Source organism: Spirochaetales bacterium (assembly GCA_016930085.1).
GTDB lineage: Bacteria > Spirochaetota > Spirochaetia > SZUA-6 > JAFGRV01 > JAFGHO01.
Window position 1 is genome coordinate 1 of record JAFGHO010000081.1, and the last position, 48,470, is coordinate 48,470.

A 48,470-nucleotide genomic window follows, 5' to 3' on the forward strand; every position below is an offset into this window, starting at 1 on the left:
CTATTCCATCTAATTCGTTATAATAAAAGAAACTGACAAACTCATTACAATCGGAAATACTGACAATTTAATTAATTGTCAGTATAACTTATCTGCCGGTTATATGTACTGCATCCCGGGGAAAACATCGTTATTGACATTAATGTTCGATTCCAATTCCTTGATCGCCGCTTGTGTTTTTTGAACCGACAAGAAAATATCCGACAAAATAATCATATGTAGTAGTATCTGTATTTTTAACTGGATGTGTTGGACTACCTTGAGGAGGGAAAGAATTGTAAGTCCAATGTATAATGGAGGGATTGGATATTTCGTTACCACTTAGATAGTTTACTCCATCGAGATTAGCAGCAATTGCCGGGCCATGCTTATGAGACCAATAACCATTTCTATCCAATCTATAAAAATGGTAATTGGAATATTTTTCAGTTTCTGTAATACTGGATTGTAAAACAAGTGCGATAACAGCCTGATTTTTTCCGGGAATAGGAATGGCATCGTTGCCCATGTAAGGCAATTTGGTATTATCTTCCATCCAATCAATCATTTGATCTTTTGTATAATTACCGGACTGATATCCTTTAGGGTTTGTCCACGTAGTTTTTATGATATTACGAGCATAATTATAACAATTATTATTCTGTATAGTCCCATTTTTATTCCATACATCAGGATCATATGATGGCGAATAAGAAAGATCAAATGTCTTTGTATCTGTCTTTTTTGGACCGGTTTTCCATTTTCTGCTCCAAAAATATGCAGAGTAATATTCCCTGGCATATATTATAACAGTAAACTTATTTTTAGCTAATTCATCGGGTGATAAATCAATATGATATGTTTTATTATCGCCGGATCCCTCGACAACACCCTTAATGCTATACGTATCGATATATTTCTCGACGATAACCTCCTTGGTCTCATTGTATCCCCATTGATTTGTTTTTGTTATTGTTTCACGCTCATAAGTTATTTCAGGTGATGTGTACCATACTTCTGAATAATAATGTCTATAGTCGGTGTTATCATATGGTACATCCCAATGAAGACAATAGTGCGTTGCCGAACCTTTTGTTTTCTGATCGGGAATAGATGTATCTGTTTTATCATTATCATCCATTTTTTCGAGCTGACAACTCAACAGCAAAAGGAATAAATAACCAATCGATACTGCATTTCCCATAATCATAATCACCCTTTTTTTTCTTTTCATAAAAACTCCTTTAAAAACTATTTTATATTTCCCGCCCGGAATAACAGGAGGAATATATAATTTCGTGAAAATCATCGGCTACCATTTTGATGCTTGTATGGAAATAGTATCTCAAAGGGAAATCACTCTCTTTTCACTTAATATTTATTATACAAGGGATTGAATTGAATAATTGCACGGCATCTTTCATAAATATATAAACAGCAGAGTACGACAAACGCTTGCTCCGCTATAAAAAACCTTTGGCTTTTAGGGAGGCAACTCCACCCTGAATTATTTACAGGACGGGGTAATTTACTTGTTTTGAAGGCAAATGATTTCTTTCAGCAAAAACGCGAGATAAGGCCGACGTAATATTGCGCGATTCGTAAAGCATCGACGATATCGACATCACCGTCACAATCCGCGTCTGCGGGCGCCGGATTGAACGCGGCCGGGTTCAGTCCCACGTAATACTGGGCGACAAGGAGGGCGTCGACAATATTTATCACCCCGTCGGAGTTCGTATCCCCGATCATGCCGGTACCCGGGGGTGTGGTCGCACTGCTTCCGCCATAATATTCAAAGGCACCGATATCGGGGCCGCCGCCGTTCGGGCGGGTTCTGTCAAAATAATCGAACTGGTTGTCCAGATGCATAACCCCCGTGTCGACGGCCGGGCTTCCCTGCCTTGTCAGATCGAAATCGCCGGCCTCGTTCCCCGCGATGTTGGCAAACCCCAGATCGTTGTAGTCGGCGTCTCCCGTGCCGGAATACGTCCGGACGATATTGTTTTGGGAATTGAAATTCTCGTGAATCTGGAATTGCGGGTCGGGAGTTACGCGGTCGAGGACAAACAGATTGTTGGTGAGAAACACCGTGTCCCTGTCCACGACGCCCCCCGTGAATCCGGACGATGTGGCGGTGAATATGCTCCATAACATCCCTTCGTTGACGGACCCCGGGCGCTGAATGAGGGTGTTGTTGTAGAACTGCACGTTTCGGAGGATCGTGTTGTTTACCTGAAGCAGCCCCATCCACCCGCTGTCGATAATGACGTTATCGTGCAGTGAAATATCTCTTACCGTGCCCCTTCTGTTCTGACCCGAGTCGTCAAAGAAAGAGGCCACCTCGAAAAACCCGCAGCAATTGTATGAATAGTTATGGTGTATGTGCACATTGTAAATATTGGCATTGGGATCGTCGGTGGCCTGGGCGGAGATTTCGGTGGCGCCGCCGTCACAGTCGACGAACCCGCCGACCCACCTGGCAGGCCCCGTGCAGTTGACGAAGCTGTTGTAGCACACTTCGCAATTGGCCGTGTTGACGAAAATTCCCTCGGCACCGCCCACCAGATTGGGATCGACGCCGGGTTCCTCGTCGATGCCCATGATCAGGTCGTGGACGTAGTTGCCCTTCACGAGCGTGTTCTGGCCGGCCACCATAATACCGATATCACTATCGTCTATCTCATTGTTGATAAATGTTGTGGCTCCCCCTAAAAACGCGGCGACACCGCCGACGATACCGTCGATTTTTCCGTTCGAATCCGGGGTAAAATCATGGACCATGGTGTTGTCCCCCCGTGCGCCGGACAAATACAGACCGTCGAAGGTAATCGGGCCCTTGAAGGTGATGATCACCGGACCCTGCCCCGGATCGTGCGAGACCATAAAGTGGGGGAGGGGATCGGTCGCCCTTCCGTAATTGGTGTAGACCTGAATATTGGATGAGTACGGAATATCGAGCCGTCCCTGATACACGCTGCCCCGCTTGAAGCGGACGACCGCGCAATCCGACGGGACGGCGGCGAGTGTTCTCTTCGGCGAAGATTCCGAAAGTCCGTCATTGCCGTCATTGCCGTTCGAGCTGTCGACATAGCAGGTGCGGCCGAGAGAGTCGTAGTTCTGTGCGGAGAGAACCGCCGCCGGCAAAAAGAAGATCAGCATGATACATAATGTTGCTTTTGTTTTCATAGTCACTCCTTTGCCGCTCCTTTTTTTACCGGTTAATTATGAAAGGGAAGCTGTACAATCGAAACCATAGCGGAACATGAGTAATGCGGATTTACCTTTTTTCCCTTCGGGCTTAATGTTATATCACTTTCATATCCTTTACAACAGATATTTTTCATAATAATCCAAAGCATGTTGAGATTATGTACATCAGTCTTCACAACATCGGTCTTTTTCTGTATTATGGAAGCCGAAAGGGTTCATGCTGTGAAAACACCGGCGCGATTACTTCGGCCGCAGGTTAAACGACTCATCGGGCTTTTTCTGATTCTCTTTGCGGCGGGGGGACTGCTGCTTCTTTTTTTTCTGCCCGGCGTACTGGCGATGGTCATTTCCGGTTGTATCGTCCTTTGCTGCTGCGCGGTCCCGGTCGTGACGGCCGTCGTTTTTTCGTCGAGCCCCGTTCTTTCGCCCAAAAAATTGTTGTTCGGAACAGCCGCGCCCGTATTCGGCCTTCTTTTTCTCGTTATCGCCCTGCCTGGTGTTCCGGATGCCGTACGCCCGTTCGGCGGTATTTTCTGCCCCGACGGGTATTCAGGTTATATCCCGTCGGCCTTGCCCCAACGCGACCGGTCTTCAGGTGAATCCGGTCCCGCTGCATCCCGGATCGACGGCACCTGCAGGAGTGAATACGGAACGGCGCATGTCGGGGGCAGGACGGTCCTTATCGGGATGGCGGCGGTCTATTTGTTTTTCTCTTTTTCGGTAATCGGGATTTCTCTTGCGGTACGGCGTTTCACTCATAACAGGCTTTCTGCGGCGAAACGGGTGGTCGTGTTTTCGATTGCCGCCGTCCTGTTTGCGGGATTTTGTTATTTTCCCGTTTCCCGGCTCATCAATGGCTTTCTTTACGCGGGAACGTCTCACCTTCTCGTTTCGGCGGCAGCGTATGACGACCGCGATACGATCATCATGCTTCTGCAGAAGGGGGTGAGCGTCGATTCGGTCGATGAAGGAGGGAAAACGGCGCTTCATGCCGCCGCCCGAATCGGCAATACCGGGCTTGTTAAGTTTTTACTGAATAACGGCGCCTGTCCCGACAGCCGGGACTATAACGGGGAAACGCCGTTGATGGATGCCGTGTATGGACGGAAAGCGGAAGCGATACGTCTTCTTCTCGCTTATGGAGCGGATCCGGGGTTACGAAACAAAGCGGGAATGACGGCGTTCGATCTGGCGGTCTCGGAAAAAAATACCGAACTCATCGGTATATTGAATCCTGCCGGGGGATAGTGTCTCCGGCAGACGTCATGGAATCGCTTTTTCGTAAAAAAGGCATGCATTAATTACCGTATGCAGGCCGCATCCTTTCAAGGCGGCATTTTACCGTTTATTCCTCTTTCCATTAAACAGCTATTTGTATATAATGTGCCCCGGTGCAGGAAGGTGCTATTTACTTTTCAGGAAGAAAACTGGAGGGAATACAAATGGAAGAAAAGATTTCACAGTCGATTATTCAAGGGTATTTCAAAAAACTGACGGATCACCTGCATGTCGATGTAGCGATTGCGGGGGCGGGTCCGTCGGGGCTGGTAGCCGCGTTCGATCTCGCGAAAAAGGGCAGAAAAGTGGCTGTTTTTGAACGAAAGCTTGCACCGGGGGGCGGGACATGGGGCGGAGGAATGTTATTCAACGAGATCGTCGTTCAGGAGGATGCGTGCCGCATTCTGGATGATTTTGATATCCGTTACAAGCCGGCGGGACAGGGGTATGTTACCTCCGATTCGGTCGAGTTCGCGAGCGGCCTTATCCTGGGCGCGCTTCATGCGGGAGCCGTCATTTTTAACGGCATCAGTGTGGTCGATATCGTGTTCAAGAGGAACAAGGTGTCGGGCGTTGTCATTCTCTGGACCCCCATTCACCACCTCGACATGCATGTCGATCCCCTCGTCGTCACCTCGGAAGCGGTGCTCGACGGAACCGGTCACCCCAGCGAGATTGTCAGGTACGCGACGAAAAAGGCCGGTATCAAAATCGACACGGAATCGGGGGATATTATGGGTGAAAAACCGATGTGGGTGGAAAGCGGTGAAGCGTCGACCGTTGAAAATACGAAACGCCTCTGTGACGGACTCTATGCGTCGGGCATGGCGGCGAACAATGTAAGCGGCGGTTTCAGGATGGGACCGATATTCGGCGGCATGTTGAAGAGCGGGCGCAAAGTCGCCCAGCTTATCATGAAAGACCTCGGATAAAGAACTGAAATGGAAAAAACATTCGGCCTCTATGTCATCATCTCTGACCCGGAAGGATCATACACCCGGTACGCCGAAGCCGCGGTAAAGGCGGGAGCCGGGTTTGTGCAGCTCAGGATGAAAAAGGCCCCCAGAAAGGATATTATCCGGGTTGCCGGGGAGATACGGTCGATAACGCTCGGAAGTTCCACGCGTTTCATTGTGAATGACGATGTTCTTGCCGCGGCAGCGGTCGACGCGGACGGAGTTCACCTGGGACAGGATGATATGCCGCTTCATATCGCCCGCGCCATATGGAACGAGCCGCGTAAATTGTACGGGCTTTCGACACACAACCTGGCCCAGGCCCGGGCGGCGGCCGCATTGAAGCCGGATTACATCGGTGTGGGACCTGTATTTCCAACGCCAACAAAAGAACACCCCGATCCGGTGCTGGGCCTTTCGGCCATGGGAGATATCGTCAGGGAAATACCGCTCGTCGCCGTTGCGATCGGCGGCATCACGATCGAGAACGTCCGGGACGTGCTCGAGCATGGTGCCGTCAATTTTTGCGCGGTGAGGGCGATCATGCGGAGTAATGATCCCTTCGGAACGATGATTGCCTTCAGAGAGATCTGGGAGGAGATGACGGCTTTCTGAAACATCGTGTCTCTCATGCCCGCATAAAAAAAAGACAATCCATGCAATAATTCTCACCGTATTATCGTCATAAAGAAATAAGGAGGAATAAGTATGGAAACGGTGATGAACGGCCTGGATTACCGGCTGATGGCGATTATATTCGGACTTCGCGATATGATCAAACCGCCTCAGCGGGTACTGGAAGAAGCCCGCGTGCGGGCGGGACAACAGATTCTCGATTACGGCTGCGGTCCCGGAAGTTATTCGATTGCGGCGGCCCGATTGACGGGGAAAAGGGGGACGGTGTATGCCCTCGATGTGAATCCCCTTGCGATACGGAGTGTGCAAAAAAAATCCGCCGGAAAGGGACTTCCGAATATCGTGACGATACAAAGCGATTGCAGAACGGGACTCGGCGATAAAAGTATCGATCGTGTTCTCTTATACGACATCTACCACATCCTCACCGATCCCCGCCCGATTTTAAAAGAGATATACAGGGTCATGAAGGATGATGCCGAACTCTCTTTCAGCGACCATCATATGACGACAAATCAGATTATCCGGAACGACCGGCTTATCGGATATTTCGAACCGATACGGTTCTCCGACAGCTCCATCGCATTCAGAAAAAGGGAATCCGTATTATAGGACGATTGCATTGAGGCCTATGACCCGGCTGACCGCCGGCCCTATAATGAAGACGCGGCCGGCTCATCCCATGTCATACAAATATGGCGTATCCGGTGAATCGGAACAGGCAGCTTTCCTTTAAGGGCACTTCTAAAAACCTGCAAAGCAGATTTTTAGAAGTGCCCTTATTTTATCTATTGATATTTCATTCCGGATACATATACTTTAGCCTATACCAATCAAGGGAGGATGAAGAATCCTGTTTACAGGTAATTATGATTCATGTTTTTTTGATTCTGGATCAGTTTAGCGTCAGGGGAGAAGTGTTCGCATTCGATGCTTCTCTTTTTAAAGTTCACCGTATATATTGTACCGATCTCGATTCATACCTTTCAAGGCAGGCCGCCAAAGTAAAAAAAACAAACGACGGGGTTGTCTTTATCGATTCCTCTTTTTTCGATAAGGAAAAAGTGGCTGGAATCGACCGGATTTTTGAAAAATACGGCCGCCGTACCAGGCTGCCGATTATCGTTTTCTGTCCCCCGGAGAAACTTCGCGTCAACCGTGAATACAAACTCTCCAACAGGGATTTTACCTATTGCCTGCAGACGAATGAAGCCGGATACAGCGAGGTCTATTTAAAAAATCTCAGCCAGTTTATAACGATTATTCTGGAAATTTCGCTTTGGCATGAACGGATTAATGATTTCATTATCAATTCATTCAGGATCAATGTCGATCACGTGTCTATCAGCCGGCAGAAACTCGAGATAGAGAAACTCAACAGGGAACTCATAAAACTGAGTACGATTGATTATCTCACATCGGTATTAAACCGGAGGGCCTTTTTCGAATCCATGGAAAGAGAACGGAAGCGTGTTCTTCGATTCTTATGGAGATTGGAGAACGAAGGCAATGACAAAATAAAAAAAGAAAGAAGAGCGATATATAAACATAAACCCATCGGGACAATCAAGGATCATTGCTGTAAATTTTCCCTCGTTATTATCGATATCGATAATTTCAAATCGGTCAACGATACGAGAGGCCATATCGTCGGTGATATGGTACTCAAACGGGTCGCGGAAACCCTCCTCTCACCCGATCTGCTGCGTGAAACCGATTCGACGGGAAGGTACGGTGGGGAAGAGTTCACCATTTTGCTCGCCGACACAAACGAGCGGAACGCCTTTATTGTTGCCGAGCGGATTCATTCGCGAATCAACAATCTGGAGTTTTTGGATTCGGATAAAAAAAACTTTTCGATTACCGTCAGTATAGGGATTTCGGAATTCAATACGAATGATGAAAATATCGAAGCGATTATAAAGAGAGCGGATGATGCCCTTTATTATGCAAAAAACCATGGGAAAAACCGGATTATCCGCTATAGTGAGATTTGTGAGGGAATGACATAACCGCGTACCCCGATCGATTTCCGATCCGGGCAAATCAGACTGATTCCTGTTTTGTAATAATAAAAAGATCCTTACTCAGATTGTGAAGCATACTGAAGCTACTGGTATGCCAGACATTCGCTTTATTGCAGACAAACTCGATCGTGTATTTCAGATTATCCGGTAACCGCATATCGTCCCGTGCCCATTTGATAAAAAGACTTATACCGGATGAGTTGATATAATCCAGCGCGGTGATATCGATCCGGATATGTTTTATGTTTTTCCTGATTATCTCGTCGTGTATCCTGCCGAGGATGGGGCTCATTTCATTGACGATATCGATAATATCGATATTTCCGGAAAATGATATTGTCGTTCCTTCGACCCTTATCAGGGCTTTCTGATTTTGATATGACTTTTCTTCTAGCAAGGACTCTCTATTGCCGCGCCGCTCGTTCATGATAGTATCACTTTAAAGATAAGGTACCCGCATTAATCTGTCAAGGAAAATGCATTCGGAGTATCGGGAAAAACGTCTGTATCTTTTTTCGATATGAATAATGCCCGTATCTCCGAAACCATGTAAAACGAGCCGGTCACCAGTATCGGTATTTTTTTATCCGAATAAAGCAGCGCCGTTTTCAGTGCGTCTGCAGGATGCTTCTTTAATATGGTGTTGGGGTTCAATGTTAAAAAAAGACGATAGAGGGCATCGGGGTCGCTTTCTTTGAATGAACCGGGTTTCGAAACGATGATCGTCCTGAAGGCAGAGGCACAGATTTCCGCCATCTTCCGGTGGTTTTTTCCTTTAATGGAGCCGAAGATAAGAATTCCGGCTTCCGGGTAAAGGGTCCTGAAACTCTGCAAGGCTTTTTCAACGGCAAAGGGCGTGTGGGCGCCGTCGATGACCAGGGGCGGTGAGTGTTGCATGATTTCCATCCGGCCGGGAAGAAAGGCTTTTTTTAGTCCTTCTTGATAACACCGTGAGTTGATATCCGGAAGTATTGTCCGTAATGTCAAAACGGCGAGGGCGGCATTTTCAGCTTGAAAGCACCCGATCATGGACAGGAAACAGGAGAAGGGAGAAGATTCCCTGAATTTCATGCTGACCTCTGTTCCTTCTTCGGATAATGAGGAGGAAAGCTCTTCTATGGATTCATCAAGGGAGTAAAAGGGTGCGTGCATTGAACGGCTTTTCTCCTTTATTATATTTCCGACCGCCGGCTGCTGGAAGCCTGAAAAAACGGGGATTCCGGGTTTGATGATCCCTGCTTTTTCCGAGGCTATTTCCGTGATTGTCGAACCAAGGACATCGGTATGTTCGAGTTCGATGGGAGTAATGACGGCGGCTTCGGGGAGGACCACATTCGTGGCATCGAGTCTGCCGCCGATCCCGACCTCGATCACGGCGATATCGCAGTGTTGGTGCCTGAACACACAAAACGCAAGCAGGGTAAGCATTTCGAATGTGGTGGGCAGTATGTTACCGGTATGAGCGATTGTATCGCATATATTGTTTGCGATCGAGACGATGATATCGTCGGCGATCGTTTTTCCGTTGACGGTGATTCGTTCGTCATAGGTAGATACGTGGGGTGATGTATAGAGTCCTGTTTTAAAACCCCCGGCGCCCAATATGGATGCGATAAAAGCGGCGGTGGAGCCTTTTCCTTTTGTCCCCGCGACATGAATCGTTTTACAGCCGAGGTGCGGATTGAAAAAAGCATCGAGCAGGGCTAACATATGTTCGGGGCGGTAATGACGGTGAGAGAAATCGCCCGACCGTTCGAGGTTGGTCAATGATTCGAAATACTCAAAGACATCCGTCTTGCGGTTAAAATGCACGTCCTGTTTCATAAACGCGTGTCCATATCATCCTCCTGCGTGAGGGGGCGGATTCTTTTGGCGGGAAACGCCGGATCGCAGGCCGGCAGGACATCGCCTTTTTCGTGCATACGATTAATACCGGCTTCATCAAGCGTGAATAATCGTATCGATAAAACGGCAGGTCCCAAAGTGGTCAGCCAAAGAATTTCCTGTTTATCGTTTCGATATCGAATTCTTCCGGATCGAAATCCGCCGCCCATTTTCTCATTTTCTCGTAGTGAGTATGCGAGGGGTTTTTGAGAATCTCAACGAGATGCTCATAACCCGGAGGTCCGCCGCAGTCTTCCGGGGGACATGAGCGTTCGCCGTCAAGGCATTTGATGATCCGGCGATCGTCTTCGTCAAGCCGGTCGGCCGGAATGATCTCCTCGACCGTAACGGTATGGAGCCAGCTGTCACCGAAATCGTATTCATAGGTGATCGAGGTTCCCTCTTTTCCAAGGATCCGATCGATGGCGACAGTGCTTTCATCGGCGACATCCTCAGTCTCATTATCCGAAGGATCGCCATATTCGACACCGCCGGCCCAAAAGGAGTGAAGATGGTAATTTTCCCATCCCATTGCCGTCTGGATGGCCGAATGAAGTTCCGAAAGGGTCCTGTTCCCGGGAATACGTATTCTCCGCCATATCTCCGGTTTGATGTCCCGGAGTATGATCTTGAGAATCAACACGGACTCAGGACTCTCCTTTTTTACAAGCTTGAGGTCCGGTTCGAATCTTTTTTCCACCGTCTCCATAATATGCCGGATCAACGCTTCCGTTTTTTCGAGTTCATCATCGAAATCGATGTCGCCGTCATTATCGAAAGCTTCGGGGTCGTTGCAGGTTTCGAGAATAATTCTCAAGGATTCAAAGCCATGCGAGACGAGGACAATATCTTCGGGGATCAGGATATTAATCGAAAATCCCCGTTCCTGCAATGTTTCTATCCATTCCATAAAATTGTTTTGCAAAGCAAGGGCTTTTTCCCGTACGATACCGGCGGCCTGGTCCTTGAAATAGTTATATTGCTTGGTAATGTCTTCCCATAATTCATCGATAAACCGATAAAACATGTCTTCCTGAAATTGATCATAGAAGTGCAGGTCGAGGTATTGAAGACATCGTTCCACGGCATCTTCACACGAGGTTTTTCTGTGAAAAAGCTCGTTTCGCATAAAGGCTTCAATCTCAACGGATGAGATCGGTGCATTGATATCGGTGAGAATGTCATTCAGGGAGTCGAAATCCCCTTTCATGACATGGGGGGTGCTGATATCTTCCGTCCTGATTTCTTCATCCTTTAGCCACAGAAAGGATTTGGAGCCGATATATTTCAATTCAACCACATCATTTGAGGCGAGAAAATTTCCGATATTGAGGAGGGGATGTCTGATCAGTTCTTCCCCGCCAAGATAAAAGGCATAAGCGAGTTGTTCGCTTATGAGTGCCGGAAGGCCCAGTTTCGTAAAAGCACGCAGGAAACCCGATTCGAGATCGGCTATCCACTGCTTCACCGCCCATTTTTCCTTTTCCCGCTCTTCTTTTGAAATATATGTAAACCGGTATTCACCTTTCGCCCAGTTTCCTACCGTTACGATGAAAGCGTCACCGTCCTTCATGCCGTATCTGCGATAGAGGTCCTGCATGTCAAAAACGGTTATAATCACTTCTTCCGATTCCGGGTGGTCGCAAAGAAAAATTTCGGTATTTGCTTCATCGTCATAAATAAGGTAATCCGGAATGACATCGTGCCCCAGGAGAGACAGATAAATGGTCACATCATCCAGGTTCATCCGGGTTTTTATTTTTTCCACGATGATACCGTCTTCAGGACAAAGCGTACATTCCGGCGGAAAAATTTCGGGATTACAGAACGGGAGAAAACGGTGTCCGGGGACCAGAATGCCCGCCCCTATTTCTTCGTTTGTCGGTACGAGAAGAAACCTGGCCTTGTCGAAATAGAGCGAGCGGGGAATAAACAGGGATGTTTCATCATCGTGAAAGAGATTCCGGTCGATCTTCAGCTGATTGAGAATCCGCGTTTCACAATCAGGCACAGGGGTCGGAAGGGATGTGCCGATTGCTTCGACTATTTCCCCGATTTCGAATTCTTTCTGAGTATTTTTGATAAACGATTTTATATTTTCTTTCAGGTGAACCGTCATATATTCCCTTTCAAACAGACGATTTATGGGCGGTGATTGCTTTCTGATAACAGTCCAGGAGTTGAACCGTGAGTCGTCTGGATGAATACATTTCCGATACTTCTTTTGCTTCCGTCGATTTTCGATCGTACAACGCTGCGTTTCGGAGAAGCTCGACAACCCTTTTCGTGAATTCATGTTTATCCGGATCCGTGAGATATCCCCCCTTGTTATTCTTTACGATATCGATAACACCCATCGCCTTGACCGCGACAACCGGAGTACCCGCCGCCATGGCTTCAAGCAGTGACAACCCTTGTGTTTCCGTACGGGAAGCAAAGATAAATATATCCGAAGCCGCGAGTATGTTCATGACTTCGTTCCTTGTAATATAACCGAGGAATATTACCTTGTCACCGATTCCCAATTTTTTAGCCTGGTTCTGGAGATATCCACGGACGGGCCCGTCCCCGATAAAAAGAAGAATGGTATCCGGTACCTGTTTCTGAATATGAGCAAACGCCTGGATAAGAAAAGGAAAATTCTTTTCTTTTGTAATTCTTCCGACACAGATCAGTATTTTTTTCCGGAGGGGGATGTCGTATTTTTTTCTGGTCTCCTCGTTACGGCGGATTTTTCCGTTAAATTGTTCGATCCCGGTGGGGAGTATGATAATATCGGAAGTGACTCCGTATCCAAGTAAAACATCTTTTATAATACTCGAAGGGGACAGGACAAAAACCGAATAATCGCAATAGAATTTGCTTAACCGGATTGCCAGCGGTGTGAGGATTTTCTTCGGCAGCGGTATGTAATGTACATATTCCGCGATATAGGTATGATATGTCTGGATAAGGGGGATTTTTAGCCGCCTGCTTAAGTATGTTGCAAAAAGCCCCATGAATAACGGTGTGTGGAAGTGGATGATATCCAGGTTGAGGTTTTTGATTTTTTTCAGCTTTGTCGGGAAGGGGATGACGAGTTTGTATTCCCGGTAAAGGGGGTAGGACAAGGCAAAATATCGAAAGATATTGTTTTTTTCTTCTTCTTTTCTTGATTCTGAGGTATGTCTCTTTACGATCGGACAAAATACATAGATATTGTGACCGAGTTTGATCAATTCCTTTCTGAATATTTCAATTGACGTCACAATTCCGTTTATCGATGGAAGATATGTGTCCGTGAAAATACCGATATTCATATATACAAGGTGAAAAGCTATCGTATTCGGTATAAAATGTCAATATTGTCTTCGAGTCTTTATACATGTTCGGGAAAAAGGCCTCGGAAAAGGTTTATAAAAGGCAGACGATATTGCCGTATCGACGAAAAACGGTCGATCCATGAAGGCGGACATTCCGTCTTTCCACGATACCTCCCCCGCATAATCCCTTTCTTTTTTGGAGAAAACGATAAAGAAGGGTGTGGACAAACTCTTTTTTATTTGGTATTCTTGATCACCGTGTCGATCGCGGTCATTGCGTGGTGTACTCCAAAAAGAGAAATCTCTGTGGCCGCGTATTCAGGGTTTTTTTATGGCGCCGTACCCAAGTGGTAAGGGAGAGGTCTGCAAAACCTTTATGCACCGGTTCGAATCCGGTCGGCGCCTTATTTTAATTTTCACTGATTTATTGAATACATCTTTCATCAGAATTAATAAAATAAATATATCGAACCATCGTGCGGCTGTATTTTGTGAGTTCAATAAAGGACGAATCGTTTATAATGGAAAGAAGATAACAGAAAATGCAATGACAGAAAATCAAATAATGAGGTCTCGCAATGAGTTCACTCGATAGATTAACCATTAAAGGATTTAAATCAATCAAAACCCTCGAAGACTTTAGTCTCGGCAAACTCAATATATTTATCGGGGGTAATGGTGCCGGAAAAACAAATCTGATAGGCTTCTTTCGAATGCTGAGAAGCCTGATCGACGGCAACCTTGGGAATTATGTCGTACAGAACGGCGGGGCTGGCGATCTTCTTTTTAACGGTCCAAAAATAACAACTGAAATGGAGTTTACAACCATTTTTGGCATTCGAGGATACTGTTTTACGCTGAAGCCGACGCCAAAGGATAAATGTATTATTACAGCTGAAAAACGTTTTTACAAATATGCACGTACCGGAGGTGGATGGTGGGACCTTGGTGACGGCGATGATGACACGTCACTTCTCGTTAAAGAAGCGAAAAGCAAGCGAAAAGACAGTCAATACAGTCTGCCAGTCTATGAGGCGATCGCTTCATGGCAGATTTACCACTTTCATGATACAAGTGAAACTTCAGCAATGCGACAGTATGAAATAATTCAGGATAATAAATATCTCAGGGGAAATGCGTCAAATATCGCTCCTTATTTATTCATGTTGAAAAATAAATATTTTACTGAATATACTGAAATTCTTAATGCAGTGAGAATGGTGATGCCTTTCTTTGACGATTTCCTTCTGGATATTACGGATTTCGGAAGAAAGCAAAAACTAAACCTTTCGTGGAAACAAAAGGGATCGGATTATCCGATGCAGCCATATCATCTGTCGGACGGTTCTCTCCGTTTTATCTGTCTTGCAACGGCATTATTACAGCCGGACCCGCCGTCGACGATCATAATCGATGAACCTGAATTGGGTCTTCATCCGGAAGCGATATCGATTCTGTCTGAACTTATTCAGGATGCTTCAAAACGCACCCAGATTATTGTTGCAACTCAGTCTCCGGCATTGATCGATCATTTCGGTATTGAAGACATTATTGTAGTAAAAAGAGAAAATGGAGCCTCTACTTTTCAACGATTGAATGAAGAAGATTTTAAAACGTGGCTTGAAAATTATTCCGTTGGGGAACTTTGGACCAAAAACGTTATCGACGGCGGTCCTGTTTATGAGTGATTTCATTGAGATTATTGTCATCGTCGAAGGAAAAACGGAAAAAATATTCATTAATAGTATACTCAAAGATAACCTGGCTGATAGAAATATATATATGACGCCAATCATCATATCGAAACCCGGAGAGAAGGGGGGAGATATCAAATTCAGCAGGGCTTTAAAAGACATAACCATACACATGAAACAGCGCGCCGACACGTTCGTCAGCCTGTTTATTGATTATTACGGCCTGAAGCCGGATTGGCCCGGTTTCATTAATGCAAAAAAGGAAGAAGAACCCGCAAAAATCGCTTCAATAATTAATGATTCAACTCATTTGGCGGTCAATACCGAATTATCGGCATACAGGTCAGACATTCGTTTTATACCACATATAACCGTACATGAATTCGAAGCATTGCTTTTCAGTGATGCAAGCAGTCTTGCTTCGGAACTTCACGTTGATAAATCAGACGTGGATAAAATTATTGATCAATTCGGTGATCCTGAAAAAATAGATGATTCTCCCGATGAAGCACCGTCGAAACGTCTGGAGCGATTATATCCAAAATATAAAAAAACGACGACAGGCATAATAATAGCACGCAATATCGGGATCGATGCAATGAGAAAAAAATGCCGAATTTTCAATGACTGGTTGAAGCGGATTGAATCCCATTTGTAGGTTATAAGCTAATTGAAATAAAATTCTTGATATTTCGTTGGAAAATGAAAAGTGAGTTCGCAATGTCGTCATTGGTTTTTCTTTTTGAAGTGTTTTCAGGTTACTGTCCGGAGTTGTAACCATCTTGTTTTTCTGCATGTATCATATACAGACTATACCAGTTATAGGAAACAATCGTTTGCGAATTACAAAACGCCTCTTTTTTTTCCCGGATGTTCGATGCAACCTCGTCGACCGGAATAATGACGGATTCGATGATTTCGTCCGCGTCGAACCGGGTTTCTCCCGTTGCTTCGAGACCGGTGGCCAGAAATGTGTGGCTTTGATTCGTCATGAATGAGGGGCAGGGATATGTCGAGCCGATATAGATGAGTTTTCCGGCCCGGTACCCTGTTTCTTCAATCAACTCGCGGCCTGCGGTCTCTTCCGGCGATTCATCCTCATCGACAAGTCCCGCCGGAAACTCGCACATCACCTTTTTGTTCCCGTGACGGAATTGTTTCACCATGAGAAAACAATCGGTTCCTTCGCTGTTTTTTATCAGGGGGATGACCGTTACCCAGTCGCAGGCTTCAAGAATGTAAAAATCACTCGTCGCGCCCAGAGGAGATAACCGGTCTGAGACTTCAAGGGTAAAAATTCGGCAGTCTTTGAGGACGTCCGTTTTTATTTCTTTCCACTTAAGGTGGTCGTCCATGGCCCACCATCATAGCCTATATTAAAAAAGGAAACAAGTGGGTGAGGGAATGCCCTGTTCATTCCCAATTGTACGGCGCGCCCTGCGATCAAAGCGGCTGTCGAAGATGACCGTACTCCGGAAATGGGGCCGGGAAAAGCAGGTGTCAGCCTGTTTCGTCTTTTTTCGTTTTATGCGGGACCTTTTTCTTCCCGAGTATTTCCTTATAAACCGGCAATTTCATCCATACAATGAAAATAATACATCCTATAACAATACCCGTCCATAACCAAACCTGAAGCGGGAGTCCGAGAAACATGGTATCCTCCTTGCTGCCGCCATTATATCAATATTTTCTTCAGAGGGGAAGCGGATTACCGGCGGTGACGGCAGGCAAACGACTTCCGGAAGGAAGCCGCTTTTTATTGGGTTTGATGTCGTTGCACGGAAAATAAAAAAATAATGAATAAGGCGTCTGTACAGAAACCTGTTGTTTGTTATAATAGTAAGGCGGGACGGCGTCGTCCTGTTTGATTTTATTATTGTCCCTGAAAGGTCAGATGAAGGGCGACGGAGGTCGTTTTGATTTCGGTGTTGTGCGCGGACAAACGGTACTGTTTGTTCTTGCTGGTTTGTATACATGTCTGTTTGATTATCTCCGGTACGGCCGGATTTTCTTCCCCTTTGGATGAAATCGAGATCGAACCGGGAATACGGTTCTGGGGTGCCGATGTGGGACTCAACTACCTCGGGGTACATTTTTTACCCCCGCTCGTTACGAGACTTTGTCTTTCATTTGGATGCGGGTATGAAACGGTCGGATACTACAGATATCCCGATACCTCCATTTATTATCCGCCGAAATCAGCATCGGAGGTTAATGAGGCTGTTTTTAAACGTTTTGAAAGTGTGTGGTCGGCCGGAATCAGGCAGGGGATCTTTCTTCAGCCGGGAAAACAGGATAACCTGTTCGAGGTCCACTTTCTCTATCGCGGAAAATACAACGCTTATCTCGAACATGATTCGGGGGCGGAAGCGCTCGTTTTTTCATCCGGCCTTGCCGATGCGGAAGGTATCCTGCAGAACTCGGCGGTCATCGGTCTTTATTATAACGATGTCGCCGTGCATGAGTCGCATCGAAAGCGGAACGGTATCCAGGCGGATCTTTCGTGCGAGGTCGCTCCTGCGTGGTTCGGTAATGATATTATCGGACTGGCCGATTTTGTCCGCGGTACCTTCGATCTCCGCGGTTTTATAACCGTCTTCGATCTCGATCCCGCGGATACAACGACGGAGAACGCCTTCAATATCTATATCGGCGGCAGGATCGTCCTTGACTGCCTTTCAGGCGGATATATCCCGCTTAATGCCCGGCAAAGTATCGGCGGAAGAGAAGCGACAACCTCTGAAGGACTGGGCGGGGTGATGAGGGGTATCGACAATGGGCGTTTCGACGGGTACCTGAAGGCGGTCAATAACCTGGATATCAGGATGAACCTTCCGGCACTCGGTGGTTTTGTCCCGGCGTTCATCTGCTATTTCGATACCGGTGTAAGCGATAACCTTGATTATACGCTGCGTCCCGGCCATCTGCTTTTTTCGACCGGAACCGGATGTTCGCTTTACGGATGTGGGTTTGATGTGGTTGTCTACATCAATTATTTTATTAATGAAAACAGGCTGAGTCCTTCGTTTGATTTTTCACTATGCTTTTAAAAAAGGAGGAATTAAATATGGGAATTATATATGAGGAGCTTTCAAGAACCTTCAGTGAATATATTCTCATTCCGAATCTGACTAAAAAGGAAGACAAACAGGAAAATGTAAATCTCTCGACACCGCTGGTCAAGTTCAAGAAAGGTGAAAAGCCCGAGTTGACGTTGAATATACCGTTTGCCTCCGCCATCATGCAGGCCGTTTCGAATCATACCATGGCGATTGCGCTGGCGCGCCGCGGCGGTATCTCCTTTATATTCTGTTCGCAACCCATAGAACAGCAGGCGGAAATGGTGCGAAAGGTGAAACATTTCAAGGCGGGATTCGTCGAAAGCGATTCGAATTTGAGACCCGATCAAACCCTCGCCGACGTCCTTGCCCTAATCAGGCAGACGGACCATACGACGATGGCCATCACCGAGGACGGATCGTCAAACGGCAAGTTGTTGGGAATTCTCACCAGCAGGGATTACCGGATACACAAATGCGACCCGGCCACAAAAATTAAGGACGTCATGACGCCGTTCGAATCGCTTATCTACGCTTTCGACGGCATACTGCTTGAAGAAGCGAATGACATGATCTGGGAACACAAACTCAACTGCCTGCCTATTGTGGACAAGAAAAGATGTCTGCGGTATCTGGTTTTTCGAAAGGATTACGACGAGCACATGCGTAATCCTTTCGAACTCGTTGACAGGGAAAAGCGGCTTATCGTCGGTGCCGGGATTAATACTCGTGATTACCGGGAACGTGTACCCGAACTCGTCAAGGCGGGGGCGGATATTCTCTGTATCGATTCATCCGACGGATTCAGCGAGTGGCAAAAAGAGGTCCTCCGGTATGTGAAGGAAGAATACGGTGACGTCAAAATCGGCGCCGGCAATATCGTCGACAGGGAAGGCTTCCGGTACCTTGCGGATGCCGGGGCTGATTTTATCAAGGTCGGCATCGGCGGAGGCGCGATTTGTATCACCCGCGAGCAAAAAGGGATCGGACTCGGCCAGGCGACGGCCGTCATCAATGCGGCAAAGGCGAGGGATGATTATTTCGAGGACAAAGGGGTCTATATACCGATTTGTTCCGACGGGGGAATCGTGCACGATAACAATATCATGATCGCGATGGCACTGGGTGCCGATTTTGTCATGATGGGCCGTTATTTCGCACGCTTTGACGAAAGTCCGACCAAGAAGATCAAGATACACGGTAATTTTGTAAAGGAATATTGGGGGGAGGGAACTGAACGGGCGCGGAACTGGCAGCGTTACGGTTATACCGATGACGGGAAATTCCTCTTTGAAGAAGGGGTCGATGCGTATGTCCCGTATGCGGGAAAACTGAAGGACAACCTCGATCTGACGGTAGAAAAAATCAAGGCGACGATGTGCAATTGCGGCGTCGTTACCATGGAAGATCTGCACAGAAAGGCACGGGTCGCACTGATATCATCGACGAGCTTGCGCGAGGGCGGTGCCCACGATGTTATCCTGAAGGAAACGGATATCACGAATATTCCGACCTGACGTCGGCTCCGAACGAAGTTGTATTAGTGAGAAAATATCAGAATGTATCGGGAATACGACACATTCACTTGCATAAAAAATGCGTATGTACTATTAATGAAATGGCTGCTTTAAATAATGAAAGCTATGGGTGCGTTTTATTAAGCGGGAATGTATTTTTAAAGTGATCATATCGGAGGATACATATGGTAAAGAGAAGTTCGGATATGGTGAGGGAGGTACGGGAACGGATGCGCGAGGGAACCGGACAGGTCGAAATCATACATGTTTTTAAAAAAGAAGAAATGAAAGGGAAGGTGAGACTGTTTGCCCGGCTGGTTCTGGAAAAGGAGTCATCCATAGGATTTCACCGTCACGAAGGTGAAGAAGAGATATTCTATATCATTTCGGGTGCGGGGATCGTTGATGATAACGGGACCGAAACCCCCGTCACCGCAGGAGACGCGGTGATTACCGGTTCGGGGGAGGGGCATTCAATTATCAATAAAAAGGACGAGCCGCTTCACATTCTCGCTGTCATAGTTCTTTATGCCTGACGGTGATACCGGGCACGCCCGCGGGATACACAACAGCGCTTTTACTGTATATCGGTAATAAAAAAGGAGTGGTAACATAATGCTATTTTTCCGGAAAAAAGAAAAACGGGATCCGTATGAAATAATGTCCGAAAAATGGAAAACGTCATTCAGTCTGTTTGACAGGAAACGGTTTGATCGGGAGAACACCGTCACATATGAGTCCGGTGCTGCGAAAGGGAAGTATTTCCTTTTACTAAAAAAGAAGGATCATTTTGCCTGGATCCTGGATGAGCAGCACAGGTATAATAATTTTTATCTGGAAGCAGATGTTGCTTTTGATGAGGGAAACGGGCACTCGGCATTGGGATTTGTTTTCAGGTACGTCAACGAGGAGAATTTCTATTATTTTCTTATATCAAAACGGGGATTTTTCCGGTTTGACGTATTGTTCAACAGGAATCCCCTTGTCCGCATCGACTGGACGGAATCTCCGTTAATCAAGCCCGGAGAAAACTCCCTCAGGATTATCGCACAGGATACGCATTTTTCCTTTTATATCGACGATGAATGGGTGGCGGAGCTTGAGGACGATACGCTTTCCGCCGGGTCGATAGGGTTTGCGGCGCAGAATTACAATGAAAAAAAGGAAGCCCGTTTTTATATGAAACGTTTTCTGATCGATTCACGCCCGATCGAAGTCGACAGACATTTCGAACGATGGGTGCATCATATACCCCAGGAACCCCAGTACAGGATAGAACTCGCGAAAACGTTTTTTGCGATGGAAGCGTTCCCGGCCGCCGCAGTACAGCTGAAAAAAGCCCTGAAACACAAAAAGCCGATTGCCGATGATTATTTTTTATTCGCCGAACTCATGATCAATACGGGGATGTACGACCTCGCTCTGGAAAATATCGAACGCTGCCTCGACCTCGATCCGGATTATATCAGGGCTGTCCGGGAAAAAGCGAATATCCTTTATTTGAAGAACAGGTTTTTGGAGGCGAGGGATTATCTTCAATCGAATTTAGAGCGCGGCGGTGATGCGGGCCCTGTTTTCAAAGATAATGCGCCGGCCTGGAATCTGCTGGGCAACTGTGAATACGCACTCGGTAACTGGGACAAGGCATTCGAAGCCTATGACAGGGCCTGCCGCATACAGCCGGATATGCCGCTTTTCTTCCTGAACGCGGCCAGGGCTTTGGAAATGCAGGGGGATAAGGACCGGTCACTGGAATATTACAGCACATCGGCGGGATTGTTTTTCAGGCAGGAAGCATATGGGGAACTCTATCCGATATTTTCCCGTATAAAGAAATTCGATCCGCAAAACAGCGATGTAAAAATCCTCGAAGGGAAAATACTGTTTCATGAGGAGAAATTCGAAGAAGCCGAGAAGATATTTCAACCTTTGATCGAAAAAGGAATCCCGGACAGCAGTATTTATTTTCTTTCCGGTATTATCGCCTCGAACAGGGGCGACAGAGAAAAGGCCGTTTCCCTTTTGCAGAAAGCGTGCGAACTGGAAAACTCGTTTTATCTGCATTGGCTCAAACTGGCGGAAAACAAAGCGATACTCGGCCTCGATCCCGAACAGGAATTAAAAAAGGCTTACGAGCTCGATCCCGAAGAGCCGTGGACACTCAATCAGTATGGGCTTTTTTATATGGATAAGGGTGATTACGAAAAAGCGAAGGAATATTTTTACTCGGCATACGGAAAATCTCCGTCATCTACGGCGATCGTCATCAATCTTTCCGAGGTGCTTTCCCGAAGCAATGAAATGAAAGAAGCCTTTCAGGTATTGAATACCGAAGCCCTGAAAGATGTCCCCGAAATCATCAATCACCGGGGTAATCTCTGTATAAAACTGGGTGATACCTCGAGCGCCATCAGGGAGTATGAGAAGGCATTGAAACTCGAACCGGACAATCCGGTCTTTCTTGAAAATTGTGCAAAAGCATGTATCGAACGCGATATGATCAAACGGGCGGAGGAAATGCTGGTCAAACTTTACGATATCTCACCGACGCCGGCTGTGTGCAACCTCATCGGCTATTGCGCGCTCATTCAGCGTGACTGGCCGCGCGCCGAAGTCGCATTCAGGGACGGGCTTGAAAAAGATCCCGAAAACATCGAAATACTCACCAACCTGGCGAGTCTCTATCTCGACCGGATGGATTGCGGCAAAGCCAAAGAGGCCGTCATGAAAGTTCTGGAAAAAGATCCGGAACATGAAGAAGGGAAAAAAATACTCTTTCGCATACGCGAAAAGTCGGAGGTGCATATTGCCTGCGTCACGTGCGGGCGGGAATGGTGGGCGCCGGAAAATGTTTCGGTGCAGTCGCGGCTTACGATTCACGGTGAACCGCCGCCGGATGCGCCGGCCGGCAAATGCGCGACATGCGGCAAAGTGTATTGCGTCGCCTGTGCGCAGCATCACGTACGTGAAAGCAGGTTCTTTTGTCCCGACTGCGATGTGTTTCTCAAGCTTTCGGATGACTGGCTCAAATACCTTCTGCTCGAAAAATTGAGGGAAGAGGAAACCCGGGAAGGGGATAAGCGGGGGACATGATAAATGTGAAAGCCGACTCACTTGACAATTACCGCCATTTTTGGAATAGTGGTATGAAATCAGTTTAAAGAGAATGTGATGAAAAGCAGAAGATATTTACGAATGATCATGTATCTGTATTGTTTCGGATGCATACTCAACAGTGCCGTTGCCCAGGAAATAATCACGGCGGACACCTATTTCGAACAGGTATCCGCGGTCTATGGCCGGGTCACGGATTATGAAGGCAGGATAACCATAACCGAAGGGGATAACGCCATGGAGGGGAATATATGGTACAAAAATCCCAATCTCCTTCTCATCAGGTTTACCTCTCCGGAAAATCAATATCTATTGGTAAACGGCGAGGCACTTACCGTCTTTGTTCCCGAGCATTCGGTTCTTCTCAAACAATATCTACCCAGACGAAGCAAGGCGTCGATTGCCGCCATGGCGAGCAGCCAGGGGCTTACCTATCTTCGCAATAACTACAAAATAGCCTATGTCTACGGTCCCGATCCGATCCCGCTTGAAGAAGGTTCGAAGGAGATGGTCGTGAAACTCAAATTTCAGTGGCGGGCGACGGCGGAAGGTTTTAAGGATATTGAAATATCGTTTACGGATGAGGGGCTGATAAGGAGGGTGAAAGCCGTTACGGCAACGAATATCAATATACAATTCGATTTTCATGACTTGAAAATCAACCAGGGTATCCTCGAAGAGATGTTCGATATTCCCGATCCGCCGACCGCCTATGAATATAAAAATTTTCTCTTTGGAGATGAAGAATAGGTTATGGAATTATTTGGAGAAAAACTCCGGGAAGTCAGGGAAAGCAAGAATTATACCCTGGAGCAGGTGGCCCGGGAAACGAGAATATCCCGCCGGTATATCGAGGCCCTTGAAAGCGAGGATTTTGCAGCATTTCCGGGGGAAACCTATTTAATCGGATTCCTGCGGAGTTATGCCGAATATCTCGACCTCGATCCGGATCATTTTGTCAACCTCTACAGAAACATAAAAATACAGGAACAACCAATCCCTTTTGATGAACTGCTCAATAACAACAGAAAGATGCCCCGTTCCGTTGTCGTGCTGATCGCCGGTCTTGGCATCGTCCTGCTGGCCGGCGGTATCGCCGCCCTTTCCTTTTTTGTTATGACGAATATGGAAAAGCCGGAAGCAATGAAGGACAAAATCGAAGACCCCGCCGTTTTGAAAACGGATGAGGGAGAGGAGTTCGTCTTTAACGATGCGGAAGTCCTGACGCGGTGGTTCAGGGAACATGACAGGATCACGATCCCCCTCGGAGAGAATACGTATCGCATGGAAATCCTGAAAGCGGAGGAACCGTTACAACTCAAAGTGATGGACAAAACGACACTTCTTTATATCGGAAAGAAAGTGAGTTTTGATCTCAATGACGATCAAAAATTCGATGTCACCCTTGTCTTTAACGATCTCATCACCTCCGATTACGGAAACCAGGCAAATATCGGTCTCTATAAAATTACCGTTTCAAAACCCGTTTATATAGCCGGGGAGGACGGTACGGGGGATGGAATAGAGCGTCCTTCCGGAGAACAGAAGGGAGAGGACGAAGAAACGGAGGCGGCGGCGATAATATCGACCCCTCAGCCGGCGGTCACGCCTCTTTCCCGGGCGACGCAGGTTCAGCCGACGCCGCCTGCGGAGATGATCGAAACGGAAGATATCGCCTCGAATGAGGCAACTCTCGCCTCGAATGAGGCAACTCTCGCCTCGAATGAGGCATCCGAAACGGTTGAAACGGGAACGGAGACGACGATCCGTATCAATGAAGAGACGATCACCGTGATCGGAGAATCTGAAAAACGCGAACCGTTTGCCGTCGATATTGATTTTCGCGGTCACTGCCTTTTCCGCTACGCGCAGGACGGTGAAATGATGCCCGAACGCTTTTTCAGTAAAGGAGAAGATTTCGAGATTGAAAATGTCAAAAACGAAGTAAAACTCTGGATTTCGAATGCGAATTCGGTAAAAGCAAAAGTATTGGGAAAAGAGCTTATCATGGGACGGGCCGGGCAAGTGGTGACAAAGCTGATACACTGGGTCAGGAATGAGAGTTCGGGATTGTATCGGCTCGAGATCGTTTCCATCTATTAGCGCAATCACAATAACGGCCATGGTTGTTTCCCTGATGGTGATTCCGGCTTTTTATACAATCTCCGGTTTTCTTGCTATTAAAAAGATAGTTTTTCACGGTGTCAGTGTATTTCAGTTCCAATACTATCGAGGTGTCGCAGGGAGTGTTTCATGAAAGTGAAAACATGTATATATATCGTCACAGGGGCGCTAAGCATCTGTGTCCTCGCCGTGATTTTGTTTATTGTGTCGAGTAGCCGCGACACACGGTTGCGATTTACCGTTATTGACGATGTCAGCGGCGGATGGGTCTGGGATGCAATGGTGAGAATAAAGGACAGGTATCTTGTGCTTTACTACCAATCGGACAACGGCCCGCTCGAACAGGTATTCACCGGTCTCGAACCCGGTGAAGCGGTTCTTACCGTTTCCGCCCCGGCGTACCGGTCGCGGGAGATTCCCGTCACCCTGAACAAAGGGGATAACGGATTGGACGGCCCCGTTCGAATGATCGGATATGAGATACCGGGACTGTCCGAGATATTCGTCAGGACGGAAATAAAAGACGGCACACTCTTTTTGAATCCGAGACCGATCGATGCCGAGGGAAGGGGTATCGGCGAGCATCCGTGCCTCCCCATGTGGTTTGGACTGAGGATTTCAGTCCAGGTAAAAAATGGAATTCCTGTTGTCGAACCTGTCGAGTCGGGGAGCGGGCGAGGCGAAGAGCTTTTTCGCGGCACACTCGAGGCCGAATGGGATATGCATCCGGATACCTATTACCGGTATTCTCTTCAGGTTCCGGCATCGGCGATCAAAAAACATAATGCCCCGTATCGTGTCTATGATTATATCATCGTTTTTCCGATTCCCGGTAAAATGACAAAAGAAGAACTCGATGCCGAAATGGAACCGGTAATGAGGCTGGATAAACTCGAATCGATCAAAAACATCCTCGATGGTATGGGTGATCGTGTCGACTATTTTATCAGCGCAAGCTGGAACCAGACGGCTTCCTGAAATCAGGGAGGAGCATGCGTGATTGTAACAAAGGATTTGACAAAAAAATATGGTTCTTTTTGCGCCGTGGATCATGTAAATCTGAATATACAGGCGGGCGAGATTTACGGATTTCTCGGACCCAATGGTGCGGGAAAAACATCGACAATAATGATGCTTCTCGGTGTCATCGAGGCCACTGAAGGAGAAATATATCTCTTTAACGAACGGTATTCGCCTTCCATGATCGATGCAAGAAAGCGGATCGGGGTGGTCCCCGAAAAACACCCCAGTGGAATGTGGAAGTGGATGACCGCCTATGAGTATTGTGATTTTTTCGCTGACTTTTTCGAGGTGAAAAACAAGGAGGATCGGATTCTTTCACTGCTTGAAAAAGTGGAATTAAAAGACTCAGCGTATAAAAAGATAGACGGCTTTTCACGGGGAATGCTTCAGAAACTCAGTATAGTACGGGCGATCCTCCACGATCCCGATATTCTCTTCATGGACGAACCGATTTCCGGACTGGACCCGATTGGTATAAAAAAGGTGAGGGACCTTATCTTCGAGGAAAATCGGGACGGGCGGACGATATTTATTTCATCCCACCTCCTTTCCGAAATGGAAAAGCTCTGTCACAGGGTCGCCATAATCCACAAAGGCAAGCTGATCGCGGAAGACCGGGTGGGAAATCTGTTTTTCAAATTACAGAAAGAAAAAGAGATCCTCGTCGAACTCGACCACATACCGGAGAACCTTGACAGGGAGATATCGGCCCTCGATTTTGTCACCCGCGCATCCGTTTCCGGGGTGACGCTTTCGGTGAGTGTATCGAAGGATGGTGATTACAGAAAAGCCGTTTCACGATTTCTCATCGACAGGGGACTCGTCCCGTTGAAAATCCAGGAAAAGGCGATGTCGCTCGAAGATGCCTTTTCCGCCATTACCGGTGAGAATGTCGAAATGCTCGCGGGAATCGGAGGGGCCCGATGAGGTCACGAATCAAGGCCGCTTACATTATGGGAAAGCGGGAACTGTTTGAAGTATGTATTACACCGGGGGTGTATATCGCCCTGACGCTCGGTCTCGTTACCGGATTTTTGCTCGTGGCCGGTTTTATCCATTCGATCGGTTCCAGCGGGCTTGATTATAACAACCTGAATCCCGCCTATGATATGATTTTCAAATCATTGTCCGGGGCGTTCGGCGGCACCTTTGTCGACAAACTGTTTTCCGAAGGGCCGTTTTTTTTCGCCCTTGTTCTTTCATTTCTTCCCGTTCTCGTCTACCTCTCGGTGTCCTCGGTGTTCAAGTTCGGGTTCGAAAAGAATACCGGTGTCATCGAACTGATCTCCTATGGCCCCGCCGACGGAACATCTTATTTCCTCGCTTCATTCGCGAAGAATTGTATTGTTACCGGGCTATCGCTCGCCGCGCTGTTTCTCTTTTACTCGCTTGCCTCCCTGATCGGTAATCTCGTACTCGGTCCCACGTTCGTTTTCGCCCTCTTTCTTCTCTTTTTTTTCTCCTGCGCATGCTACGGGTATGTCGTTTTCGTTTCCGTTGTCGCGCATAACGCCGCGTCCGCGGTAGCGGCGTTTATCGCCATTTTCACCGCGTTCGTGCTTCTTCACCTCATGTCCTTAGCCATGGTCGCCGGTTATGTAAAAAGTTTTTCCGGGATCATCGCATGGGCCCTCAGGTGGTTTTCCCCGGTTTTTTACTGGAGTTTCGGCCTCGATTCGGTCGACTATGGAAACATCGGCGGTTTCTTTCTGAGTGTGCTGCTTCTCCTTGTCCTTTCGGGGGCGCTTTTGGGAGCTTCTCACACGGTACTGGGAAAGAAAGGAGTCCGCGGATGACAATAAAGGCGTTTATCATCACCGTGCTTGTCCTGATCGTTTCGCTGAATGCATCTGGCGACATTCCGGTAAAGCAGGAAGATGTCATCTATACGGTCACCGCTTTCAACGGACTTCATTTTTCGAGGACTTTCTGCCGGAGCGACGATTCGACCATCTACCTGCTTCACGATGTCGATAATTTTCTACTCCCGAGGAAGGCCTTTATCTATTTCTGGCCGCTTTCCGGCAAATGGATGGCTGAACCGCTCGATGTCCGCAAACCGGAAAAGATATCCGCCTTTGATGGGACATTGGTGATCGAACGGGACGGGGCAACCGTGGAGCGGCTTCAAAGCGAATTGTACATCATCTACAATGTAAGCGGAAAATACTCGAACGACTGGAAGGTGTTCGTCGGTAAAGCGGCGGAAACGGAGGCCGACAGACTCAAGCGGGAATTGTCCGAATATGAAAAACGATACGAAGCGTACAAAATAAAATTCGATATCTACACGAAAGCAAAAGAAAAACTCGTGGAAAAAATGAAGGTGTACAACGACGCCGGAAAGGATACCGGAACCCTTATCGGACAATACAAGGCCCTCGAAGAACCGGTGATGCCTGTCAATCCCACGCCGCAGGAACTCAGCATGGGAAAACAGTTCCATGTCGTTCTCCCTGAGGGGACCTACAGGACCAGGCTGGAAAACCGCGACGGACTTACGCTTCAAGGTTCCGAAAAGACGCTTTTGGTCTTCGGGGAACGTCGAAGGAAAAACGTGGGATACAGGATCGTCCCCGGTGATAAATGGACGAAACCGATTAAATCATATTCTCCGTTTCATGTGCTGTATGTGGATGCGACGACGGACATCTACCTCGTCCCCTTTCTTGAAAACGAGTACAATGACCTCTATTACAACAAGCTTCTGCAGAATGACAGCAGGGGGAACGTGAGTATGTACCGGTGGGAGGAAGTGAAGGAATTACCCGATTCGCTTTTGGAAATTTCAAGCAGGAATGTGAGCATCTCGACCGAACAGGAAAAGTATTATGTCGAGCCGCTAAAGGGCGGGGCGAGTCTCGGATACAAAATAGTCCCCTACGATCCGGAGGGGGAGCACAAGGACAGAAATTACGAGTTTTCCGGATTCAGGGTACCGATCGGAAGGAACGAAACTGCCGTACGAATCAGGCTGCAGGACGTCAATGGCAACTATTACCCGTCCGGCGGACGCGAGATTCGGATCGTCGGACCGGCGTCTCCTGTTTTTATACTGCTTTTCCCCGCCCTGCTGCCTCTTTTGGCCATGATAATCGTTATCGGATACCGTAGAACGCACTACGGGGTGAAAGCCCGACAATAGACAAACGGGGTATGATAATGAACGCGGATATTTCAAAGACACGATTGCTTTTTATCAGACACGCGGAACGCTACAATGTTGAGCGGCTCGAAACGCAACATGAAGCCCTGTTGACGGAACAGGGGAAAGAGGACGCGTACCGGTTGGGAACAGTGATCGGGAAATGCCATGAAAAAGCGATCGTGTTTCACAGCCCCATCAAACGTTGTATCCAGACGGCGGAGTATATCAGCCGGGGGATCGGCGCCGGCGGTCATTGCACGATCGGCGGGACGGTATCCCTTCTGGGGGGCGATACAATTGCCAGAAATCCTGAAGCGGTCTCGGATTATTTCACACGATACGGCAACATCGCCCTCATAAAAAGGTGGTTCGACGGGGGGTTCGGCGATGATATCATCATTCCCCATGGGGATCTGGCCCGTAAGGAAATGAAGCTGATCGCCGGACAAATGTCGGCACACACCGGGTTGATCATCGATGTCACCCATGACTGGATCATCATGGTAATGCTGAAGTATTATCTCGAGTTGGGCCCGGAGGTGACGGGAATACCGGAATATCTCGACGGGATTGCGGTGGTCGATGAGGGGTCCGCATTGTCGCTGCATTATGGAGAATATATGGTACGTATCGATAAAGGGGATGCGGGAATGAAATTGTAATATCGAAAGACCCCGGGTTGTATTTTCATTGATGGTCATGCTTTTTTTACTCGGCATAGATTGTAAAAAGCCGCCCGTAAAACAGGCGGCTTTCTTCTATTTGAGGGTAAAGGATTCGAAATCGGGGTACCCTTCCATACCGTGCTCGGAAATATCGAGACCGCGTAATTCCTCTTCCCGGCTGACACGGATGCCGATCGTCGATTTGACGATTATCCACAGTACCCAGCTGATTATGAACGTAAACGCCCCCACGGAGACGATACCGACCAGCTGATCCGCCAGCGGAGAGATTCCTCCACCGAAAAAAAGACCGACCGGCGGTTGTCCCTCGCCTCCGGCGTACGGCGGTGAGGCAAAGAGGGCGACCGCGATGGTTCCCCAGATACCATTGACAAGGTGTACCGAGGTGGCTCCGACCGGATCGTCGATTCCCCACCGGTCGAATCCGATGACAAAAAGAACGACGAGAATTCCGCCGATAAATCCGATAAGCAGAGCAGAGGCCGGACTCACGTATGCGCAGGGGGCGGTGATAGCCACGAGGCCCGCGAGGGACCCGTTGAGGATCATCGAGAGATCCGGTTTGCCGATGGCGATCCATGAGGTGATGGTCGCGGCGATGGTTCCGGACGCGGCCGCCAGTGTTGTCGTGACCGCGATTCTCGCAATGTCTTCCGGAACGGCCGCCATGGTCGAACCGGGATTGAACCCGAACCAGCCGAACCAGAGGACGAAAACACCGAGAGTCGCCAGCGTCATGCTGTGGCCGGGAATGGGATTGACGCTTTGATCAGGATTGTATTTCCCGATCCGCGGCCCCAGAACCAACGCTCCGGCGAGCGCCGCCCAACCGCCGACAGAGTGAACGACCGTCGAACCGGCGAAATCCCAGAACCCGCGCTCCTGCAGCCAGCCGCCGCCCCATATCCAGTGGCCTGTGATCGGATACATGATGCCGACGAGGATAAAGGAAAAAATGATGAAGGCCCCGAATTTGATCCTTCCGCCGACGCTTCCGGAAACGATCGTCGCGGCGGTCGCCGCGAAGACAAGCTGAAAGAAAAACTTCGCGATGAGCGGCACTCCCGCCCAACTCAGCGCGCCGTAAACGCCGCCGTATGCATCGCCGGTAAGCGGGCTGTTATCCTGTCCGCCGAGCATGAGAATTCCCTTGAATCCGAGGAACCCGTTCCCGTCACCGAACATGAGGCCCCAACCGATGAACCAGAAAGCGATCGAGGCGATCGCGAACACGACAAAGTTTTTTGCGGAGATGTTGACGGAGTTCTTGGCCTGCTGTAACCCCGCTTCCACCATGCCGAAACCGAGATTCATGAAGAATACAAGCGCAGCTGCGATGATGACCCAGACGGTATCGGCGGCCACACGGCTTTCTAAGATTTGTTTTCCGAGCGATTCGATTTTTGCCGTCAGTGCCGATATTTCAGTGGTATCAGTCCCGCCGTCATCTTCGGCTGCTGCCGTCATTGCCGCGAGGAAGAAAAACAGGATGACCGCTACCGTTTTTTTCACATATTTCATGATAGATCCTCCGTTTCTATATCTCATAATAGAGTGAATACTCCCAGGGATGCGGGCGCAGCGCAACCTGGTCGATTTCGTTTTTCCGTTTGTAGGAGATGTAACTCCCGATGAGTGCTTCCGAAAAGACATTGCCTTCGAGGAGGAAACCGTAATCCTCTTCGAGCCCGTCGATGACTTCTTTCAGACTGCCCGGTGTCGAGCGGATGCCGGCCTTTTCTTCAGGGGTCAACTCATAGATGTCGTCATCGATGGGAGGCGGCGGAGTGATTTTATTCAGAATGCCGTCGATGCCGGCCATGATCATCGCGGAGAAGGCGAGGTACGGGTTGCATGAAGGATCGGGACAACGGAATTCGATACGTTTCGCCTTTTCACTCGCGCTGTACATCGGTATTCGCACCGCAGCCGAACGGTTCCGTGCCGAATACACGAGGTTGATCGGGGCTTCATAGCCGGGGACGAGGCGCCTGTACGAATTGGTGATGGGAGCTGCAAAAGCCAGCACCGCCTTTATGTGCGAAAACAGGCCTCCGATGAAATACTGCGCCGTCTCACTTAAATCGGCGTAATTGCCGAACGAATAGAAGGTGTTTGTTCCTTCTTTCCACAGGCTGATGTGTATGTGCATTCCCGAGCCATTGTCCATGAATATCGGTTTCGGCATAAAGGTGACCGTCTTGTTGTAGCGATGCGCAACGTTCTTGATGATATACTTGTAATGAAGAAGGGTGTCCGCCTGATGAACGAGGTCGGACACCTCGAGTCCGATTTCCGTCTGGCCGGCGGTTGCGACCTCGTGATGGTGGAGATTGACCTGGATACCGCAGCTTCGCAATATTTCGACCATTTTCGAACGGAGGTTGTGCAGTTGATCGTGCGGCGAGGTGGGAAAATATCCCTGTTTATAAGGAATCTTGTAGCCGAGATTTTCGGTCTCCTTGCCCGCATTCCAGTATGCTTCGGATGAATCGACTTCATAGAAGGCCTTGTTGTGCGTTTGATCGTATTTAACCGAATCGAAAATGAAGAACTCCGGTTCCGGGCCGAAATAGGCGGTATCGGCGATTCCCGTGCTTCTCAAATATTCAATCGTCTTCTGGCCGATAAAGCGGGGATCCTTGGGATACCGTTCGCGTTTGACCGGGTCGATGATATCGCAGATAAAACTCAATGTCCTGTGGTCGAAAAAAGGATCGATAAAGGCGGTCGAGGGATCGGGCCGCATAAGCATGTCGCTTTCATTGATTTTCTGAAATCCGCGGATCGAGGAGCCGTCAAAACCGGTTCCCACCGAAAAGAGATCTTCATCCGCCTTGTCCGCGGTCAGCGTATAGTGCTGGAATCTTCCGAAGAGATCGCTGAATTTGAGATCGAGGAACTCGATATGCTTCTCCTTGATGATCGATAGAATCTCCGATATGGGTATATAATCCTTCTCCCCGTTCACCGTATATATTTTTTCAAAAATAGCTTCCATCATCATCCTCCCTATTCGAGCTCCTTTTTAACCGGCATTCCGCGGCCGTTTCCCAGTATCTGTGTGAGGTCGATGCCGGCGACGGTTTTTATCTGTTCCAGAAAAGAGAGGACGCTCGAGGTGACGTCCCCGACATGTTTCGGCAGTCCGCCGTCGCCCATGATCACGAGTTTTTCGACCTTGAGGTTGTCCGCGATCACATTGGAAACGCTGTCGACGATATTGGGGAGGATGTGCAGCATGAAAAGTTCCTTGCTCGCACCCCCGTCCCATTCTTTTTTCATCAGTTTGACGGCATCCGCCATCGCGAGCCCCTGTTCCTTGAGATAGGATGCCTTACCGATCGCTTTCATCTCATCCGCCTTTTTTTCGGCATTGGCGGGTATGATCACATCGGCATTATATTTTTTTGTATTGACCTCTTCCTTTATTTCCTGGAGCGATTTTTCCTGGCGCAATGTTTCGATGTGCCGGGAATATTCCGCCTTCGCCTCGAGCCGGGAAGCCGCCTCGTCCAGTTCCGCTTTTCGCTTTCTGTAAGAAACTTCATATTCTTCCATCGCGGATTTGGCCTGGAATTCGATGTCAGAAGCCTTTTTGCGCGATGTCGTTTCGGCGATAACCGCTTCCGCTTCGGATTCGGCCTCCGTGATGCGTGCGTCCCGCTGCACGAGTGCGTTTCTGCGGCGTCCGACCGCATCGAGGTACCCCTGGGTGTCCTTGAGGTTTTCAATCTTAATGGAATCGAGGGTAAAACCGAGATTGGTCAGTTCTTCCTTCGTCTTGAGATAAATATCCTGTTCCAGCTCAAGCCTGCGATAATTTGCGTCTTCGGGGGTATAGGTCGCGAGAACGCCACGTATCGTTCCTTCGATGGTATGGCGTGCGATCGTTTCGATCTCCGTCTCCGATTTTCCGAGCAGGCGCTCAACGGCATTTTCGAGTCCGGCACCCTCCCTTGAAGAAATTTTTACATGGGCGATTGCCGTAATGGTGAGGGGAATCATACCATTGCTCAACGCCCGTTCTATCTCGATCGTAATAGGAATGGTCGCGAGTGAAAGCCGGGAAACGCGTTCGAGAAGCGGGGTTCTGAGTCCGATACCGCCGCGGACGAAACGGTACCCCACGATATCGCCGGTTTTGAGTTTTCTCTTTTTTCCCGAGAAGACTAAAATCTCGTTTGGTTCGCAGATTTTCAGATTCGCTTTGAGATAGATAAGCAGCGCGGCGACCGCCAGAATTGAAAGTGAAATAACGAGAGGCAGATCGATATTGGATAAAAACATTGCTCTCCTCCTTTTTTTTTATTTATCCTATGGCCCGGGAGCCTCGTTCGCCGGTCCTGATTCGAACACATTCTTCGATGGGAAGAACGAATATTTTTCCGTCACCGGTCGATCCGGTTTTCGCTCCCCGCATAATCGCCTTTATCGTCGGTTCCGCATAATCATCGTTCACCGCTATCTGAAGTTCCACTTTTTTGAGGAGTTTGATTTCGTGTTTCACTCCCCTGTAGGTTTCAGGATATCCCTTCTGCCTGCCCGAACCGATTGACTGGACAACGGTCATGAGATTGACGGTTGCGTCCGTCAATTCCTTTTTTACATCAGAAAGCTTCTCCGGCCGGATAACGGCAATAATCAGTTTCATAATCAACCTCCTCCGCCAAATACAATTTCCGGACACCTTAACTGTTACATTTCTCCGGTGATTATTGGCCTTATTCTTATAATGCAAGGAGTGTGCCAACGTATGGATGGCGATAAATATAGGTAATTGCCGGTTGATATAAAGAAATAATAAATTTACAGAAAAGCAGGCATACAAAAATGTATTAAAAATAAATTAAAAATACGAAGATGTAGGAAGTGGCTGCAAGAAGGTATCTGTGTGGTTGAATATTAAATTCGAAAAGCCGCCTTTCTTTTTTTTCCATAAAAAAGCGGAGTCCCGATATTTTGTATTCGTAAAACTTGACACTTATATGCAATTATTTTATAATCACCTTATAAAAATGGATGATTTTATATCTAGTAAAAAAGAAGATAAGGTTACAGTAAAAACAATTCTCAATTCACCGGGGGTAAAACTCTGGGCAAAGAGTTTTTTTCAAAATGATGTTCCGTTTTTTATCGTGAACAAAAGCCTGAAGATTATATGGGTCAATCCCCGTTTTGCGGCCTTTTTTGGACCTCTCAAGGATTTCTTCGGTATGAGAATCGATAAATTCTATGCCGAATCCTTTCCACGGGAAAAATTGCGGGTCCTGTATCAGGATTTAAGCTCCTCGAAACGTTCGTGGCAGGGTAAAGTTGAACGCCGCGGGATGAATATGAGAAGGATAATTTCCAACCTTATTCTTTGTCCGCTTTTTAAATCACCGGAAGAAGTACGTGAACCAGTCGCCTATGCGTGTATCCTCGACAATATCGGTGAAGAATATAGAAAAATGCTCAGGTATACCTTCAAAAGCCTGCTCGAGGCATCCCGGCTGAAAGACAATGCGTCTGACGGGCATAACGAGCGGGTCAACCGGTATGCAAAAATCCTGGCGGAGAATCTGTTGGGGAAGTCCGGTTTTGAAGAAGTTGATATGACCTATGTCGAGGACATCGGTTATCTCGCCGCGATGCACGATGTGGGAAAGATAGGAACGCCGGATGATATCCTGAATAAAAGCCAACCGCTCGAAGACTGGGAGTGGAAAATAATCAAGGAGCATACGATCAACGGGGCCTATATTCTCAGCACGTACCCGAATCTGCTGGCAAAGGAAATCGCGTTATACCATCATGAACGATGGCAGGGGGACGGATATCCGTATGGGCTGAGTCAGGACATGATCCCTCTTTCTGCGAGAATCGTCGCGGTCGCGGACGTTTATGATGCCCTTCGCATGAAGCGGACGTACAGGGAAGTGGTGACGCACAGAGAGGCTAAAGTGGTGATTTTAAACGGTAGGGGAACACAATTCGATCCTGCGATTGTAGATAATTTCCTTGATGTCGAAAAAGAGTTCGACAGGATATACCATGAATTGAAGGATTAACCCGCCGTAAACATAACGGTTTCCCCTCAGACTATTGGACCGGACCGGTTCCCGACCCGCACCCCCAGGTATTACCGCACAATACATAACTCTCAATAATCCGGCGGACCGGCAGCTTATCTATCGGTCTTTCCCTGTCGATAGAAAAAATAGAACCGTCTCATGGACCTGCATGAAAGGAGTGCGATATGAAAAACAGATTTTCAGCCATCGATCAGGAAGTCCTTGATAGAATAATTACGGAAAACAGATACAGGACGATCGAGGAACTTGCCTCAATTATTGAAAAAACTGGAGGCAAGGACTTTCAGGCGAAAAAGGAAACAGGCAAGTAACCGTTTACCCGCACGGATGCTGTCTTCCGCCTGCGGTCTGGTTCTTTCGGTAATATAAAGGACCTATGCGCCCGCTTTCTTTTTTCCGTATCGCAACCGGATAAACAATAACCCGGCTGCCAATCCCGCGGCGATTCCCGCGATATCGATAAACAAATCGATTAGCGACATGGAGCGTGAAAACGTAAAATATTGAAGTAGTTCCGTTGCAACGGCCAATATGGTGAGAGTGATGATATGAAGCAGAAGGTATTGCCGGCTGTTTTTATACGAGAACATATCCCTTTTTGTAAATAACAGCAGACTGAGTATAAAAAACAGGAGAAAATGACCGCCATCCTCAATGAACGATTTTAAAAAAGGAGAGGTACTGATAACCGGGTAATAAAACCGTTTCGGCAGCAGAACGCCTGAAGTAATGAAAAGGCAGATGAGGATTTGTTTCCAGAATAGCCGTGTGTATGTGTGAAATTTTATCAGAATAAACATACCGGAAACGAAAACCATTGCGCCGAGGATAATTCTGTAAAGGCCGAAAGAAGGATTGATGCGTGACGGGGTCAATCTCAAGCTGTCGATAAGCAGACGGCCGGTGACGTTTTCGGTGGTAAGGCGCAGGTGAATTTTTTCCGTTTCGGCGGGGATATAAAAATAGCGGTCGATTCTCTGCCAAAAGGTGAACCGGTGTTGCAGCGATATGAAGTGCCTGATATTCCAGTTCTTTTTTCCGTTCCCGTCCTCGCAATAAAGCCAGATTCGGGGATATTTTTTCTCTTCGGGAACCACATCGATCAGCCGGACATCACATGAAAGCTCAAGATATTCCATGGTATTGTTTTTCGGTAGTATCCAGTAGACGAAAGCCGCCTTTGTCTCCGATCCTTCAAGCATTAAAACCGATTTTTTTTCAGATCCGCTTTCGATAATCCCGGCACCGTTTTTAGAGGTGTCGGGGTCCGGTAAATCGTCACGGTGAAGGTATGTATGCAGATCTTTCTTTGTTTCAAAGTCGTAATCGAGAATGTGATTTCCATTTGGAATGAATTTGGGAATAAAAAGGCCCGAAGCGGTGATGGCGAGTACGACAATTGTCGCGCAGCCGAGAGAAAACACAAGGACATGATGCAGCTTGATTTTTTCAGGCACGGGCGGTAATCCCTTTCTGTCGGGTATTGTCGAACGAAGGCGATACACAACAATATCCTCATTCACAGAATTATTCAAGCGGCAGAAGCCGGCCGGGCGCAGGCAGTGTCTTTACTGGTTCGAAAATACAGCCGGATGGGGTGTTCCTCGGCAAAAAATGGCTGTGAGCGATAATATCGGCGAAAATAGCATGTATTTTTTTTATAAAAGTCCTTGACACAATTGTATTACTGTACTATATTATTATTGTATTAGGACATTGGTACAATGAATAATGACGATCATCATACATTGGAGTTTACCCTTGATCCCAAAAGCGGGGTTCCGTTCTATAAACAGATTATTCTTCAGATAGAGATGGCGATTGCAGACGGAAGACTCGTCTGCGGAGACCAGCTCCCGACGGTTCGCGGACTTGCGGTGGATCTTCAGATCAATCCGAATACGGTCGCGCGTGCGTACAGCGAACTCGAGATTCGGGGGATTATAACGAGTCAACAGGGAAGCGGGTCGTTTATCAGTGATAAAAAGATCGAACTCAGCGAGATCGAGCGGGAGAAAATACTCGCTGAATTGACACGGACATTCATTACAAAAGCAGCTTCCTACGGGTTCTCCCTTGAAGAAATCCTTCATTATTTACAGGATTTCGCGAAGGTGGTATCCGAGGAGGAAGGAGAGGGAGTATGATAAATGTAATAAAAAACAAATACGAACGGATTAAAAACCTGCCGGTATTCAAGCTTCCCCGTGATTTCGGCTATAACGCTTTTTCCTATCTCGTGCTGGGAATTTTTATGGGAGTGGGAATCGCGGTTCAGTACTATACACAGGGACCGATCGAGACGGAAACCCTTGTCGCCGTCGTTATCGGCACGATAATCATGGGGGGATTCCTTACGATATTTCCCCTCTGGATCACGGTGATCCAGTTTCTCATTCTTTCCTGGGTGGGCATGTACGCGAAAGCGGGCGGCAGTTTCTATCCGCTTTACAGTTTTATCGCGGCCGGACTTGTTTTTTCACCCGCTTTTCAACTGGTTCAGCATTGGGACAAGGTGGTGATCCTCCGGTTCGGAAAGTTCAGGAAGGCCCGGGGACCGGGGTTGTTCATGCTTTTCCCGATCATCGACAGGGTGACCGCGTTTGTCGATACCAGGATACGGGCGACCGATTTCAGCGCTGAAAAAACATTGACGATGGATACGGTTCCCGTCCACGTTGATGCGCTTTGTTTCTGGATGGTGTGGGACGCAAAAAAGAGTGTGCTCGAGGTCGAAAATTTTATCGAGGCCGTGGTTCTGTCTGCGCAAACGGCACTCCGGGACGGTATCGGAAAGCACGAACTCGCAGACCTCCTTTCGGAACGGGAACATATCGGCAAGGAGATTCAGCAGATTCTCGACGCAAAGACGAATCCCTGGGGGATCAGCATACTGTCCGTCGAAATTACCGATATCATCATCCCGCGTGAACTCGAAGACGCGATGTCGAAACGCGCTCAGGCTGAACGCGAGCGCCAGTCCAGGGTTATTCTGGGTTCCGCGGAAGTCGAGGTCGCGGAAAAATTCGAACAGGCGGCGAAACGCTACAAGGACAATCCGACCGCGCTTCATCTGCGGGCCATGAATATGATCTACGAGGGGATCAAGAAGCACGGGTCGATCATGCTCCTTCCGTCGACGGCACTTGAGTCGATGTCGCTGGGTACGGTAATGGGAGCCCTCGCACTCGGAAAGGAAAAGGGAATCGTTCCCAAAGGAAAGGCGGCCGGAGCGGCCGATTCCGAAGAAGACGGGAATGTAGGGGAGGATAACGGGGAATGAATTATTACAACAGCAAACCTGAGGAGGTAAGGCGATGATCAAAGTTGATAATGTGAGAAAAACATATCATGTGGGGAATGTCGATGTACAGGCCCTTCGTGGTGTCAGTCTTGAAATAGAGGAGGGTGAGTTCCTCTCGATCGCGGGTCCGTCGGGATCGGGAAAAACCACCCTGTTAAACCTTATCGGGTGCCTTGATAAAAGTACATCGGGAGAAATCTTTATCAACAAGGTACCGGTTTCGGTAAAATCGAAGGATGAACTTGCGATGTTCAGGCGTGAAAATCTCGGTTTCGTATTTCAGACATTCAACCTTATTCCGGTGCTTACCGCCTACGAAAATATCTCTTTCGCGCTTTCCCTTCTGAATGTCGACGGGAAAGAGATAAGGGAACGAACAATGAAGCTTCTTGAAGAGGTGGGACTCAAGACGATGGAACACCGCTTCCCCCGCGAACTTTCCGGGGGACAACAGCAGCGTGTCGCCATCGCGCGGGCGCTCATCAAGGACCCCCAGATCGTACTCGCGGACGAACCCACGGCCAATCTCGACTCCACGACCGGCTCTGAAATTCTTGCATTGATGAAAGAGCTGAACCGCAAGCACAAAACGACCTTCATCTTTTCGACCCATGACAGGATGGTCATGGATGTCGCGAATCGTCTGGTCCTTCTTCATGACGGAACGATTACCAGCGATGAAAGGAGGTAGACTATGTCGGCGACACATAAAAAGCCGTTTATTTTGTTTCAGCCGTTTGTCTGGCTGTTCAATGTAATAAAATTCTGGATCGTGACGGTCTTCTGGGAGGTAATTGTCCGGGAGATCATTCTTAATAAAAACAATCAACGGGGGTTCGCTCTGGGACTCGGTATAAAGAACCTCTTCCGGTACAAGAAACGGACCTTTATCACCTGTATCGCCATCGCCGTCGGAATCGCGATCTACGTCTGGGTCGATGCCTTCATGATCGGGTTCGAGGAGGATTCGAACAGGAACCTCATCGATTTTGAAACGGGGACGGCGCAGATCATGAATGCGGAATATGCGGAAGAAAAGGATTTTCTTCCCCTCAATTATACGATAGAAAAACCGGATGAAATTATCGCCCTCCTGAAAAAAAACGGTATCCCGGCCACAAAACGCGTGCTGTTCGGGGGAGAAATGTTTTTCGAAGTGGGCTCGAAACAGGTGAAGGTTTTCGGTATCGATACGGAAACAAACGGCGATGTTTTCGACCTGAATGACAAAAAATATCTGACGGAAAACTCCTCGTTTGTGAAACCCGGTATACGTGAAATAGTGATCGGGGCATGGCTTGCGGATACCATGAAAATTTCTCTCGGTGACACCGTCGACATCAGGGCGAGAACAAAAACCGGCGGCATCACCACCCTTACCCTCACGGTTTCAGGCATTCTGAATACGGAAAATCCCGCTGTGAACAATACCGGCGTTTTCATGCCCCTCGATATCGTCGATGACGCCCTGCAGATGAACGGGGAGGTGACCGATATTCCGATGAAGTTCGGCGAATGGAAGAACATCGACAGGGAAATCGAAAAGGTGAACGCCCTGATCGCCGGCGATTATCCGCACATGGTGGTGCGGAGTTATATCGAGCTTTTCGGGGGCGGGGCGATCATGGAATCAAAACGGAGCGTTATCAGCTTAATGCTCTTTCTGGTATTTGTGATCGCGGCGGTGGGGATTACCAATACCATGCTGATGGCCGTTTTCGAACGAATCAGGGAGATCGGAATGATGCGTGCCATGGGTATGAAGGATTCGGGAATACGGCTTACCTTCATGTTCGAAGCCGCCGGGATAGGGCTGCTCGGAGGACTCATCGGTCTTGCCCTGGGCGCACTGGCGAACTCATATACGTATTTTATCGGGCTGGACTTTACCGGCATTATGGGGAAAATGGAATTCGGATACCGGATGATCAATATATTCAGATCGACATGGAACCCCCAGACCATGATCGGGGCGTTTTTCGCGAGCATCCTGTTTGCCATGGGGGCTTCATTTATCCCGTCGTCAAGGGCGCTGAAAATGGAAGTCACCGAGTGCCTGCGGTACCAGTAAAGGAGGAAACCGATGAAGTTACGCGTCATAGCATTCAGAAATATATTACGAAACAAACGAAGGAGCGTTCTTTCGGGCGTGGCGATTGCGATCGTCGCCATGATGATCACGGTATTGCTGAGTCTGTACACCGGCATAGGAAAAGACATGAAAGACAATGTCTTTTCATACTTTACCGGACATATTCGAATCCGGCATAACAAATACAATGAAAACGAGGAACTCATCCCGTTGCAGTTCGGTATCGATAATTACACCGCCGTCATGGCCGGCACGGAGAACATCGATACGGTGAAAGCGGTCGCGCCCCGCATCCAGTTCGGAACGGCATTGTACGGCTCGCCGCGGCTTTACATCAACGATATAATGGACTGGGATACATTCCTGAGCCTTTTAAAATCGGGAGACGATCCCGTCTTTTCCTTTCTCAGGGAAAAATATATCTATGTCAGGGAACGGCTTGCCTCGCTCGGAACGGAAATCCCCGGTCTCGCCGGCGTTGATGCCGAAAGCGATAAAATAGTGTTGGGCGATGTATTGTTCGGATTGAATGAAGCGCTCGAGCGCTACGTCGTTTACAATCCGGAACGCGACGCCGGTATTACGCTTTCGGAAGAAACCCGGCGGTTTACCGGGAGATCAGTCGCGTTCGAAGAAAGGATCCTGTTCAATCGATATTTCCTGGAAGACGCGTTTCCCGACCTGATCATGAAGAATCTCCGGGAAGGGAAAATGATCATCGGTATGGGCGTGGGCATGGATTTCGAAAGAGACAGGGCCTTTATCGATCTCGGGAAAAGATTACAGACAGGCGGACTGCCCCCGGTGGGAAAAGAGGCGAAAGAAATGGTACTCACGGCCGGACTCGCCGAAAAGCTGAACGCGACGGTCGGGGACAGAATCACCATGTCGACAAAGACAAAATACCAGGGGATGAACGGCATCACCCTCATCGTCACCGGTATCGTGAAACTTCCCATCGCGATGTTCAACGCGAGGGGTTTCTATCTCCCCATTGACACGGCGCAGGAACTGCTCAAGATGGGAAACTCCGTCACCGATATCCTCGTGCTGCTCAAAAGCGAGGGCGACATCAAAAAGACCGTTCCCCTCGTCAATAATGTCATCGGGGAAGCGCACCTCACCGACGTCGAAGCGCGTCCGTGGACGACCATCGATATGTATCCCGATTACATCACCCTCATCGATTATATCGGCTATATTATGGGGATGTTCTTTTTTCTGCTCGGCTCGACCGTCATCATCACCACGACGATGATGGTGATCTACGAACGAATGAGAGAAATAGGGACCGTGGCGGCGATGGGAATGACCGGCGGCCAGATCGTGAAGCTTTTCTTTCTCGAATCGTTCTATATCGGGGCGATCGCCTCTTTTGCCGGGGTGCTGCTCGGTTCGGTGGTGGCGATAGTCCTGGGAATCGTCGGGCTGGACTGGACGAAGGCATTCGAGACGATGGATTTCGCGATGTCCGGCCTTCTGAAACCGGCATGGGATATCGGGCTAGCCTCGATCGTATTCGTCTACTCGACCGCGGTCGCATCCATCGCTTCATTCTTCCCGTCGTGGAAGGCGGCGAAAATACAGCCGGTCGAAGCATTGAGGGCGGTATAATGAAAGGAGGAATTGAAATCATGAAAACATCGGCATTTATCATATGTATGGTTCTGATTATGGCGCAGGGCCTGTTCGCGATTACCGCGGAGGAGATCGTCGGAAAAATCGAGGAGAACGAAAACATCTCCTCGTATTCGGAAGGAAGATTCGAAATTACGGACAACCTGGGGAAACGGGTGACGACCTTCAAAAGCTATCAGAACAAAGACGGGGACCTGCTGCTCGAGTTTACCAATCCGGAGGACGCGGGTCAGAAAATTCTCCGGCTCGAAAACGAGATCTATCTCTATTTTCCCGACGCGGTGGAAATCATTCACCTTCAGGGCGACGCCCTGAAGGACCGCGTGATGGGCTCCGATTTTTCGTACGAGGACCTCAGGGGAGGGAAAAGCCTGCTGGATAAATACGCGGCGGAACTCGGGGGAACGGAAACGGTTGACGGCCGCGAATGCTACAAGCTCGTTCTCACGGAAAAACCCGGCGCGAAGGACGTCATTTATCCGAAACAGGTGCTATGGGTCGACGTGGAATTGTTCGCTTACAGAAAAGGGGAGCTGTATTCGTATACGAACCGTGAAGGCGAATACCGCCTGATAAAGGAGATGTCGGTATCGGATATTCGCCGGATATCCGGCAGAAGCATTCCGTTTTACATGGAGATGACCGATACGATGAAGAAAAACTCTATCACCGTTTTCGAACTCGGTGAGATGAAAATCGATATCAAGATCGATCCGAACATCTTCTCTCTCGAGGAACTGACATGGTAGGTAAGGCCTTCTTTGCGTGGTCTATTGTACTGCTCGCAGTTTCCGCCCCGTTTGCCGGGGCGGAGATGATGCAGACGATTACGATCTCCGATTATTTTTCCCTCTCGCATACGGCCGATGACGATATTTCCCTCGCCAATCTTCTCAAGAACAGGTGGGATTTCAGATCGACAGGCAACGCGAACGTGAAAGCCCAGTTCCAGATCGATACATGGCTTTTGGGTCTGGATGCGTCAACGGGAATGCCGGCCATGCTGCTCGATATTCCGCGCGCCTATATCAGGGTCCGCTTTCCCGGATTCAGGGCGGAGGCCGGGAAAACGAGGGTGTCATGGGGTGAGGGCTTTCTCTTCAACGCGGGCGATGTCATTTTCGGTGGTATGAGCCTTCCGGCCGATATATCGGCCGCAGAGTTGAGGGATGAAACCGATCTGTTCGCATCGGTCTATATCCCCCTGGGAAGATTTTCTTTTTTCGAGACGGTCTTTCTGCCAAACCCGGAAGCGGCGGCGGCCGGTCCGGGATTCTATCTGCCCGAGGCGATCGACATCTCGGACGCGTCGGCGGGAGGCAGGATATATTTCGAGATAAAACCGATCGCGACCGCCTTCGAAATCGGGTACCTCTATGACGGGGAAGCGCGGACGCACCGGCCATACACGAGCCTTCACGGGCACCTCCTCCTCGACTGGAACCTCTCGGCGGCGCTATCCGTTCCGCATACGGAGATCGATCCCGCGGTCATCGCGGAAGACCTCGACCTTTCTTTCGGCCTTTTTCACATGATCGGTCTCGAAGGCGACAGCAGCCTCACGCTGAGACTCGAGACCGCGCTTCAACCCGCGCAGAGATGGAAAGAGGAGGCGACGGCCGTCACCGGCCCCGGAATCATCGAACAGCCGGTTTACGGTATTTACCTCTATCCGGAAATCGTCTACTCGCCCGACAGCGCGTTGAGCTGCCAGCTCCGCTCCGTCATATCTCCCGTCGACGGGAGCGCGGTCGTTTTCGGCGGAATGAGCTGGAACATGTACCAGGGTTTTACCGTCGGTTGCATGCTGAGCGGGATGATCGGCGACGAAAACGACCACTTCGGATGGGGGAGGGACGGCGATCTGAGTCTGACCTTGAGCGTGGAATACATATTCGGGGAATAGCACGCATCGGGCGAAGAGTATAGGATATCGGATTATATTGCGCTGAAAATCCACGATAAATTACGGGAATATGAGCGGAAACCGGAAAACGGCCGGATCCGTCGAGTACGCCGGAAAACCTCATCAATGAAAATAATAGATCAAACGTAAGGAACGACTCGGATGCGCCGCCCGTCGACTTCGGTAACGATCTGATGTGTTTTAACCTCTTTAAACAATTAAAAATTTCGTATATAATAGACCGATTATATTATCGTTACCGGTTTGGTAATATATATCTCTCCTTGTGAGAAAAAGAAAGGATGAGAGCCGGCATTTATCTTGAGAAAAATGGGCAATCGAAAACGGATATTTTCTCAATAGCACGTATCATTTTTCTCTTTATATCGATTATACTGTTCATGATCGATCGGTTTAACAATACCCGGAAATACCCGGATATGTATATTTATATAAAAACGGAGGAAGAAAAATAATGATTAATGTCAAGGATAAAGTCAATAAAATAAAATCCGAATTGACTGAGATGTACGGTGAAGAGAATGTCAAATATCAAACGGAAAAAGACAACGATGATGTTGCATTTGATATCGTCAATCGTGTTTACCGATTCATAATCGATACGGGGAGAGGCGAATGTATATTGACAATTACCTATGAATATTTACGGGATAGAGAAATGGGTGAAATATCAAGGATTATTCTTAAAACAGGCTATATGGGTAAATTACTGGAATCCGAGACGCCGCCAAAAGAAATACGTTTCACCACGAACGGCATAAAAAAAATTGAGTAATTCTTTGTATCGTTTTCCATTATATTGCCGTATCAGAATAACACCGATGTTTTCGGCTTTGAAGTCCGGGATTATTACCGTCCTTCCGCGCCGTCATCCCCGTGGCATAAAAAAGGGGCGGCCCGGGGGGCTTTGAACGTGTTTTTTCAAAGCGCGCGGCCGTATCGTGCAGAAAACGTTTATACCCCGCGCCGCCCGAAGCGTCACAATACCTAAAGCCGCATCACCTTTGAGTCGCCGCATATGAAAATATCAATCTTGCCCGGAGAGTCCGGGAAGCGGCGCCGCATGAGGTCCGCGATGACCGGCACATTATCATCGCAGGCGGTATGGATCGTCAATTCGTTTCCTCTCCAGTCGTATAGAATGATCCGCAGCCCGTCATACGCCATTTTCCTTATATGGCTCGAAATTCTTGCTTTTAAAGTGTTGTACGTTCTTTCTTTCACCATGATTTCGCCCTCCCTCTCGACCGTTACATTGTCATACTAATGCATCGTTTTCAGTGCATTCAAATTTTATCGGGGAAAACAAGGAAGGCATTAACCGGTACAAAACAGGTATGAAGCCGGTATAGGGTGTATTGCCGTGGATAATGTGGCCGGTAGCAGGGGGTGTCTGGATAATGTCAGTAATAATTGCTTCCGCTGGTTAATTTATCAGGAGGCCTGGAAGCCGGGGGAAATTGTGGTATATGGCTTCATAACCTGTTACAATTCGACGGAGATATGACGCATTTATGAATTGTCCGGGCTTCACGACGACATGACTGTAATACCGGCTGATCGTTCGGATATCCGCGTGGCCGGCCATGATGTGGACTTTTTTGAGTGATAAGCCTTGTTCGAGGCTGTGAGTGTAAAACGTCTTCCGCAGAATGTGTGACACGCTCTGCTGGCGGACATCCTGCAGGAGGATGTAAGCGGCCCCTCCCCCGGCAAGCGGAGAAGCAAAGAGTATGGCGGAAAAAAACGAGAGTAATCAGCAATCGTGAAAGGAGACGATGAAGGATAAAAAAGGCATAAAGAAAAACAGCCAATAGTCGATCAGAAGAAGCGATAAACGTATAACGGTTGACTCATCGGTAGAAAAGGTTTTTTAATGATGATATACGCCGTATCCCAGACAAGCGGCTTTGCGATGGAATGCAGGAAGAGGTGAAAGAACGCCGCTTTATTACGGAGCGGCGGATGAAAGAGATAAAGAAAAGTGTATTGATCGATAATTTAAATAAGGCGTTCCTTTGGAGGCAGATAATTCTTGAATTGTTCTCTTTTTTTTGATATAGTTGTACTATGGCACTGACGAAAGTGAAATTGACATACCGGGATTTCATTCTCTTCCCCGATAATGGAAAGCGGCATGAGCTTATTGATGGAGATCATTTTATAACCCCTGCACCATCCATACGGCATCAAATCGTATCAAAAAATATTGAATATCTTTTTGAACGATATTTCAGAAACAGCGATACCGGCATTATTCTGGATGCACCGGTCGATGTGTATCTGTCTGATTTTGATATTGTCGAGCCGGATCTCATCATCATAAAAAAAGAGAATCAGAAGATTATCAGGGACAACTACATTAAGGGACACCCCGATATGGTGGTTGAAATAATCTCTCCCTCAACTCAAAAAAACGACATTGAATTGAAAAAACATCTCTATGAAAAATATGGCGTAGAAGAGTACTGGATAGTCGATCCTGATAATAATGAAGTGCAGCAGTATGTATTACGTGAAGGAACGTATATGAAGCGCGGAACGTTCACCGACGGCATTACCGCACATATATTGCCGGATTTATCAATCGATTTAAAAAAGATATTTTAGGAAAATATTTTTATTCCGGTTTTCACGACGAACATAAAAGACAGTACCCTCGATGAATATGAAAAAGAATCGATATGAATGTAGCGGTGAAGAAAATAATTCAATACATGCAGCGGCATGGTTTGTCAAAAATCATGCTTGCAGAAAGAATCGGCATGAATCGAAGTCAGATAACCAGATGTCTTGCGGGGGATTTTACACCGTCCCTGGGATTTCAAAAAAGGATTAATCGTGTATTCGGTATTAATAATGACTGGATAGACTCTCCCTAACGAATCACCTTTGTTATACCAGACACGAACAGTGAATCTCAACTATGGTAGAAAAAGTAGAAAGAGAATTTGAAATATGAAGGAAATAGAAAAATTAGATAAAAGATTAACTACTATTATTAATAAACTTAAAAATGGAATGATTATTGATGAAATTATTAAGCAGTTGAATGATTCAAATCCAATTGAATTTACGGCTGCGAGTAATGAAAATGTATTTGAAAAATTTTCAGAAAAAGCTGGTATTTATCTATTTGAGATAAAAAATAGTTCCAAGAAAAAAACTATAAAAGATTGGTTTGAAGAATTATGGAATACAACAGACATAAAAAATTTTCAACATTCTCCCGCGATAATTAAAAAAAGAATAGCTGACAAAAAAGAAAAAGAATGGATAGAGTTATATTTAGGGAAAAGCAAAAATGTCTACAAGCGAATATTGGAACATTATAATCTTGAAGCTGATAAAAAAACTTTCGGATTGAAATTACGAGCAAGAGGTGTAAAATTGAAGAAACAGAAGTTTAGAGTTAAGTGGTTTTATTTTGGAGATATTGAAGAATATATAACAATCTCTACAATAATTGAATCGTGTGTAAGAAATAAATTAAAACCAATAACTGGAAGGCAATAATATGACTGTGATGCAGGGTATTATGGTATTAAATAAGCGAAAATCCATAAATTGATAAGCAATATGAGTAAAATATTTCAATCTGAAAATCATTTAAAAAAGTCGCCGATCGATAATTTCCAATGTATATTATACATATAAGTTCGCCAACAATTATCGTGTTTCATTATAAAAAGATACAGAATATATAAATGTCAGATCGAATATATAAACACAAATAACAGAAAGACAGTGCAAACAGAGACCATAAAAAAGGGAGCATCTGTTATGAAAGTA

Annotated in this window: 45 protein-coding genes and 1 tRNA gene; 32 read left to right on the forward strand and 14 right to left on the reverse strand. The window is 47.7% G+C overall.

From position 1 onward, the window contains the following. Nucleotides 1-139: 139 nt before the first annotated feature. Together JW881_13820 and JW881_13825 are read right to left on the reverse strand one after the other, a co-directional pair. Complete coding sequence (locus JW881_13820; GenBank protein ID MBN1698588.1) at nucleotides 140-1,213, reverse strand: hypothetical protein; 1,074 nt, start codon at nucleotides 1,211-1,213, stop codon at nucleotides 140-142. Nucleotides 1,214-1,536: 323 nt separating this feature from the next. Further along, a complete protein-coding gene (locus tag JW881_13825; GenBank protein MBN1698589.1) occupies nucleotides 1,537-3,168 on the reverse strand; it encodes a dockerin type I repeat-containing protein in 1,632 nt (543 codons plus the stop codon). Between the two features lie 246 nt (nucleotides 3,169-3,414). On the opposite strand from JW881_13825, the gene JW881_13830 reads away from it, so the two are divergent. The 5 genes from JW881_13830 (at nucleotide 3,415) to JW881_13850 (ending at nucleotide 8,074) form a co-directional block, all read left to right on the forward strand. Next, on the forward strand, nucleotides 3,415-4,440 hold the full coding sequence (locus JW881_13830; protein ID MBN1698590.1) for an ankyrin repeat domain-containing protein: 1,026 nt from the start codon (nucleotides 3,415-3,417) through the stop codon (nucleotides 4,438-4,440). Between the two features lie 194 nt (nucleotides 4,441-4,634). Beyond that, nucleotides 4,635-5,402, forward strand: a complete 768-nt coding sequence (locus JW881_13835) for a thiazole biosynthesis protein (GenBank protein ID MBN1698591.1) — start codon at nucleotides 4,635-4,637, stop codon at nucleotides 5,400-5,402. A gap of 9 nt (nucleotides 5,403-5,411) precedes the next feature. Then, nucleotides 5,412-6,041 (forward strand): thiamine phosphate synthase, encoded by a 630-nt coding sequence (thiE, locus tag JW881_13840; GenBank protein MBN1698592.1) that lies wholly within the window; start codon nucleotides 5,412-5,414, stop codon nucleotides 6,039-6,041. 93 nt (nucleotides 6,042-6,134) lie between these two features. Next, nucleotides 6,135-6,674 carry a class I SAM-dependent methyltransferase gene (locus tag JW881_13845; protein ID MBN1698593.1) on the forward strand — a complete coding sequence of 180 codons (540 nt, stop codon included), beginning with the start codon at nucleotides 6,135-6,137 and terminating at the stop codon, nucleotides 6,672-6,674. 257 nt (nucleotides 6,675-6,931) lie between these two features. Beyond that, a complete protein-coding gene (locus tag JW881_13850) occupies nucleotides 6,932-8,074 on the forward strand; it encodes a GGDEF domain-containing protein (GenBank protein ID MBN1698594.1) in 1,143 nt (380 codons plus the stop codon). A gap of 34 nt (nucleotides 8,075-8,108) precedes the next feature. On the opposite strand, the gene JW881_13855 is transcribed toward JW881_13850, so the two are convergent. From JW881_13855 to JW881_13870, 4 genes are all read right to left on the reverse strand, one after another. Beyond that, nucleotides 8,109-8,516: a hypothetical protein gene (locus tag JW881_13855; GenBank protein MBN1698595.1), complete on the reverse strand. Its 408-nt coding sequence runs from the start codon at nucleotides 8,514-8,516 to the stop codon at nucleotides 8,109-8,111. Nucleotides 8,517-8,548: 32 nt separating this feature from the next. Further along, nucleotides 8,549-9,913 (reverse strand): bifunctional folylpolyglutamate synthase/dihydrofolate synthase, encoded by a 1,365-nt coding sequence (locus JW881_13860; protein ID MBN1698596.1) that lies wholly within the window; start codon nucleotides 9,911-9,913, stop codon nucleotides 8,549-8,551. 163 nt (nucleotides 9,914-10,076) lie between these two features. Continuing rightward, on the reverse strand, nucleotides 10,077-12,092 hold the full coding sequence (locus JW881_13865; protein MBN1698597.1) for a plasmid pRiA4b ORF-3 family protein: 2,016 nt from the start codon (nucleotides 12,090-12,092) through the stop codon (nucleotides 10,077-10,079). A 10-nt stretch (nucleotides 12,093-12,102) separates the two neighbouring features. After that, a complete protein-coding gene (locus JW881_13870) occupies nucleotides 12,103-13,221 on the reverse strand; it encodes a glycosyltransferase (GenBank protein MBN1698598.1) in 1,119 nt (372 codons plus the stop codon). A gap of 387 nt (nucleotides 13,222-13,608) precedes the next feature. Here JW881_13870 and JW881_13875 point away from each other — a divergent pair. The 3 genes from JW881_13875 to JW881_13885 all read left to right on the forward strand — a co-directional run bounded on the left by JW881_13875 (nucleotide 13,609) and on the right by JW881_13885 (nucleotide 15,627). Continuing rightward, nucleotides 13,609-13,680 (forward strand) — tRNA-Cys (locus tag JW881_13875). Between the two features lie 173 nt (nucleotides 13,681-13,853). Next, nucleotides 13,854-14,963: an AAA family ATPase gene (locus JW881_13880; GenBank protein ID MBN1698599.1), complete on the forward strand. Its 1,110-nt coding sequence runs from the start codon at nucleotides 13,854-13,856 to the stop codon at nucleotides 14,961-14,963. Further along, nucleotides 14,956-15,627, forward strand: coding sequence for a DUF4276 family protein (locus JW881_13885; protein MBN1698600.1), 672 nt, complete (start codon nucleotides 14,956-14,958; stop codon nucleotides 15,625-15,627). The genes JW881_13880 and JW881_13885 overlap by 8 nt, the downstream gene beginning before the upstream one ends. Nucleotides 15,628-15,727: 100 nt before the next feature. Here the strand turns inward: JW881_13885 and JW881_13890 are convergent, their stop codons facing one another. Then, nucleotides 15,728-16,324, reverse strand: a complete 597-nt coding sequence (locus JW881_13890) for an NUDIX hydrolase (protein MBN1698601.1) — start codon at nucleotides 16,322-16,324, stop codon at nucleotides 15,728-15,730. A gap of 561 nt (nucleotides 16,325-16,885) precedes the next feature. Here JW881_13890 and JW881_13895 point away from each other — a divergent pair. The 11 genes from JW881_13895 to JW881_13945 all read left to right on the forward strand — a co-directional run bounded on the left by JW881_13895 (nucleotide 16,886) and on the right by JW881_13945 (nucleotide 29,616). Next, nucleotides 16,886-18,019 carry a hypothetical protein gene (locus tag JW881_13895; GenBank protein ID MBN1698602.1) on the forward strand — a complete coding sequence of 378 codons (1,134 nt, stop codon included), beginning with the start codon at nucleotides 16,886-16,888 and terminating at the stop codon, nucleotides 18,017-18,019. A 17-nt stretch (nucleotides 18,020-18,036) separates the two neighbouring features. After that, nucleotides 18,037-19,545, forward strand: coding sequence for an IMP dehydrogenase (locus JW881_13900; protein ID MBN1698603.1), 1,509 nt, complete (start codon nucleotides 18,037-18,039; stop codon nucleotides 19,543-19,545). Nucleotides 19,546-19,730: 185 nt separating this feature from the next. Further along, nucleotides 19,731-20,081, forward strand: coding sequence for a cupin domain-containing protein (locus tag JW881_13905; GenBank protein MBN1698604.1), 351 nt, complete (start codon nucleotides 19,731-19,733; stop codon nucleotides 20,079-20,081). Nucleotides 20,082-20,160: 79 nt separating this feature from the next. Further along, nucleotides 20,161-22,638, forward strand: coding sequence for a tetratricopeptide repeat protein (locus JW881_13910; protein MBN1698605.1), 2,478 nt, complete (start codon nucleotides 20,161-20,163; stop codon nucleotides 22,636-22,638). 78 nt (nucleotides 22,639-22,716) lie between these two features. Further along, the gene (locus tag JW881_13915) at nucleotides 22,717-23,409 is read left to right on the forward strand and encodes an outer membrane lipoprotein carrier protein LolA (protein ID MBN1698606.1); all 693 of its coding nucleotides are present in this window, start codon (nucleotides 22,717-22,719) and stop codon (nucleotides 23,407-23,409) included. 3 nt (nucleotides 23,410-23,412) lie between these two features. Beyond that, nucleotides 23,413-24,762: a helix-turn-helix domain-containing protein gene (locus tag JW881_13920; GenBank protein MBN1698607.1), complete on the forward strand. Its 1,350-nt coding sequence runs from the start codon at nucleotides 23,413-23,415 to the stop codon at nucleotides 24,760-24,762. A 150-nt stretch (nucleotides 24,763-24,912) separates the two neighbouring features. Next, complete coding sequence (locus JW881_13925; GenBank protein MBN1698608.1) at nucleotides 24,913-25,761, forward strand: hypothetical protein; 849 nt, start codon at nucleotides 24,913-24,915, stop codon at nucleotides 25,759-25,761. Between the two features lie 18 nt (nucleotides 25,762-25,779). Next, nucleotides 25,780-26,733: an ABC transporter ATP-binding protein gene (locus JW881_13930; protein ID MBN1698609.1), complete on the forward strand. Its 954-nt coding sequence runs from the start codon at nucleotides 25,780-25,782 to the stop codon at nucleotides 26,731-26,733. Next, nucleotides 26,730-27,602 (forward strand): hypothetical protein, encoded by an 873-nt coding sequence (locus JW881_13935; GenBank protein ID MBN1698610.1) that lies wholly within the window; start codon nucleotides 26,730-26,732, stop codon nucleotides 27,600-27,602. Before JW881_13930 ends, JW881_13935 begins: the two co-directional genes overlap by 4 nt. Then, a complete protein-coding gene (locus JW881_13940) occupies nucleotides 27,599-28,951 on the forward strand; it encodes a hypothetical protein (protein ID MBN1698611.1) in 1,353 nt (450 codons plus the stop codon). The genes JW881_13935 and JW881_13940 overlap by 4 nt, the downstream gene beginning before the upstream one ends. A gap of 17 nt (nucleotides 28,952-28,968) precedes the next feature. Next, the gene (locus JW881_13945) at nucleotides 28,969-29,616 is read left to right on the forward strand and encodes a histidine phosphatase family protein (protein MBN1698612.1); all 648 of its coding nucleotides are present in this window, start codon (nucleotides 28,969-28,971) and stop codon (nucleotides 29,614-29,616) included. 96 nt (nucleotides 29,617-29,712) lie between these two features. Here the strand turns inward: JW881_13945 and amt are convergent, their stop codons facing one another. The 4 genes from amt to JW881_13965 form a co-directional block, all read right to left on the reverse strand. Beyond that, nucleotides 29,713-31,107, reverse strand: a complete 1,395-nt coding sequence (gene amt, locus JW881_13950; protein MBN1698613.1) for an ammonium transporter — start codon at nucleotides 31,105-31,107, stop codon at nucleotides 29,713-29,715. A gap of 70 nt (nucleotides 31,108-31,177) precedes the next feature. Then, the gene (gene glnA / locus JW881_13955) at nucleotides 31,178-32,641 is read right to left on the reverse strand and encodes a type I glutamate--ammonia ligase (protein MBN1698614.1); all 1,464 of its coding nucleotides are present in this window, start codon (nucleotides 32,639-32,641) and stop codon (nucleotides 31,178-31,180) included. An 11-nt stretch (nucleotides 32,642-32,652) separates the two neighbouring features. After that, nucleotides 32,653-33,930, reverse strand: coding sequence for a hypothetical protein (locus JW881_13960; GenBank protein MBN1698615.1), 1,278 nt, complete (start codon nucleotides 33,928-33,930; stop codon nucleotides 32,653-32,655). A 22-nt stretch (nucleotides 33,931-33,952) separates the two neighbouring features. Beyond that, nucleotides 33,953-34,294, reverse strand: a complete 342-nt coding sequence (locus tag JW881_13965; GenBank protein ID MBN1698616.1) for a P-II family nitrogen regulator — start codon at nucleotides 34,292-34,294, stop codon at nucleotides 33,953-33,955. Between the two features lie 676 nt (nucleotides 34,295-34,970). Between JW881_13965 and JW881_13970 the strand changes: the two genes are divergently transcribed. Both JW881_13970 and JW881_13975 read left to right on the forward strand, forming a co-directional pair. Then, nucleotides 34,971-35,693, forward strand: a complete 723-nt coding sequence (locus tag JW881_13970; protein ID MBN1698617.1) for an HD domain-containing protein — start codon at nucleotides 34,971-34,973, stop codon at nucleotides 35,691-35,693. A gap of 188 nt (nucleotides 35,694-35,881) precedes the next feature. Then, nucleotides 35,882-36,028 (forward strand): hypothetical protein, encoded by a 147-nt coding sequence (locus JW881_13975; GenBank protein ID MBN1698618.1) that lies wholly within the window; start codon nucleotides 35,882-35,884, stop codon nucleotides 36,026-36,028. A 63-nt stretch (nucleotides 36,029-36,091) separates the two neighbouring features. Here JW881_13975 and JW881_13980 read toward each other — a convergent pair whose 3' ends face one another. Next, complete coding sequence (locus tag JW881_13980; protein ID MBN1698619.1) at nucleotides 36,092-37,240, reverse strand: VanZ family protein; 1,149 nt, start codon at nucleotides 37,238-37,240, stop codon at nucleotides 36,092-36,094. A gap of 201 nt (nucleotides 37,241-37,441) precedes the next feature. Between JW881_13980 and JW881_13985 the strand changes: the two genes are divergently transcribed. The 8 genes from JW881_13985 (at nucleotide 37,442) to JW881_14020 (ending at nucleotide 45,453) form a co-directional block, all read left to right on the forward strand. After that, on the forward strand, nucleotides 37,442-37,864 hold the full coding sequence (locus tag JW881_13985; GenBank protein ID MBN1698620.1) for a GntR family transcriptional regulator: 423 nt from the start codon (nucleotides 37,442-37,444) through the stop codon (nucleotides 37,862-37,864). Further along, nucleotides 37,864-39,000: a slipin family protein gene (locus JW881_13990; GenBank protein ID MBN1698621.1), complete on the forward strand. Its 1,137-nt coding sequence runs from the start codon at nucleotides 37,864-37,866 to the stop codon at nucleotides 38,998-39,000. Before JW881_13985 ends, JW881_13990 begins: the two co-directional genes overlap by 1 nt. Nucleotides 39,001-39,034: 34 nt before the next feature. Continuing rightward, nucleotides 39,035-39,712 (forward strand): ABC transporter ATP-binding protein, encoded by a 678-nt coding sequence (locus tag JW881_13995; GenBank protein MBN1698622.1) that lies wholly within the window; start codon nucleotides 39,035-39,037, stop codon nucleotides 39,710-39,712. 3 nt (nucleotides 39,713-39,715) lie between these two features. Beyond that, nucleotides 39,716-41,092, forward strand: a complete 1,377-nt coding sequence (locus JW881_14000; GenBank protein MBN1698623.1) for an ABC transporter permease — start codon at nucleotides 39,716-39,718, stop codon at nucleotides 41,090-41,092. A 12-nt stretch (nucleotides 41,093-41,104) separates the two neighbouring features. Then, nucleotides 41,105-42,727: an ABC transporter permease gene (locus tag JW881_14005; GenBank protein ID MBN1698624.1), complete on the forward strand. Its 1,623-nt coding sequence runs from the start codon at nucleotides 41,105-41,107 to the stop codon at nucleotides 42,725-42,727. Between the two features lie 20 nt (nucleotides 42,728-42,747). Then, complete coding sequence (locus JW881_14010; protein ID MBN1698625.1) at nucleotides 42,748-43,500, forward strand: outer membrane lipoprotein-sorting protein; 753 nt, start codon at nucleotides 42,748-42,750, stop codon at nucleotides 43,498-43,500. Then, nucleotides 43,494-44,657, forward strand: coding sequence for a hypothetical protein (locus tag JW881_14015; GenBank protein MBN1698626.1), 1,164 nt, complete (start codon nucleotides 43,494-43,496; stop codon nucleotides 44,655-44,657). The genes JW881_14010 and JW881_14015 overlap by 7 nt, the downstream gene beginning before the upstream one ends. 475 nt (nucleotides 44,658-45,132) lie before the next feature. Beyond that, complete coding sequence (locus JW881_14020) at nucleotides 45,133-45,453, forward strand: hypothetical protein (protein MBN1698627.1); 321 nt, start codon at nucleotides 45,133-45,135, stop codon at nucleotides 45,451-45,453. Nucleotides 45,454-45,665: 212 nt separating this feature from the next. Here the strand turns inward: JW881_14020 and JW881_14025 are convergent, their stop codons facing one another. Further along, entirely contained in the window at nucleotides 45,666-45,905 is a 240-nt protein-coding gene (locus JW881_14025) for a hypothetical protein (GenBank protein ID MBN1698628.1), read from the reverse strand. Between the two features lie 199 nt (nucleotides 45,906-46,104). Further along, complete coding sequence (locus JW881_14030) at nucleotides 46,105-46,341, reverse strand: tyrosine-type recombinase/integrase (protein MBN1698629.1); 237 nt, start codon at nucleotides 46,339-46,341, stop codon at nucleotides 46,105-46,107. A gap of 407 nt (nucleotides 46,342-46,748) precedes the next feature. On the opposite strand from JW881_14030, the gene JW881_14035 reads away from it, so the two are divergent. The 3 genes from JW881_14035 to JW881_14045 all read left to right on the forward strand — a co-directional run bounded on the left by JW881_14035 (nucleotide 46,749) and on the right by JW881_14045 (nucleotide 48,194). Then, a complete protein-coding gene (locus JW881_14035; GenBank protein MBN1698630.1) occupies nucleotides 46,749-47,288 on the forward strand; it encodes a Uma2 family endonuclease in 540 nt (179 codons plus the stop codon). A gap of 74 nt (nucleotides 47,289-47,362) precedes the next feature. Then, on the forward strand, nucleotides 47,363-47,560 hold the full coding sequence (locus JW881_14040) for a helix-turn-helix transcriptional regulator (protein MBN1698631.1): 198 nt from the start codon (nucleotides 47,363-47,365) through the stop codon (nucleotides 47,558-47,560). Between the two features lie 76 nt (nucleotides 47,561-47,636). Next, entirely contained in the window at nucleotides 47,637-48,194 is a 558-nt protein-coding gene (locus tag JW881_14045) for a hypothetical protein (protein ID MBN1698632.1), read from the forward strand. The last annotated feature ends 276 nt before the right edge of the window (nucleotides 48,195-48,470 follow it).

What these genes read in the sequence shown, in the direction of transcription:
- JW881_13820 (MBN1698588.1), bottom strand. Translation starts at nt 1,213, where the DNA reads ATGAAAAGAAAAAAAAGGGTGATTATGATTATGGGAAATGCAGTATCG.
- JW881_13825 (MBN1698589.1), bottom strand. Translation starts at nt 3,168, where the DNA reads ATGAAAACAAAAGCAACATTATGTATCATGCTGATCTTCTTTTTGCCG.
- JW881_13835 (MBN1698591.1), top strand. Translation starts at nt 4,635, where the DNA reads ATGGAAGAAAAGATTTCACAGTCGATTATTCAAGGGTATTTCAAAAAA.
- thiE (MBN1698592.1), top strand. Translation starts at nt 5,412, where the DNA reads ATGGAAAAAACATTCGGCCTCTATGTCATCATCTCTGACCCGGAAGGA.
- JW881_13845 (MBN1698593.1), top strand. Translation starts at nt 6,135, where the DNA reads ATGGAAACGGTGATGAACGGCCTGGATTACCGGCTGATGGCGATTATA.
- JW881_13850 (MBN1698594.1), top strand. Translation starts at nt 6,932, where the DNA reads ATGATTCATGTTTTTTTGATTCTGGATCAGTTTAGCGTCAGGGGAGAA.
- JW881_13855 (MBN1698595.1), bottom strand. Translation starts at nt 8,516, where the DNA reads ATGAACGAGCGGCGCGGCAATAGAGAGTCCTTGCTAGAAGAAAAGTCA.
- JW881_13860 (MBN1698596.1), bottom strand. Translation starts at nt 9,913, where the DNA reads ATGAAACAGGACGTGCATTTTAACCGCAAGACGGATGTCTTTGAGTAT.
- JW881_13865 (MBN1698597.1), bottom strand. Translation starts at nt 12,092, where the DNA reads ATGACGGTTCACCTGAAAGAAAATATAAAATCGTTTATCAAAAATACT.
- JW881_13880 (MBN1698599.1), top strand. Translation starts at nt 13,854, where the DNA reads ATGAGTTCACTCGATAGATTAACCATTAAAGGATTTAAATCAATCAAA.
- JW881_13885 (MBN1698600.1), top strand. Translation starts at nt 14,956, where the DNA reads ATGAGTGATTTCATTGAGATTATTGTCATCGTCGAAGGAAAAACGGAA.
- JW881_13890 (MBN1698601.1), bottom strand. Translation starts at nt 16,324, where the DNA reads ATGGACGACCACCTTAAGTGGAAAGAAATAAAAACGGACGTCCTCAAA.
- JW881_13900 (MBN1698603.1), top strand. Translation starts at nt 18,037, where the DNA reads ATGGGAATTATATATGAGGAGCTTTCAAGAACCTTCAGTGAATATATT.
- JW881_13905 (MBN1698604.1), top strand. Translation starts at nt 19,731, where the DNA reads ATGGTAAAGAGAAGTTCGGATATGGTGAGGGAGGTACGGGAACGGATG.
- JW881_13910 (MBN1698605.1), top strand. Translation starts at nt 20,161, where the DNA reads ATGCTATTTTTCCGGAAAAAAGAAAAACGGGATCCGTATGAAATAATG.
- JW881_13915 (MBN1698606.1), top strand. Translation starts at nt 22,717, where the DNA reads ATGAAAAGCAGAAGATATTTACGAATGATCATGTATCTGTATTGTTTC.
- JW881_13920 (MBN1698607.1), top strand. Translation starts at nt 23,413, where the DNA reads ATGGAATTATTTGGAGAAAAACTCCGGGAAGTCAGGGAAAGCAAGAAT.
- JW881_13925 (MBN1698608.1), top strand. Translation starts at nt 24,913, where the DNA reads ATGAAAGTGAAAACATGTATATATATCGTCACAGGGGCGCTAAGCATC.
- JW881_13935 (MBN1698610.1), top strand. Translation starts at nt 26,730, where the DNA reads ATGAGGTCACGAATCAAGGCCGCTTACATTATGGGAAAGCGGGAACTG.
- JW881_13940 (MBN1698611.1), top strand. Translation starts at nt 27,599, where the DNA reads ATGACAATAAAGGCGTTTATCATCACCGTGCTTGTCCTGATCGTTTCG.
- JW881_13945 (MBN1698612.1), top strand. Translation starts at nt 28,969, where the DNA reads ATGAACGCGGATATTTCAAAGACACGATTGCTTTTTATCAGACACGCG.
- amt (MBN1698613.1), bottom strand. Translation starts at nt 31,107, where the DNA reads ATGACGGCAGCAGCCGAAGATGACGGCGGGACTGATACCACTGAAATA.
- glnA (MBN1698614.1), bottom strand. Translation starts at nt 32,641, where the DNA reads ATGGAAGCTATTTTTGAAAAAATATATACGGTGAACGGGGAGAAGGAT.
- JW881_13960 (MBN1698615.1), bottom strand. Translation starts at nt 33,930, where the DNA reads ATGTTTTTATCCAATATCGATCTGCCTCTCGTTATTTCACTTTCAATT.
- JW881_13965 (MBN1698616.1), bottom strand. Translation starts at nt 34,294, where the DNA reads ATGAAACTGATTATTGCCGTTATCCGGCCGGAGAAGCTTTCTGATGTA.
- JW881_13970 (MBN1698617.1), top strand. Translation starts at nt 34,971, where the DNA reads ATGAATATGAGAAGGATAATTTCCAACCTTATTCTTTGTCCGCTTTTT.
- JW881_13975 (MBN1698618.1), top strand. Translation starts at nt 35,882, where the DNA reads ATGAAAAACAGATTTTCAGCCATCGATCAGGAAGTCCTTGATAGAATA.
- JW881_13985 (MBN1698620.1), top strand. Translation starts at nt 37,442, where the DNA reads ATGAATAATGACGATCATCATACATTGGAGTTTACCCTTGATCCCAAA.
- JW881_13995 (MBN1698622.1), top strand. Translation starts at nt 39,035, where the DNA reads ATGATCAAAGTTGATAATGTGAGAAAAACATATCATGTGGGGAATGTC.
- JW881_14000 (MBN1698623.1), top strand. Translation starts at nt 39,716, where the DNA reads ATGTCGGCGACACATAAAAAGCCGTTTATTTTGTTTCAGCCGTTTGTC.
- JW881_14005 (MBN1698624.1), top strand. Translation starts at nt 41,105, where the DNA reads ATGAAGTTACGCGTCATAGCATTCAGAAATATATTACGAAACAAACGA.
- JW881_14010 (MBN1698625.1), top strand. Translation starts at nt 42,748, where the DNA reads ATGAAAACATCGGCATTTATCATATGTATGGTTCTGATTATGGCGCAG.
- JW881_14015 (MBN1698626.1), top strand. Translation starts at nt 43,494, where the DNA reads ATGGTAGGTAAGGCCTTCTTTGCGTGGTCTATTGTACTGCTCGCAGTT.
- JW881_14020 (MBN1698627.1), top strand. Translation starts at nt 45,133, where the DNA reads ATGATTAATGTCAAGGATAAAGTCAATAAAATAAAATCCGAATTGACT.
- JW881_14025 (MBN1698628.1), bottom strand. Translation starts at nt 45,905, where the DNA reads ATGGTGAAAGAAAGAACGTACAACACTTTAAAAGCAAGAATTTCGAGC.
- JW881_14035 (MBN1698630.1), top strand. Translation starts at nt 46,749, where the DNA reads ATGGCACTGACGAAAGTGAAATTGACATACCGGGATTTCATTCTCTTC.
- JW881_14040 (MBN1698631.1), top strand. Translation starts at nt 47,363, where the DNA reads ATGAATGTAGCGGTGAAGAAAATAATTCAATACATGCAGCGGCATGGT.
- JW881_14045 (MBN1698632.1), top strand. Translation starts at nt 47,637, where the DNA reads ATGAAGGAAATAGAAAAATTAGATAAAAGATTAACTACTATTATTAAT.